This window comes from Streptomyces sp. NPDC101227 (assembly GCF_044767545.1).
In the GTDB taxonomy this organism is placed as follows: Bacteria; Actinomycetota; Actinomycetes; order Streptomycetales; family Streptomycetaceae; genus Streptomyces.
In genome coordinates this window covers 1-57671 of sequence record NZ_JBIWOD010000027.1, presented here as the reverse complement: position 1 = coordinate 57671, position 57671 = coordinate 1, and the positions used below count along the sequence as shown (strand labels likewise).

Annotated in this window: 47 protein-coding genes and 2 pseudogenes (1 of these 49 running past the window's edge); 15 read left to right on the top strand and 34 right to left on the bottom strand. The window is 72.2% G+C overall.

Annotated features, from left to right (window positions below):
- From ACIRPT_RS38045 to ACIRPT_RS38030, 4 genes are all read left to right on the top strand, one after another.
- On the top strand, nt 1–1065 hold the 3' portion of the coding sequence (locus ACIRPT_RS38045) for an LLM class flavin-dependent oxidoreductase (protein ID WP_403836001.1). Its footprint begins 63 nt before the window's first position; only the last 1065 of its 1128 coding nucleotides appear in the window; its start codon lies off the left edge, out of view; its stop codon occupies nt 1063–1065.
- The gene (locus ACIRPT_RS38040; protein ID WP_403509012.1) at nt 1062–1814 is read left to right on the top strand and encodes a glucose 1-dehydrogenase; all 753 of its coding nucleotides are present in this window, start codon (nt 1062–1064) and stop codon (nt 1812–1814) included. The genes ACIRPT_RS38045 and ACIRPT_RS38040 overlap by 4 nt, the downstream gene beginning before the upstream one ends.
- A 189-nt stretch (nt 1815–2003) precedes the next feature.
- Nucleotides 2004–2996 (top strand): alpha/beta hydrolase, encoded by a 993-nt coding sequence (locus tag ACIRPT_RS38035; RefSeq protein WP_403835999.1) that lies wholly within the window; start codon nt 2004–2006, stop codon nt 2994–2996.
- A gap of 264 nt (nt 2997–3260) precedes the next feature.
- Nucleotides 3261–3977 carry a flavodoxin family protein gene (locus ACIRPT_RS38030; RefSeq protein WP_403835997.1) on the top strand — a complete coding sequence of 239 codons (717 nt, stop codon included), beginning with the start codon at nt 3261–3263 and terminating at the stop codon, nt 3975–3977.
- A gap of 33 nt (nt 3978–4010) precedes the next feature.
- On the opposite strand, the gene ACIRPT_RS38025 is transcribed toward ACIRPT_RS38030, so the two are convergent.
- Entirely contained in the window at nt 4011–4736 is a 726-nt protein-coding gene (locus tag ACIRPT_RS38025) for a Mut7-C RNAse domain-containing protein (protein WP_403835995.1), read from the bottom strand.
- Between the two features lie 285 nt (nt 4737–5021).
- Between ACIRPT_RS38025 and ACIRPT_RS38020 the strand changes: the two genes are divergently transcribed.
- Nucleotides 5022–6083 carry an isopenicillin N synthase family dioxygenase gene (locus ACIRPT_RS38020; protein ID WP_403835993.1) on the top strand — a complete coding sequence of 354 codons (1062 nt, stop codon included), beginning with the start codon at nt 5022–5024 and terminating at the stop codon, nt 6081–6083.
- A 160-nt stretch (nt 6084–6243) separates the two neighbouring features.
- The gene (locus ACIRPT_RS38015) at nt 6244–7515 is read left to right on the top strand and encodes a nucleobase:cation symporter-2 family protein (protein WP_403836076.1); all 1272 of its coding nucleotides are present in this window, start codon (nt 6244–6246) and stop codon (nt 7513–7515) included.
- Here the strand turns inward: ACIRPT_RS38015 and ACIRPT_RS38010 are convergent.
- On the bottom strand, nt 7496–10219 hold the full coding sequence (locus tag ACIRPT_RS38010; RefSeq protein ID WP_403835991.1) for a SpoIIE family protein phosphatase: 2724 nt from the start codon (nt 10217–10219) through the stop codon (nt 7496–7498). The genes ACIRPT_RS38015 and ACIRPT_RS38010 overlap by 20 nt on opposite strands.
- A 582-nt stretch (nt 10220–10801) precedes the next feature.
- Here ACIRPT_RS38010 and ACIRPT_RS38005 point away from each other — a divergent pair.
- Nucleotides 10802–11140, top strand: coding sequence for a hypothetical protein (locus tag ACIRPT_RS38005; RefSeq protein WP_403835989.1), 339 nt, complete (start codon nt 10802–10804; stop codon nt 11138–11140).
- Nucleotides 11141–11161: 21 nt separating this feature from the next.
- On the opposite strand, the gene ACIRPT_RS38000 is transcribed toward ACIRPT_RS38005, so the two are convergent.
- Nucleotides 11162–12619, bottom strand: coding sequence for an APC family permease (locus ACIRPT_RS38000; RefSeq protein WP_403835987.1), 1458 nt, complete (start codon nt 12617–12619; stop codon nt 11162–11164).
- Between the two features lie 315 nt (nt 12620–12934).
- Nucleotides 12935–15022: a SpoIIE family protein phosphatase gene (locus tag ACIRPT_RS37995; protein WP_403835985.1), complete on the bottom strand. Its 2088-nt coding sequence runs from the start codon at nt 15020–15022 to the stop codon at nt 12935–12937.
- A gap of 363 nt (nt 15023–15385) precedes the next feature.
- Here ACIRPT_RS37995 and ACIRPT_RS37990 point away from each other — a divergent pair, with 363 nt between their 5' ends.
- The gene (locus tag ACIRPT_RS37990) at nt 15386–16945 is read left to right on the top strand and encodes an AMP-binding protein (protein WP_403835983.1); all 1560 of its coding nucleotides are present in this window, start codon (nt 15386–15388) and stop codon (nt 16943–16945) included.
- A gap of 243 nt (nt 16946–17188) precedes the next feature.
- Here the strand turns inward: ACIRPT_RS37990 and ACIRPT_RS37985 are convergent, their stop codons facing one another.
- The 3 genes from ACIRPT_RS37985 to ligD all read right to left on the bottom strand — a co-directional run bounded on the left by ACIRPT_RS37985 (nt 17189) and on the right by ligD (nt 20159).
- The gene (locus ACIRPT_RS37985) at nt 17189–17404 is read right to left on the bottom strand and encodes a hypothetical protein (RefSeq protein ID WP_403835981.1); all 216 of its coding nucleotides are present in this window, start codon (nt 17402–17404) and stop codon (nt 17189–17191) included.
- Between the two features lie 80 nt (nt 17405–17484).
- Complete coding sequence (locus ACIRPT_RS37980; RefSeq protein WP_403835979.1) at nt 17485–18723, bottom strand: PP2C family protein-serine/threonine phosphatase; 1239 nt, start codon at nt 18721–18723, stop codon at nt 17485–17487.
- A 425-nt stretch (nt 18724–19148) separates the two neighbouring features.
- Nucleotides 19149–20159, bottom strand: coding sequence for a non-homologous end-joining DNA ligase (ligD, locus tag ACIRPT_RS37975; protein WP_403835977.1), 1011 nt, complete (start codon nt 20157–20159; stop codon nt 19149–19151).
- A gap of 67 nt (nt 20160–20226) precedes the next feature.
- Between ligD and ACIRPT_RS37970 the strand changes: the two genes are divergently transcribed.
- Nucleotides 20227–21288, top strand: a complete 1062-nt coding sequence (locus ACIRPT_RS37970; RefSeq protein ID WP_403835975.1) for an ATP-dependent DNA ligase — start codon at nt 20227–20229, stop codon at nt 21286–21288.
- A gap of 7 nt (nt 21289–21295) precedes the next feature.
- Here ACIRPT_RS37970 and ACIRPT_RS37965 read toward each other — a convergent pair whose 3' ends face one another.
- From ACIRPT_RS37965 to ACIRPT_RS37955, 3 genes are all read right to left on the bottom strand, one after another.
- Nucleotides 21296–22282, bottom strand: a complete 987-nt coding sequence (locus ACIRPT_RS37965; protein WP_403836074.1) for an MASE1 domain-containing protein — start codon at nt 22280–22282, stop codon at nt 21296–21298.
- Between the two features lie 72 nt (nt 22283–22354).
- On the bottom strand, nt 22355–23179 hold the full coding sequence (locus ACIRPT_RS37960; RefSeq protein WP_403835973.1) for a PP2C family protein-serine/threonine phosphatase: 825 nt from the start codon (nt 23177–23179) through the stop codon (nt 22355–22357).
- 153 nt (nt 23180–23332) lie between these two features.
- Complete coding sequence (locus ACIRPT_RS37955) at nt 23333–24946, bottom strand: APC family permease (protein ID WP_403835971.1); 1614 nt, start codon at nt 24944–24946, stop codon at nt 23333–23335.
- A gap of 293 nt (nt 24947–25239) precedes the next feature.
- On the opposite strand from ACIRPT_RS37955, the gene ACIRPT_RS37950 reads away from it, so the two are divergent.
- Nucleotides 25240–27543: a HelD family protein gene (locus tag ACIRPT_RS37950; RefSeq protein WP_403835969.1), complete on the top strand. Its 2304-nt coding sequence runs from the start codon at nt 25240–25242 to the stop codon at nt 27541–27543.
- A 7-nt stretch (nt 27544–27550) separates the two neighbouring features.
- Here the strand turns inward: ACIRPT_RS37950 and ACIRPT_RS37945 are convergent, their stop codons facing one another.
- The 20 genes and pseudogenes from ACIRPT_RS37945 to ACIRPT_RS37850 form a co-directional block, all read right to left on the bottom strand.
- On the bottom strand, nt 27551–27775 hold the full coding sequence (locus tag ACIRPT_RS37945) for an acyl-CoA carboxylase subunit epsilon (RefSeq protein ID WP_403835967.1): 225 nt from the start codon (nt 27773–27775) through the stop codon (nt 27551–27553).
- A gap of 139 nt (nt 27776–27914) precedes the next feature.
- Nucleotides 27915–29096, bottom strand: coding sequence for a lipase family protein (locus ACIRPT_RS37940; protein ID WP_403835965.1), 1182 nt, complete (start codon nt 29094–29096; stop codon nt 27915–27917).
- 84 nt (nt 29097–29180) lie between these two features.
- A pseudogene (locus ACIRPT_RS37935) lies at nt 29181–29624 on the bottom strand (helix-turn-helix domain-containing protein); the annotation flags it as partial.
- Between the two features lie 117 nt (nt 29625–29741).
- Entirely contained in the window at nt 29742–30812 is a 1071-nt protein-coding gene (gene hypE / locus ACIRPT_RS37930) for a hydrogenase expression/formation protein HypE (RefSeq protein ID WP_403835963.1), read from the bottom strand.
- A complete protein-coding gene (gene hypD, locus ACIRPT_RS37925; protein ID WP_403835961.1) occupies nt 30805–31929 on the bottom strand; it encodes a hydrogenase formation protein HypD in 1125 nt (374 codons plus the stop codon). The genes hypE and hypD overlap by 8 nt, the downstream gene beginning before the upstream one ends.
- Complete coding sequence (locus ACIRPT_RS37920; RefSeq protein WP_403835959.1) at nt 31926–32249, bottom strand: HypC/HybG/HupF family hydrogenase formation chaperone; 324 nt, start codon at nt 32247–32249, stop codon at nt 31926–31928. Before ACIRPT_RS37920 ends, hypD begins: the two co-directional genes overlap by 4 nt.
- A gap of 67 nt (nt 32250–32316) precedes the next feature.
- Nucleotides 32317–34680: a carbamoyltransferase HypF gene (hypF, locus tag ACIRPT_RS37915; protein WP_403835957.1), complete on the bottom strand. Its 2364-nt coding sequence runs from the start codon at nt 34678–34680 to the stop codon at nt 32317–32319.
- A complete protein-coding gene (gene hypB / locus ACIRPT_RS37910; protein WP_403835955.1) occupies nt 34677–35426 on the bottom strand; it encodes a hydrogenase nickel incorporation protein HypB in 750 nt (249 codons plus the stop codon). Before hypB ends, hypF begins: the two co-directional genes overlap by 4 nt.
- Before the next feature lie 4 nt (nt 35427–35430).
- Nucleotides 35431–35811: a hydrogenase maturation nickel metallochaperone HypA gene (hypA, locus tag ACIRPT_RS37905; RefSeq protein WP_403835953.1), complete on the bottom strand. Its 381-nt coding sequence runs from the start codon at nt 35809–35811 to the stop codon at nt 35431–35433.
- 195 nt (nt 35812–36006) lie between these two features.
- Nucleotides 36007–36108: a DUF6893 family small protein gene (locus ACIRPT_RS37900; protein WP_403835951.1), complete on the bottom strand. Its 102-nt coding sequence runs from the start codon at nt 36106–36108 to the stop codon at nt 36007–36009.
- Nucleotides 36109–36122: 14 nt separating this feature from the next.
- Nucleotides 36123–36671, bottom strand: coding sequence for a hydrogenase maturation protease (locus ACIRPT_RS37895; RefSeq protein WP_403835949.1), 549 nt, complete (start codon nt 36669–36671; stop codon nt 36123–36125).
- A complete protein-coding gene (locus ACIRPT_RS37890) occupies nt 36668–38062 on the bottom strand; it encodes a hypothetical protein (protein WP_403836072.1) in 1395 nt (464 codons plus the stop codon). Before ACIRPT_RS37890 ends, ACIRPT_RS37895 begins: the two co-directional genes overlap by 4 nt.
- A 23-nt stretch (nt 38063–38085) precedes the next feature.
- Entirely contained in the window at nt 38086–38814 is a 729-nt protein-coding gene (locus ACIRPT_RS37885; protein WP_403835947.1) for a DUF6084 family protein, read from the bottom strand.
- Nucleotides 38811–39479, bottom strand: coding sequence for a DUF5947 family protein (locus ACIRPT_RS37880; protein ID WP_403835945.1), 669 nt, complete (start codon nt 39477–39479; stop codon nt 38811–38813). Before ACIRPT_RS37880 ends, ACIRPT_RS37885 begins: the two co-directional genes overlap by 4 nt.
- On the bottom strand, nt 39476–40036 hold the full coding sequence (locus tag ACIRPT_RS37875) for a hypothetical protein (protein ID WP_403835943.1): 561 nt from the start codon (nt 40034–40036) through the stop codon (nt 39476–39478). Before ACIRPT_RS37875 ends, ACIRPT_RS37880 begins: the two co-directional genes overlap by 4 nt.
- The gene (locus tag ACIRPT_RS37870; RefSeq protein ID WP_403835941.1) at nt 40033–41817 is read right to left on the bottom strand and encodes a nickel-dependent hydrogenase large subunit; all 1785 of its coding nucleotides are present in this window, start codon (nt 41815–41817) and stop codon (nt 40033–40035) included. Before ACIRPT_RS37870 ends, ACIRPT_RS37875 begins: the two co-directional genes overlap by 4 nt.
- A gap of 223 nt (nt 41818–42040) precedes the next feature.
- A complete protein-coding gene (locus ACIRPT_RS37865) occupies nt 42041–43132 on the bottom strand; it encodes a hydrogenase expression protein HypE (RefSeq protein WP_403509075.1) in 1092 nt (363 codons plus the stop codon).
- Between the two features lie 638 nt (nt 43133–43770).
- Complete coding sequence (locus tag ACIRPT_RS37860; protein ID WP_403835939.1) at nt 43771–44511, bottom strand: DUF4232 domain-containing protein; 741 nt, start codon at nt 44509–44511, stop codon at nt 43771–43773.
- Nucleotides 44512–44977: 466 nt separating this feature from the next.
- Nucleotides 44978–46510: a right-handed parallel beta-helix repeat-containing protein gene (locus ACIRPT_RS37855; protein ID WP_403835937.1), complete on the bottom strand. Its 1533-nt coding sequence runs from the start codon at nt 46508–46510 to the stop codon at nt 44978–44980.
- A 225-nt stretch (nt 46511–46735) separates the two neighbouring features.
- Entirely contained in the window at nt 46736–48568 is a 1833-nt protein-coding gene (locus ACIRPT_RS37850; protein WP_403835935.1) for a 2-isopropylmalate synthase, read from the bottom strand.
- Between the two features lie 205 nt (nt 48569–48773).
- Here ACIRPT_RS37850 and ACIRPT_RS37845 point away from each other — a divergent pair, with 205 nt between their 5' ends.
- Entirely contained in the window at nt 48774–49466 is a 693-nt protein-coding gene (locus ACIRPT_RS37845) for a FadR/GntR family transcriptional regulator (RefSeq protein WP_403835933.1), read from the top strand.
- Between the two features lie 205 nt (nt 49467–49671).
- Here ACIRPT_RS37845 and ACIRPT_RS37840 read toward each other — a convergent pair whose 3' ends face one another.
- Both ACIRPT_RS37840 and ACIRPT_RS37835 read right to left on the bottom strand, forming a co-directional pair.
- Nucleotides 49672–52146 (bottom strand): MFS transporter, encoded by a 2475-nt coding sequence (locus tag ACIRPT_RS37840; RefSeq protein WP_403835931.1) that lies wholly within the window; start codon nt 52144–52146, stop codon nt 49672–49674.
- Nucleotides 52147–52657: 511 nt separating this feature from the next.
- Entirely contained in the window at nt 52658–53320 is a 663-nt protein-coding gene (locus ACIRPT_RS37835) for a ScbR family autoregulator-binding transcription factor (RefSeq protein WP_403835929.1), read from the bottom strand.
- A 178-nt stretch (nt 53321–53498) separates the two neighbouring features.
- Between ACIRPT_RS37835 and ACIRPT_RS37830 the strand changes: the two genes are divergently transcribed.
- Nucleotides 53499–54482, top strand: a complete 984-nt coding sequence (locus tag ACIRPT_RS37830; protein WP_403835927.1) for a ScbA/BarX family gamma-butyrolactone biosynthesis protein — start codon at nt 53499–53501, stop codon at nt 54480–54482.
- Nucleotides 54483–54645: 163 nt separating this feature from the next.
- The gene (locus ACIRPT_RS37825) at nt 54646–55410 is read left to right on the top strand and encodes a glucose 1-dehydrogenase (protein ID WP_403835925.1); all 765 of its coding nucleotides are present in this window, start codon (nt 54646–54648) and stop codon (nt 55408–55410) included.
- 101 nt (nt 55411–55511) lie between these two features.
- On the opposite strand, the gene ACIRPT_RS37820 is transcribed toward ACIRPT_RS37825, so the two are convergent.
- Nucleotides 55512–55739, bottom strand: a complete 228-nt coding sequence (locus ACIRPT_RS37820) for a hypothetical protein (protein ID WP_403835923.1) — start codon at nt 55737–55739, stop codon at nt 55512–55514.
- A gap of 110 nt (nt 55740–55849) precedes the next feature.
- Between ACIRPT_RS37820 and ACIRPT_RS37815 the strand changes: the two genes are divergently transcribed.
- Together ACIRPT_RS37815 and ACIRPT_RS37810 are read left to right on the top strand one after the other, a co-directional pair.
- Nucleotides 55850–56290, top strand: a complete 441-nt coding sequence (locus ACIRPT_RS37815; RefSeq protein WP_403509099.1) for a MarR family winged helix-turn-helix transcriptional regulator — start codon at nt 55850–55852, stop codon at nt 56288–56290.
- Nucleotides 56287–57486 (top strand): cytochrome P450, encoded by a 1200-nt coding sequence (locus ACIRPT_RS37810; protein WP_403835921.1) that lies wholly within the window; start codon nt 56287–56289, stop codon nt 57484–57486. Before ACIRPT_RS37815 ends, ACIRPT_RS37810 begins: the two co-directional genes overlap by 4 nt.
- Before the next feature lie 90 nt (nt 57487–57576).
- On the opposite strand, the pseudogene ACIRPT_RS37805 reads toward ACIRPT_RS37810, so the two are convergent.
- A pseudogene (locus tag ACIRPT_RS37805) lies at nt 57577–57671 on the bottom strand (2-hydroxy-3-oxopropionate reductase); the annotation flags it as partial.

Below are 57671 nucleotides of genomic sequence, written 5' to 3'. Positions count from 1 at the left end.
GTCATCCGCGATTGCGTGGAACAGGCCGTGTACGCCGAGGAGATGGGCTTCGACCGCATCTGGGCGGTGGAGCACCACGCGCTGACCCAGTACGCGCACATGAGCGCCTCCGAGATCTTCCTCGCCTGGGTCGCCGCGCGGACCTCCCGTATCCGCATCGGGCACGGCGTGGTGACGATGCCGTTCGGCTACCAGCACCCCGTTCGGGTCGCCGAACGGGCCGCCATGCTGGACGTGCTCTCCGGCGGACGTGTCGACATCGGCGCGGGGCGCGGCGCCACCAAGCAGGAGATGTCCATGTACGGGGTCAACCCCGCGGACACCTATCCGCAGATGGAAGAGGCGCTGCGGATCTTCGCGAACGCCTGGCGCGAGGAGCAGTTCGAGTGGCACGGGTCGATCGACATCGGCCCCGGCGCGATCCTGCCCCGCCCCGTCCAGGACCCGCACCCGCCGCTGTTCATGGCGTGCAGCAAGCACGACACCCTCAAGCTCGCCGCCGAACTGGGCATCGGCGCGCTGGTGATGGGCTTCGCCGGGGCCGATGACGTCCGCGAGATGCGCAAGGTCTACGACGAGGCGGTCGCCACCCGCGGCACGGACCGCCTGGTCTCCACCGAGGTCAACAACCACTTCTCGGCGCTGTGCCCGACCATCGTGCTGGACGATGCGGAGGCGGCGTACCGGATCGGCACCCGCGGCCAGCGGTTCTTCGCCGAGTCCATCGCCCACTGGTACGGCAACGGCCCGGCGCCCACCGTTTACGAGGAGGGCGAGGACCATGTGGCGGCGATGGAGCAGGGTCGCGAGCGGCTGGTCGCCAAGCTGCACGAGGCGAACATCCCGGCGCGCCCCAACGACACCGGGGCCTACAACGCCCAGCACGCCTACGGCACCGCACAGGACGCCATCGCCTATGTCGAGCAGCTGCGCGAGATCGGGGTGGACGAGGTGATGTGTCTGATCCAGATGGGCACCGTGCCGCAGGAGGCGTGCATGGAGACCATCCGGCAGTGGGGCGAGACGGTGCTCCCGCACTTCCGTGCCCTTGAGGAGCGCGCATGAGCGGCGACGGGCAGCGCCTCGACGGCAAGGTGGCCGTGATCACCGGTGCCGGGCGGGGCCAGGGTGCGGCCGAGGCGCGGCTGTTCGCCGAGGCGGGCGCGCGCGTGGTGATCACCGACGTACGCGAGGAGGAGGGCCGCGCGGTCGCCGCCGGGCTGGGCGACGCGGCGGTCTTCGTCCGGCACGACGTGACGGATGCCGCCGGCTGGGAGGCCGTCGCCGGCACCGCCGTCTCGTCCTTCGGGCGGCTCGACATCCTCGTCAACAATGCGGCCCTGTGGCGCACCGCCCCCGTCGACACCGAGACCGAGGAGAACTTCGAGCTGCTGCTCCGCGTCAATCTGCTCGGCTCGTTCCTCGGCATCAAGGCGGTGGTTCCGGCGCTGCGCGCGGCGGGCGGCGGCTCGATCGTGAACATCTCGTCGACGGCCGGGCTCAAGGGCCTGCCGCAGCACGCGGCGTACGGGGCGAGCAAGTTCGGGCTGCGCGGCCTGACCAAGTCCGCCGCGATCGACCTGGCCGGCGACCGAATCCGGGTCAATTCGGTCCACCCGGGAATGATCGACACCCCGATGGTGGCGAGCGTGCTGGGCGCGGAGCGCCGCGAACAGGAATACCCGAGGGTGCCGTTGCGGCGCATCGGGCAGCCCGACGAGGTGGCGGAGCTGGTGCGCTTCCTGGCCTCGGATGCGTCCGCGTACATCACCGGCGCCGAATTCGCCGTGGACGGAGGGCTGACCACCGGCTGACAGCCGCACGGCCGGGTGCGGTGGCACCTTCCGCGTGAGGGTGCCACCGGCGGTCTCCTGTGCCACTGCCGGCCACGTGGCCGTCATGGTTCACTCACCCTTTGTCTCGTCAACTTGCGGGCCCCGGCGGGCCGTTGACGGAAATCGGCGATCCGCCCCCAGCGGCGGAGTATCCACGGAGGACATCAGATGAACACCCCGAGGCCCCCCGCAACCGAACCCCGTTCCCCGGACCCGCTGACCCCCGCGGCCCGGCAGATATGCGACGCGATGGCGGCGACCTTCCCCGACCCCGCACGCGGGCCGCTGGACGCCGGTTCCCTGCGCCGCGCCACGGGCTCCGGTGCCGGCCGGCTCCCCCGGGAGGGCGTCGCGGCAACGGACCGCAGCATTCCCGGGCCGCCCGGCTCGCCCGCCCTCCCGGTCCGCCTCTACCGCCCCGAGGCGGAAGCCAACGGCCCCCGGCCCCTTCTGGTCTTCTTCCACGGCGGCGGCTGGGTGATGTGCGATCTCGACACCCACGACGGCCTGTGCCGCGAACTCGCGGTGCTCAGCGGCGCGTTGGTGATGTCGGTGGACTACCGGCGGGCGCCGGAGGACCGCTTCCCGGCCGCCGCCGAGGACGCGTACGCGGCCACCCAGTGGGCCGTCGAGCAGGCGGCCGAGCTGGGCTGCGACCCGGGCCGGGTGGCCGTCGGCGGCGACTCCAGCGGCGGCGGGCTCGCCGCCGCGGTCACCCTCATGGCCCGCGACCGCGGCGGCAGGCAGCCCGCCGCCCAACTCCTGCTCTACCCCGCCCTGGACCACCGGCTGACCGGCGACTCGGCGGCCGACTACGCCACCGGTTACTTCCACACCACGGCCCATATGCGCTGGTACTGGGAGCAGTATCTGGGCCCCGGCGGCGATCCCGCCCACCCCTACGCCTCCCCCGGCCTCGCCCCGGACCTGACCGGTCTGCCGCCCGCGCTGCTGGTCCTGCCCGAGTGCGATCCGCTGCGGGACGAGGGGCGCGCCTACGCCGCGGCGCTGCGCGCGGCGGGCATCGAGGCCCGCGTCGACGAACACGGCGGCACCTTCCACGGCTTCCTGGGAGCCATGGGGTATCTGCCGGCCGCGGACCTGGCCGTCGAAGCGGCGGGCGCCTGGCTCACGGAGGTGCTGGGCGCGGCGGCGACGTGAGCAGTGAGGTGAGCGACGGCGGCGGGCCGCGCCATCAGCATCGCCGCCGTGGCAGGTGGCCGGTGAGTCGTGGTCCGCGGCCACGTGTGGTCCCGCTCACCGCCTGGGAGCTCCGCCCCCTCACATACGGGGGCGGGCCGCCCCCCGGCGGACGCGCGCGGGCCCGCGCATTTCGGGCTCATGCATTCGGGGCCGCCCGGGTGGCCCGGCCCGACCGGTGGCAGGAGGCTGAGGGCGCATCCGCCCCGCCACAAGGAGCTCCCCATGGCCGCCACCCCCCTCCGCTACGACGACCTCACTGCCCTGTTCATCAACTGCACCCTCAAGCGCTCCCCCGAGACCAGCAACACCGAGGGCCTGATCGACAAGAGCAGCGAGATCATGCTGGCCAACGGCGTCACCACGGAGGTGGTCCGTCCGATCGACCATGACATCGCCACCGGGGTCTGGCCGGACATGACCGAGCACGGCTGGAAGACGGACGCCTGGCCGCGGCTGTACGAACAGGTGATGGCCGCCGACATCCTTGTCCTCTGCGGCCCGATCTGGCTCGGCGACAACAGCTCCGTGATGAAGCAGATCACCGAACGGCTCTACGCCTGCTCGAGCCTTCTCAACGACCGCGGCCAGTACGCCTACTACGGCCGGGCGGGCGGCTGTCTGATCACCGGCAACGAGGACGGCATCAAACACTGCTCCATGAACGTCCTCTACAGCCTCCAGCACCTCGGCTACACCATCCCGCCGCAGGCCGACGCCGGCTGGATCGGCGAAGCCGGCCCGGGCCCGTCCTACCTGGACCCCGACTCGGGCGGCCCGGAGAACGACTTCACCAACCGCAACACGGCCTTCATGACCTGGAATCTCATGCATCTCGCGGCCATGCTCAAGGCGGCCGGCGGCATCCCCGCCCACGGCAACCAGCGCACGGCCTGGGACGCGGGCTGCCGGGCGGACTCCCCCAACCCCGAGCACCGCTGAGGCCGGTGAGACCGGCCTGCGACCGGACGGACCCTAGTGCGCGGCCTCCCGCAGCGCCTTGCTGACGATCGCCTCCAGGCGGGCATGGTGGGCCCCGCGCCAGTAGACCCGGCCGCATGAGGTGCACTGCGCGAAGACGTCATAGGTGCGCTGGGTGCCGTGCTCGAGCCGTTCCTGGACCGAGTCCTTGTCGGCGTCGGTCAGCTGTCCGTTGCAGGCGGTGCAGCGGGTCCAGGGGGCGAGCTCGGGGGCGAAACGCCTTAGCACGTCGGGGAGTTGCTCTTCGGGGCGGTCGCTGTAGATGTAGGCGCCGGCCCAGATCTCGCGGCGCCGCAGCAGCCCGCGGTCGCGGGAGAGCAGTACCCGTCGCTCCTTCGCCGAGAGCGCGGCGAGTGCCGCGTCGCCCGGGTCCTCGTTGGTGTACGACGCGTCGACACCGAGCAGCCGCAGCCGCCGCGCCAGGGTGCCGAGGTGCACATCGAGCAGGAACCGCAGGGGCGCGCCGGGGACCGGCTGGGGGCGCTCGACGGCGCACACCTCGACGTTTTCGTCCGCCTGCGGGATATGGGAGACGGGGGCTTCGCGGCCGTCCACGAGGAACCGGCCGACCTCGGTGAGCGGGACGCCCAGGGACTCGATGACATGGCCGAGCGTCGACGCCCCGTCGGTGACGACGCGGGTGCCGGCCGGGGTGCGGCCGGCCGCGAGGAAGAGGTGCAGCTCAGGCGGGAATTTCACATGGATCTCGGGACCGTTCACGCGGCCAGCATGCCATCGGGCGCGGCGGGGCGGCCACGGGATTCCGGGGTGGCGGGCGGATCGCGCGGCCGGAGCCGGTCGGCTTGATTTGATCATGACAGGCAACAACTTGTTCATCAAAATGTTGAAGCACGGACCTGAGTACCCATCAGGTTCCCGGCGTCGGGCACCCAGCAGCAGGAACATGGCAGCAAGAGCACGGAACCACGAACACGGCAGCACGAACACGGCATCGGATACGCCGCGTCCGGTACGGCGCACCGGCTGCGGGAAGGGAGTTGCGCAATGGGCAGGGCCACGGCAGTCAACGGCGTGCTGGAGGTACCCGTCATCGATATCTCCGCCTGGCAGAAAGGCAGCGAGGCCGACCGCACGGCCATCGCGGCGGAGGTCGACGACGCGGCGCGTTCGGTCGGGTTCATGCAGATCCGCGGGCACGGCATCCCCGAGTCCACGGTGAACGCCTTCACCCGGGCACTGGACGTCTTCTTCGGGCTGCCCCTGGAGGAGAAGAAGGCGCTGCGGTCGCCGTCCCCTGACATCAACCGCGGCTACACCCCGCCGCGTACCGAGAAGCTGAGCCTGAGCCTGGGTGTGGAGGCGGCCGCCGAGGATCTCTTCGAGGCCTTCAATGTGGGCGCCGAGGCCGGGTCCTACCCGGAGCTGGATCTTCCGGAAGCGCACTACCCGGCAAATATCTGGCCGTCCGTGCCGGGCTTCCGTCCGGCGGTGGAGGAGTGGTGCGCCCGGGCCGGCGGGCTCGCCGAGCGGCTGACCGATATCTTCGCCCGCGCGCTGGGGCTCGAGGAGGGTTACTTCGGGCCGTTCACCGACCACTCCCTCGATGTGCTGCGGATGATCCACTACATGCTCCCGGAGCAGGAGACGGTGATCGACCGCGATCAGATGGGGATGGGTGCACACACCGACTACGGCATCGTGACGGTGCTGTGGGCGGACCGCGTCCCCGGGCTCCAGATCCTCGACAGCGCCGGCACCTGGCACGACGTCCTGCCGGAGCCGGGCTGCCTGCTGGTCAACCTCGGTGATCTGCTGGCCCGCTGGACCAATGACCGCTGGCTGTCGACGATGCACCGGGTCCTGCCGCCGACCGACGAGGAGGGACGGGTGGTGCGGCGCCGCTCCGCCGCGTACTTCCACGACGGGAACTGGGACGCGGAGATCAGCTGTCTGCCCGGCTGCGTCCCGGCCGGCAGCGAGCCGCTCTACCCGCCGACGACGGTGGGCCGCCACCTCGCCGACAAGCTGGCGGGTTCGCGGGCCGGCCGGCTCAACGAGAACTCGCCGCGCGAGGCCGCCCGTCTGCGGGCCGCCGAGAACGGCTGACACCCGCACCGCCTCGCGTACGGCCGGGCCCCGTCCACCCGGCCCCGCCCGCGCCCCCGAAAGGCCGGCCATGCCCCCGAGATTACGCCGCCCCCTCCCCCCGCCTCCCGAAGCCGGACGCCGCCCCTCAACCGGCCGGGACGTCCCGGCCGTTGGCCGCCTGCTGAGCCTGGGATTACAGCACGCGCTGGTGATGTACGCGGGCGCGGTAGCCGTCCCGCTCGTCTTCGGCGCCGGAGCGGGGCTGGACCGGGAGACCGTCGGCGTCCTGATCAACGCCGACATGTTCGTCGCCGGGATCATCACGGTCATCCAGAGCCTGGGAGTGGGGCGGCTGCTGGGGGTGCGGCTGCCGCTGGTCACCGGCGGCTCGTTCGTCTGCGTGACCCCCATGATCATGATCGCCCGGCAGTACGGGATGCCCGCGGTGTACGGGTCGATGATGGCCGCGGGGCTGTTCGGCCTGCTGCTGGCCGTTCCGTTCGCCCGGGCGCTGCGCCTCTTCCCACCGCTGGTCAGCGGGGTGGTGATCACCGTCGTCGGCCTGGCGCTGATCGGTACGGCGCCCGGGATGATCGCCGGGCAGGACCCCTCGGCCCGGAGCTACGCGCCGGCGAGCCATCTGGCCCTGGCGGGCGCGGTGGTGGTGTTCCTGATCCTGCTGCGGCGGTTCACGCGCGGGGCGCTGGGCCAGGTGAGTGTGCTGATCGCGCTGGTCGCGGGCACGCTCATGGCGATCCCGATGGGGCTGGCCGACTTCTCCGGCGTCGGCGATTCCGGCTGGCTGGGAGTGGTGACGCCGTTTCGCTTCGGGGCGCCGCGGTTCCCGCCCGCGGGCGTCGTCTCGATGTGCGTGGTCATGCTGGTCGTCTTCGCGGAATCCACGGCGCAGATGATCGCGGTCGGCGAGGTCGTCCAACGGCCGTTGAGCGACCGGGCGTTGGGGCGCGGTCTCGCCGCCGACGGGCTGTCGGGCATCCTCGGCGGCGCCATGAACGCCTTCCCCGACACGGTCTTCTCCGGGAACGTCGGGCTGACGATCATGACCGGGATGCGCAGCCGTGCCGTCACCGCGGTCGCCGGCGCCATGAGGATGTTCCTGGGCACGATCCCCAAGCTGGGTGCGCTCATCGCCGCCCTCCCCCAGCCGGTCGTCGGCGGCGTCTCCCTGATGTGCTTCGCCACCGTCGCCGCGGTCGGGATCGGCATCCTGCGCCGGGCGGGCCTCGACCACGGCGACAACCTCCTGATCGCCGCGGCGGCGATCGGCACCGGCATGCTCCCCGTCGTCGCACCGCGGATCTACCACCGCTTCCCCGAGTGGTGGCAGCTGGTCTTCGGCAGCCCCTCGACGGCCGCGCTGATCGTGGCGTTCGCCCTGAACGTGCTCTTCCCGCCCGGCCGGCGACGCCTCAGGGAGCGGGAGGACTGAGCGAGGGCGCCCCCTGCTCCCCCGTCATCTCCCCCACCAGCGGCTGTTCCGTCCAGATGACCTTGCCGTCGCCGGTGTAGCGGGTGCCCCAGCGATCGGCCAGTTGGGCGATGAGGAAGAGGCCGCGGCCGCCCTCGTCGGTGGTGGCGGCCTGTTTGAGGTGCGGGGAGGTGCTGCTGTGGTCGGAGACCTCGCAGATCAGGGCGCGGTCGCGGATGAGGCGTACGTGGATGGGGCCGGAGGCGTAGCGGATGGCGTTGGTGACCAGTTCGCTGAGGATCAGCTCGGCAGTGAAGGCCTCGTCGGCCAGATCCCATTCGACGAGCTTGCGGACGGCCGCGGCGCGCACCTGGGCGACGGCCGAGGGGTCGGCGGGGACGTCCCAGTCGGCGACGTGCGAGGCGTCCAGTACGTGGGTGCGGGCGACGAGCAGCGCGATGTCGTCGGTGGGGCGCTCGGGGAGCAGCTCGCTCAGGGCGGCCTCGCAGGTCTCCTCCGGGGTCCGGTCGGCGCGGCCGGTCAGGGTGCGGGACAGCACGGCCATGCCGGCGTCGATGTCGCGGTCGCGGTCCTCGACGAGACCGTCGGTGTAGAGGACCAGGCGGCTGTCCTCGGGGAGCGGCATTTCCCAGGTCTCGAAGGGCATGCCGCCGAGGCCGAGCGGCGGCCCGCCGGGCACCTCGGCGAATTCTGCGGTGCCGTCCGGGCGCAGCAGCAGGGGCTGGCAGTGGCCGGCGCGGGCGATGGTGCAGCTGCCGGACGCCGGGTCGTAGATGGCGTAGAGGCAGGTGGCGCCGGTGACTCCGGCGGAGCCGTCGGTCGCCTCGTCCTGGTCGATGCGGGCGACCAGCTCGTCCAGGTGCCACAGCAGCTCGTCGGGCGGCAGGTCGAGGTTGGCGAAGTTGTGGACGGCGGTGCGCAGCCGGCCCATGGTGGCGGCGGCGTGCAGGCCGTGGCCGACGACGTCGCCGACGACCAGGGCGACCCGGGCGCCGGGCAGCGGGATGATGTCGAACCAGTCGCCGCCGACCCCGCCGACGCCGCCGAGCCCGGCCTGCGCGGGAAGGTAGCGGTAGGCGGCCTCGACGGCGTTCTGTTCGGGCAGGCCGCGTGGCAGCAGGCTGCGCTGGAGGGTGACCGCCATGGCGTGTTCACGGGTGTAGCGGCGGGCGTTGTCGACGCTGACCGCGGCGCGGGCGACCAGCTCCTCGGCGAGGGAGAGGTCCTCGTCGTCGAAGGGCTTGGGCTCCTGGGCGCGCCAGAACATGGCCACGCCCAGGATGACGCCGCGGGCGCGCAGCGGCACGGCGAGCATGGAGTGGACGCCGTAGTCGATGAGCCGGCGGGCCCGCTCGGGGTCCTGGCGCTGCCAGCCGGACAGCGCGGTCAGATCCGCTTCGAGTACGGGCTCGCCGTTGGACAGTCCCGCGCCCAGTGAGGTGTCCGGGTTGAAGCGGATCACCTTGCCGACCGGGTAGAGCGCGGTGTTCTCCGCGCCCTCGCCGCTGACCGCCGTACGCCGCATCTCCGGGCCGGAGCCGGACGGGGTCGGCTCCTCGCCGCGCAGCACGGCGCCCGCGAGGTCCACGGTGACGATGTCGGCGAACCGGGCGCCGGCGAACTCCGCCAGTTCCTCGCAGGTGCGCACGACATCCAGGGTGGTGCCGATCTCGGTGCCGGCCTCGTAGAGCAGTTTGAGGCGGCCGCGGGCCACATCGGCCTTGCCGGAGAGCGCCTGGAGCTCGGTGGTGTCGCGCAGCGTGGTGACACTGCCGGGCGGGCCGCCGGCCTGGTCGGTGGAGCGCTGGTTGACGGCCAGCAGGCGGTCCCCGACCGGGTGCACCTCGTCGGTCACGACCCTGCCGGAGGCGAGCAGTCCCTCGGTCCCCGGGTCCAGTCCGAGGTCGTCGACCTGGCGCCCTTCCACGTCGGCGGGCAGGCCGAGCAGCCGGCGCGCCTCGTCGTTGGCGAGCAGCACCCGGCCGCTGCCGCTGACGATGATCACGCCCTCGCGGACGGCGTGCAGGACCGCGTCGTGATGCTCGTACATCCGGGTCATCTCGGCCGGGCCCAGGCCATGGGTCTGGCGGCGCACGCGTCTGCTGACGAGTGCCGTCCCGCCGGTGGTGAGCAGCAGGACGCCGGCGGCGGAGCCGAAGAGCAGTGGGAACTGGTCGTCGACGACCCCGCTGACCTTGCTGATGGTGATGCCGGCGGAGACCAGGCCGACGACCTTGCCGCTGCGGTCGGTGACCGGCACCACCGCCTGGATGAGGGGTCCTATGGTCCCGACGATCTTCTCGGTGGTGATCCCGCCGGCCAGCGCGGGCGCCAGATTGCCGACGAATTTCTTGCCGATGCGGTCGGGCAGGGGGTGGGTGTAGCGGATGCCCTTGGTGTTCATGACGACGATGAAGTCGACACCGGAGCCCTTGCGGGCCGCTTCCGCGCGGGGTTGCAGCACCACCGTGGGATGGGGGCTCTGGAGCGCCTGGACGATGCCGGGGGCGCTGGCGAAGGCTTCCGCCACGGCGACCGAACGGTTGCGGGCCTCGCGTTCCGAGTCGGTTCGGGACTGCAGCACGAGTGCCGCTATGGCTGCGGCGACGAGCATCACCACGATCGCCACCTGCAGGAGAAAGACCTGGCCTGCGACAGTTCGCATTCTCAGAACCGAACGCGGGCGGCCGTAGCGTCCGGCCATGTCCTCTTTCTACACCTCCCGCTTACGGTGGGCGACCCGCGCGATGCGGAGCGCAGCCGCTCGGGGCCGCACCGCGAGGGCCGAGTTCACGGGCATCCCGGAGTGCGTCCGATGATCCCGCGCTCCTGGCTCGGGCACCAGAGGGCCAGTAAACCAGCGGGTATGTTTCACGGCTATCCGGTTGCGGAGTTCTTTATCCGCAGATGCGTATTGCCGTGGCCGCGGCGCCTTTGTCCGGCGGTGCCGGCAGCCGCGCGCCGGAGGTCCGTTCCCGTACGACAATGGGCGTTTTGCCCGATAGCAGCCGGGAATTGGGGCGTGTACGGCATTCGCCGTCACCCTCCGCCACCTGCTGGGAACGCCATTGGTCCGTTTCTCTCCCCTCTTCGCCGGCAGGCATGTAACTCTTGCCACAGGTTTGGCCGCCGGAATTCCGGATTTCGGCCGGTCGGGTGAGCGCGGGATATTGCGAATGTGCCTGGTCAGCCGGGATCGGCGGGAGCTCGGGGGCGATATGCGGGCGGCCTGGGAGGCCCGGGATCGTCCGTCGGGCCGGCAATGCCGTATGAGACGTTCGTGGGCATGCATGTTGCAGAGGAGATTCGTGCCGAGGCGGTTGCGCTCATCGACCACCACGCGCTCGGTCTGTGGAAGCCCAGTGACGCCGACCGGCGAGCCGCCGTGTCGTTGTTCCGCTTCCTCGAGACGGGCCTGCCGCTCAACGGCGAGCAGATCCGTTCCGCCCTCGTGGCCGCGGAGCCGTCGCCGGGCGTGAGCGAGAGCCTGCTCGGCCTGCTGCGGGCGACCGCCGCTCTGCTCGACGAAACGACAGTGGCCGACGGGCCCGCCGGGCGGGACGCCGTCGACCACGTGTGTCTGCTGCTGGACGCGCTGGCCCTGACCCGGCCCGCCGGGAAGTAGCGGGCCGGGCCGGGGCGCCCGTCAGACCGTCGCGGGGAGCTCCGCGCCCTCCTGCGCGGGCGCCTGCTCGTCCTCCGGGACCGAGATCACCCAGTGCGTCTCCTGTCGCGGGCGGAGGTAAACGGCCCAGTAGACGGCCGCCGCCGCGACGATGAACCCGGTGATGAGCAGGCTCTTCGTGCTCTGCTGCCACAGCACCCAGACCAGTACGAGCGCCAGCAGCGCCGGCACCGCGGGCCACAGCGGCATCCGCCAGGCCGCCTTGTGCTTGTGGACCCCCCGGCGGGAGACCAGCGCGCCCAGCGCGACGAAGACGTACATGGCGGCGACGGCCACGCCGGTGACCTCGCTGAGCGTGTCGAGGTTGACGAAGCACAGCGCCGCGCCGGGGATGCCCACCACGAGCGTGGCCACCCAGGGGGAGCCGAAGCGCTTGCCGAGGTGCGAGAAGGCGCGGTTGACCGGCGTCGGCCAGGCGCCGTCGCGGGCCGAGGAGAAGACCACTCGGGAGTTCTGGATCACCATCACGATGGCGGCGTTGATGATCGCCAGGGCGATGCAGAGGCTGACGAAGGTGCCGACGCCGGAGTTGCTCCAGGACTTCACCATGCCGGCGACGTCACCGGCGCCCAGGGTTCCCAGGTCGGGGGCGCCGAGGGTGATGGCGATGACCGGGATCAGGACGACCGCGGCGCCGATGGCCAGCGTCCACAGGACGGTGCGGGAGACGTTGCGGCGCGGGTTCTCCATCTCCTCCGCGAGGTACACGGCGGTGGAGAAGCCCTGGAGGATGAAGAGCGCGGTGGCCAGTCCCGCGACGATCAGGCCCGCGGTGACCGCCGTGCTGTGACCGTGCCCGGCGTCCATGACCGGGTGGACGAGCACCGAGGCCGAGCGCTGGGTGTGGGTGAAGCCGAGGAAGGCGACGACGGCGCAGGCCACGACCTCGAGGACGAGGAAGATGCCGGTGATCCAGGCATTGGCGCGCAGGTCCAGCAGGCCCATGACGGTGGCCAGCAGCATCACGCCGGCCGCGGTGTACTGCGGATCCAGGTGCACGATCGGGGCCAGATAGTCGGCCGTGCCCAGCGCGATGATGGGCGGGACGATCATGACGACGATCAGCGAGAGTATGAAAACCAGCCATCCCGCGAGCCGCCCCATCAGGGTGCCGACCATGGCGTACTCGCCGCCGGAGCTCGGGATGAGCGTGCCGAGCTCCGAATAGGTGAAGGCGACGCCGATACACAGCAGGGCCGCGACGGCGATGGTCAGGGCGGTGCCCGTGCCCAGGGTCGCGAACGAGTCCGGCACGATCACGAAGAGCGAGGACGCCGGCGTCAGACAGGACAGGGTGAGCAGGGTGCCACCGACGACACCGATGGAGCGGGTGAGCTTGGGGGCACTCTCCGTGCCGCTCTCGGTCGTACCGCGGTCTTCCCTGGCGGGAGCTGTGGAGGCAACGGGTGTGTTGGTCATATCTGTTATCCGTGTCCCATCAGTGCTGGCGGCAGGAAGGGGGCGCTCTTCGATGGAGAGGGCCGCAAAGCGGGGGAAAGCAGGCGAACTCCCGACTCCGCTTCGGTGACCGAATACAACCCCCGCGGACGACTCCCGTCAAGGTTTTGTTAAGGCCGCTCGACAACGAAATCCGTTGCGTGACGGAGGCCATAGGCGCTAATCGATGCCCAAGTGGCGATCTTGACTCGGATTTCGTGGCCTCCGAGGCGATGCGGATTCTGCCGCCCGGGGCCGTAATCCCCTTGTCCGCGAAGGGGATTTGTCCGCCCGGCGTCAGCAGTCGTCGCAGGCGCGGGCCCGGGCGACCAGGAGCGCGACATCGTCGTGGTCATGACCGTGGCGCAGCTCGCCCAGCAGCCGGTCGCAGAGCTCCTCCAGCGGCCGCTCGGGCTCCGCGAGCAGCTCGAGGAGGGTGTCGAGGCGTTCGTCGATGGGGTCCTCGCGGGTTTCGATCAGCCCGTCGGTATAGAGGACGAGCTGATCACCTTCGGTCACCGGCACCATCGTCTGCTCGAAGGTGACGCCACCGACGCCGAGCGGCGCGCCGGTGGGCAGGTCCAGCAGCTCCGGCGGCTGTCCGGGGCGTACCAGGACCGGGGGCAGATGGCCCGCGACGGCGATGTGGCACTGCTTGGCGTGCGGGTCGTAGACGGCGTAGAGGCAGGTGGCGAAGGCCGGGTCGAGGCCGGCGGCGATGTGGTCGAGATGGCGCAGCACCTCGGCAGGATCGAGGTCCAGGTCGGCCAGGGCGCGGGTGGTGGTGCGCAGCTGGCCCATGGTCGCGGCGGCGTTGATTCCGCTGCCCATGACGTCCCCGACCACCAGGGCCGTCTTGTCGCCGGCCAGCGGGATCGCGTCGAACCAGTCGCCGCCGACCTCGCTGGCCGCCTGCGCGGGCTGGTAGCGGTAGGCGATCTCCATGCCGGTGGGCTGTAGCGGCCGGTGGTTCATCAGGTGGCGCTGGAGGGTCAGCGCGGTGCGGCGTTCGCTCTGGTAGGAGCGGGCGTTGTCGATGCAGACCGCCGCGCGGGCGGCCAGCTCGACGGCGAGTACGGCGTCGTCCTCGTCGAAGGGCACCGGATTGCGTACGCGGTAGAGCGAGAGGGCGCCCAGCACCTCGCCGCGGGCGATCAGCGGGACCGCGAGGTAGGAGTGCAGTCCGGCCTTCCCCAGGAGTTCGGCGCCCTGGGGATCGGCGGCGATGCGCGGCAGATCCTCCTGGCCCACCTGGGGGACGAGCACCGGGCGGGCGTCGGTGACACACCGGGTGATCAGCCGGTCGGCGTCGTACGAGGCGATCTGACCGGTGGGGTCGGCGGCGCGGGCGGCGTCGGTGGGGTAGGCGGTGGCCACCGCCAGCGCCCGGAAGCGGGCCGCGGCGCCGGGGGTCACGGAGGCCGGGCGGCGGTTGTTCAGCACGGCGTCCAGGACGTCCACCGCGGCCAGGTCGGCCAGCTCGGGCACGATGACCTCGGCCAGCTCGCGGGCGGTCTGGTCGACGTCGAGGGTGGTGCCGACGCTGGCGGAGGCATCGGCGATGACGGCGAGGCGACGGCGCGCGCGGGCGGCTTCGGCGGCGGCCCGGTGCTGCTCCGTGATGTCCACGACAGAGGTCGCAAGTCCCAGGACCCGGCCGTTGGGGTCCTCCAGCCGGTAGTACGACACCGACCAGGCCTGCTCGGCGTCCGGGTCGGAGCCGGTGCGGCCGACGGTGAACTGATCCAGCAGCGGGGTGCCGCTGGCGAGGACCTCGCGCATCCGGGAGGCGACGACACCGGTGTCCAGGAACGTCAGCGTTTCATGGACGTCGCGGCCGATGTGCGCTTCGGCGGGAAGGTTGTTGATGCGCTCCAGCGCCGGGTTGACCATGACGAACCGCAGGTCGGTGTCGAGCACCGCCAGCCCGATCGGCGACTGGGCCACCAGCCGTACGGACAGCGCCAGGTCGCGCTCCACCCGCCGCAGGACGGCCTGGTCGGTGGCGATGCCCAGGGCGTAGGAGTCGCCGCGCTCGTCCAGCAGCCGCATATTGCGGAATTCGACCAGTCGGGTGCCGCCGTCCTTGTGCCGGACGGGGAAGACGCCGGCCCAGCTCTCGCCGCCTCCCATCACCTGGGAGAAGAGGGAGAGCGCCAGATCGAAGTGCTCCGGGCCGACCAGCAGCTGAGCGGCGAGCTCCCCCAGCGCCTCGTCGGCGTTCCAGCCGAAGAGGTCCTCGGCCTGCGGGCTCCACAGCGTGATCCGGCCGTCCGCGTCCAGCATCACCGCGGCCACGCCCAGAACATCGAGCAGGCCACCGGGCCGAGACGTGCCTGCCCCCGCCGGGGCCGCATCCTCGGGGAACGCGTCGGTCGCACCCATCAAGGCACTCCTTCCGCCGGTCACCGAGGACCGACAGCCGTGGTGCTCTCCGCGCCCGGCCGTCTGCGCCGTGCGTTCGCTGCCCTCCATCATCTCTCCAGACGGGACGGCCCCGCAGGGAGAGCGAGATCTTCCAGCAACGGTGTCCTGTGGGGGAGCCAGCATTATGCGCCGTAGTAGTACACCTGGGCGACCTGACTGACGAATTTCCCGGTGTGGCGGGATAACAGCCGTGCGGGGCCATCCGAATTGGTGTTGTTGATCTAGAGAGACTAGGCTTGCTTAGTTGCCTCTAGCAACTATTTTTCTCGTACCCGCACCGCCGGAGTCATGACCGCACTCCGGCCTCAGGAGAAGCCCCACATGTCGATGGATGACCAGAACTTCCGCACGTACGTGGAGGAAAACCTCGATGTTCTTAGCACCCACCCGGGCCACGAGGCCCTGATCCATCAAGGCCGGCGCGTCACCGCGGGGGAACTGCGTGACCTGGTCCACCGGATGGCGCGGGCGCTGCTCGCCCAGGGTGTGGGCCGGGGCGAAACCGTCACCCTGCTCTGCGGCAACCTCCCGGAGACCATCGCCGCCCGTTACGCGGCCAACCTGGTCGGCGCCCGCGTCAACCACCTTTACAACAAGCTCTCCGCCGACGCCCAGGCCGCCATCGTCCGCGACGTCGAGACCCGGGCGCTGATCGTCGACCCCCGCTACGCCGAACGGGCCGCCGAGATAACGGAGTTGGCCCCGGTCCCGGCCGTCCTCGTCCTCGGCCCCGCGAAGGTGGGCAGCGACCTTCTGGAGCTCGCGGCGCAGCAGTCCGCCGAGCCGCTGGCTGGCCGGGCCCGGCCCGACGACGTCTGCACCATCCGGCACACCGGCGGCACCACCGGCCACCCCAAGGGCATCTGCACCACCTTCGAGCAGGCCCGCTGGTTCCGCGGGGTGCTGCCCGAGGAGCCGGAGTTCGAGCGCCGCCAATTGGTGGTCACCACCCTCGCGCACGCCGCCGGGTACCTCGCCGACAACACACTGCAGAGCGGCGGCACGGTCGTGCTGCTCGACGACTTCGACCCGGCGCAGGCGCTGGCCGCGATCGAACGCGAGCGGATCACCGACATCTTCATGCTGCCGCCGCTGCTCTACCAGCTGATGGACCACCCTGACGCGCAGCACACCGACACCTCCAGCCTGCGGATGCTGACGTACGGCGGCTGCCAGGCGTCGCCGGCGCGGATAGCCGACGCGGTACGCAGGTTCGGCCCGGTGCTGTTGCAGGGCTACGGGCAGAATGAGGCGGGCGGCATCGCCGTACTCACCCCGGAGGACCACGACCTCGAGCGCCCCGAGCGGCTGCGCTCCGCCGGGAAGGTGCTGCCGGACGTCGAGGTGGCGGTCCGGGACGAGTCGGGCCGCGATCTGCCCAACGGCGAGCACGGCGAGGTCTGCGTCCGCTCCCCCATGATCATGCAGGGCTACTGGAAGCAGCCCGAGCTGACCGCCGAGGTGCTGCGGGACGGCTGGCTGCACACCGGGGACATCGGATTCCTCGACGACGAGGGGTACTTGACCATCGTCGACCGCATCAAGGACATGATCGTCGTGGTCGGCGGCCATGTGTACACCACCGAGCTCGAGGACCTGCTCAACTCCCATCCGCAGGTCCTGCAGAGCGCCGTCTTCGGCGTCCGCGACGCGGACCGCATGGAGCGGGTGCACGCAGTGGTGGTCCCCGCACCGGGCAGCGACGTCGACGGGCAGCAGGTGCGCGCGATGGTGCGCGAGCGGCGCGGCGCGATGTACGAGCCCGCGCACATCCGCTTCGCCGACGCGCTGCCGCTGACCGACGCCGGCAAGCCGGACAAGAAGGAACTGCGCCGCCTGGCCGAGCGGGAGCTCACCACCGCGGACCGGGCCCACGCGTAGGCCGTCCCGTTCGGACCGTCCGACAGGACGGCCCACGGTCCGGGCGCGCCGTGGGACGCCACCCTCGTGCGCTCACCAGCGCGCGGCCGGGGCCCGCAACGGCCCCGGCCTGCGTTCCGGCGCGCGCGATCGGGCCGCAGCCCGCCGGACGAGGCCGACGAGGCGTACCGGGAGACGGTGTCCGGCGCCGCCCGCTTGCGGATGGTGCTCACCCCCCGACGCGCCCGCCCGTCACTGCCTCCACTAGAGGGCGTCCCAGGACTCGGGGCCACCGCCCCGCCAGTCGATGAGATCGGTCTCCTCGATCTCGATGTCGTCGAGGCCGACGTGGCGCAGGGCCTTCACCAGGTCCTCGATGCGGTGGGCGACCCCCAGCTTGCGTTCGCCCGCCGTCACCTGCCGCGCCCCGTCCGGGCCCGGCGGGTGCACCGTCACCTGCGGTGGTGGGTTTGCTTCCATGGCACCAGGGTGCGGGCGGGGGCGGTGGTGCGCACGTTCCGGGGACGAGGAGGGGGACGGGTGCACGCGGCGGGAGCCCGTCAGAGGCGGATGATGACCAGCGCCGTGTCGTCGGAGGTCCCGCCGGGCGGCAGCAGTTCCGCCAGGAGGGCGTCGGCGAGGGTTTCGGCGTCGCTGCCCCGGTGCCGGGCGAGCGAACCGGCCAGGCGGGCCAGGCCCACGTCGATGTCCTCGCGGCGGCGCTCGATCAGGCCGTCGGTGTACAGGACGAGGACGGTGTCGTCGGTGAAGGGGGCGTGCGCCTCGGGCCGGGCCACATGTTCCGGTCGCGCGCCCAGGGGCGGGTCGGTGGCCTGATCGAGGAATTGCACGGTGCCGTCGGGGTGGAGCAGGGCGGGCGGCGGATGGCCGGCGCTGCTGTAGTGGACGGTGTGTGTGGTCCAGTCGATGACGACCTGCACCGCGGTGGTGGATTCCGCGCCGTCCACCGAACGGGCGTACAGGCCGAGCACCTCCAGCGCCTTGGCGGGCCCGGGGGCGACCAGGACGGCGGCGCTCAGGGCGCTGCGCAACTGGCCCATCACACAGGCCGCTTCGAGCCCGTTGCCGACGACATCGCCGACGGCCACCGCCATCCGGTCCCCCGGCAGATCGGTCAGTTCGTACCAGTCGCCGCACACATTGAGCGCCCCGATGGCGGGCTGATAACGCACCGCCGCCCGGTGATGCCCCACCGGCCGCGGCGCCGGCAGCATCGCGGCCTGGAGGGCCAGCACCACTTCCCGCTCCCGGGCGTGGGACTGGCGCAGCCGGGCGTTGACCTCCTGGAGTTCCCGGGCGCGGCTGTAGAGCTGGGCCTCCATCCGCTCCCGCTCGTCGCCGAACTCCGCGCGCCGCGCCCGCACCAGTTCGGTGACCTCCTCGACCCGGTGCACCAGCAGCTTCACCTCACCGTCGGGACCGAGTACGGGCGCATTGACGGTGCTCCAGTACCGCTCCTCGAACACACCGGGCCGGCCGGGCGCCTCCACGTCGTAGCGGTGCAGCGGCATGGCGTCGGGGGCGCCGGTGGCCATCGCGTGCCGCAGCGACCTTTCGAGGCCGCGGGGACCCCCGGAGTCGGGATCTGCGGGGTTGTCGGGGAAGACGTCGAAGAGATAGCGGCCGATCTGCTGGCCACGCGGACGCCCGGAGAGCCGCAGATGGGCCTCGTTGACGTCGACGATCACCAGCTCCGGAGTGAGCAGCACCGCCCCGCCCGGCAGCGCCTGGAAGACGGCCTCGTAGTCGATCTCGAACTCGCCGGACACGGGCGTCACCCGCCCGGACGCGGCTGCGCGCGGCGCGACCCGGCCGCCGTCCCGGAGCGGGCCTTCCGGGGGATCCGGCCGGCGGGCCGGGAGGCGGCACCGCGGCCCGCGAAGAGGACCGGGAGGCAGCGGCCGGCCCTCGTATACGGCGATGTCCCGTCGTACTCCACGGCCGAAATGTTTCCTTCCCACCGGCATCCACGCACGCCGGGCAGGACGCGCCCCGGGCCCACGAGGCCCGTACGGCAGGAGGGGGCGGGCCCCGATGCCTACGCGGCGGATGCCGCCGTTCGGGTCAGCCGGGGACCGCCGGGGGCGGGGTCCTGACCGGCCTGGAACCGGCCATCGGCGCTCCGCCCGGTCCGGTGCTGCTCGGCCGGCGCGGTGCAATGCCTGGGCATCTCCGCCGCGGCCGCCGCCCGGCGCGGGAGGTCTCAGCGCTTGCGGGCCCGGCTCGGCTGCACCCGGGCCGGCTCCCCCGGCATCTTGGGGTGGTCGGGCGGGTACGGCATGTCGCCCATGCCCTCGTCCGTCTCCTGACGGTCCGCCAGTTCCAGTACGGACTCCAGGCCGAAGGCGTGCTCGCCCATGTCCGCGTGGACGTCGCCGAGTTCGGCGAAGCGGGGCGGGACGGTCCGCAGGTCGAAGTCCTCGGGCGCGGCGTCGGTCAGCTCCTCCCAGCGCAGCGGGGTGGAGACCGTCGCCCGGGGCCGGGCGCGCAAGGAGTAGGCCGAGGCGATGGTCCGGTCCCGGGCCATCTGGTTGTAGTCCACAAAGACCTTCGCGCCGCGTTCCTCCTTCCACCAGGCGGAGGTCACCCGGTCCGGACTGCGCCGCTCCAGGGCCCGTGCCAGGGCGATGGCGGCCCGTCTGACCTCGGTGAACGTCCAGTTGGGGCGGATCGGTACGTAGACGTGCACGCCCCGGCCGCCGGAGGTCTTCGGCCAGCCGCGCAGCCCGTGCTCCGCCAGCAGCTCCCGCAGGTCGCAGGCGACCCGTACGGCGTCTGCGAAGTCCGTGCCGGGCTGCGGGTCCAGGTCGATCCGCAGTTCGTCGGGGTGTTCGGTGTCGGCGCGCCGCACCGGCCAGGGGTGGAAGGTCAGACAGCCCAGGTTCGCCGCCCAGATGACCGCGGCGGGCTCGGTCGGACACATCTCATCGGCGAACCTGCCGCTGGGGAAGGCGATCCGGGCGGTGGGCAGCCACTCCGGCAGCCCCTTGGGCGCCCGCTTCTGGTAGAAGAACTCCCCCTCGACGCCGTCCGGGAAGCGCTGCATGGTGGTGGGCCGGTCGCGCAGGCCGCGCAGCACGCCGTCCGCGACCGCGAGGTAGTACTGCGCGACGTCCAGCTTGGTGAAGCCGCGCTCGGGGTAATACGTCTTGTCCGGATGCGACACACGCACCGTGCGCCCCGCGACGTCCAGCTCCACAGCTCCTGCGGCCATGACTCAACGCTAAGTTCCGGCCGTCCCCGGCGCGCGCCGGGGCCGCCGGGCCGTCACGATCGAAGGCATGGACCTGCCCGTCATGCCCCCGGTCTCCCCCATGCTCGCCAAGCTCGTGGCCGACATTCCCGCGGGCATGCAGTACGAGGCCAAATGGGACGGATTTCGCGTCATCGTCTTCCGCGACGGCGACGAGGTCGAGATCGCCAGCCGTACGACGAAGCCGCTGACCCGCTATTTCCCGGAGGTGGTCGCCGCCGCGCGGGCCGAGCTGCCGCCGCGCTGCGTCATCGACGGCGAGATCGTCATCGCCCATGACGGGCGGCTGCACTTCGAGGAGCTGCTGGAGCGCATCCATCCGGCCGACTCCCGGGTCCGGGCGCTCGCCGAGCGGACGCCCGCCTCCCTCGTCGCCTTCGACCTGCTGGCGCTGGGCTCCGCCGCGCTGATGGACGAGCCGCAGTCGGCGCGGCGGGAAGCGCTGGTGCGGGCGCTGGAGGCGGCCCGGGCGCCGGTGTACACCGCGCCGGCGACCACCGATCAGGAGCTGGCGCGTCTCTGGTTCACCCGGTTCGAGGGGGCGGGCCTGGACGGGGTGGTCGCCAAGCCGCCGCATCTGCCCTACCGGCCGGGCGACCGCGCGATGTTCAAGATCAAGCACGCCCGTACCGCCGACTGCGTCGTCGCGGGCTACCGGCTGCACAAGAGCGGGCCGGTGGTCGGCTCCCTGCTGCTGGGCCTGCACGACGACGCCGGGCGGCTACAGCACGTCGGGGTGTGCGCCTCATTCCCGATGGCGAAGCGGCGCAGCCTCGTCGAGGAGCTGGCACCGCTGCGGATGGACGATGTCGCGGCGCACCCCTGGGGAGAGTGGACGGATGAGGCGGCGCACGCCTCCCGCCGGATGCCGGGTGGGCCCAGCCGGTGGAGCGGCGGCAAGGACCTGTCGTGGGTGCCGCTGCGCCCGGAGCGGGTGTGTGAGGTGGCGTACGACCATATGGAGGGCAGCCGGTTCCGGCACACGGCGCAGTTCCGTACCTGGCGTCCGGACCGTACGCCGGAGAGCTGCACCTATGCGCAGTTGGAGGAGCCGGTCGGCTATGACCTGGGGGAACTGCTGTCCGGCTGAGGAGGGGTCAGCGGGTGGTGCCGTTCGGCGGCCAGCGGCGGCGGCTCTCACCGGGCGCGAGGCGGTCCACCACTTCGGCCAGTTCCCCGCAGGCGTGCTCGATCTTGCGCCGGATGGCGTTCTGCTCGGTGATGATCGCCGACAGCAGCAGCGCGGTGAGCGCCGTGGACGCGTTGAGGGCCTGCAGATTGACCATCGCCTCCAGCAGGCTCTGCCCCTGGAACGGTCCGATGCGGCGGGTCGCCGACATGATCGCCACCACGGACACCAGCAGCACGACCGGCGCCGCCGCCGCCAACTGGAAGCGCAGCGCCGCCCACACGATCAGCGGAAAGACCAGGAACAGCAGGGACAGCGGGCTCTTGACCGCGAGGAGGGCGACGATGAGCGTGCAGACCAGCAGGGCCGTCGCCTCGCCCCACCGGTAGAGGGGGATGTCGCGGGGCCGCCGGACCGTACGGCAGGCCAGCACCAGCGGCGTGATGACGAGGATGCCCATGGCGTCCCCCACCCACCAGGCAGCCCAGGTCCGCCAGAAGTCGCCCGGTGGCAGGTCACCGGTGAGCAGCTGGGTGCCGCTGCCGAACGTCGCGCTGATGAGCATCCCGGCGAAGGCGCCGAGGAGCACCAGGGCGACGCCGTCGCGCAGCCGGTCCAGCGCGGGATGGAAGCCCACCCGCCGCAGCATCAGGCATGCACACACCGGGGCCAGGGTGTTGCCCGCCATGATGCCGAGGACGGTGACGTCGAGCGGGCTGATCGACGCGACGACGGCGAGGGTGCCGAGGGCGAAGGCCGGCCAGGTCCACATGCCCAGCAGGAGCAGGCTGCTCAGGGCGATGCCCGTCGGCGGCCACAACGGCGTGACCACGGTGTCCACGACCACGACCTGCTCCAGCAGCCCGATCCGGGCGGACCCGTAGTAGACGGCGGCGAGGGCGACGACCGTCAGGGCACGGGTAGCGAGCCGCCGGAACCGCTCGGTGCGCACCACAGCAGCCATCAGACAACGCCGGCGTCCCGCCATCGGCCGCGACACGCGTCCCCGGGGCGCGCTTCACCCGGGTCACTGCGCCGCCGCGTCGAAGCTCAGGACCATGACCGCCGCGTCGTCGGTGTGGCCGGTGCACTCGGCCGTGTTCATCACTTCGGCTGCCACTTCGGCCGGGTCCTCGCCGGCCCTGGTGCCGATCAGGCGGGCCACCTGCGCCAGCCCGGCCTCGATCGCGAACGACGGCCCCTCGACGACGCCGTCGGTGAGCAGTACGAACGTGCCGGCGGTGGTGAGCCGGCGGCGGGTGACCGGGTAGGTCTCGCCCGGCGCGATGCCCAGTGGCAGGCCTCCGGGGTCCTCGGCGACGCCGTAGCTGCCGTCGGTGCCGGCCCAGACGCCGGGCACATGGCCCGCGCGGGCGCTGGAGAGTTCCCAGGTGGCCGGGTCGAAGCGGAGGAAGGTGCAGGTGGCGAAGAGGCCGGCGGCCACCGAGAGCAGCAGGTCGTTGGCGCGGCTGAGCACCTCGCCCGGGTCGGCGGCGTGCGGGGCGACGGCGCGCAGGCCGATGCGGATCTGGCCCATGAAGGCGGCCGCCTCGACGTCGTGGCCCTGGACATCGCCGATGCAGTACGCCAGGGACCCGTCGGGCAGCGGGAAGCCGTCGTACCAGTCGCCGCCGATGTCCAGGCCGTGCCGGGCGGGCGCGTAGGTCGCGGCGACCCGTAGCCCCGGTACCTCCGGGAGGGTGGCGGGCAGCATCTCCCGTTGCAGCGCCTCGGCGAGCTCCACTCGGGCCTGTTGGAGCTCGGCCCCTTCCCGCGCCTGGGCGGTCAGCCGCCCGAGCGTGGTCAGCAGGTCGTCGGCGCTCGCCGACCGCGGGGGACGACGCCGAAGCATGGACCGCTCCAAGGTGCGTCGGTACATGGGCCACTGCGGGGTGCGACCCGCGCGGCTTGTCCGCTGCTGCCTCCTGACCTGGCGGGATCCACAACTCCCGGATTCATCATATTTCTGCGGGTCGGCTTCCGCGCGGCCGCCGGGTCCGCTCCCTCAGGCCGCGGCCGGACGGGTCGCCGTCAGCTGCCCGACGCCGGAGCGCACCGCCCAGACGAAGACCCCGAGCGCCAGTACCGCCACGGCGAGGGAGTCGTACGGGGCGGGCAGCCGGCCGGTGCCCTCGAAGGTGCCCAGCCAGGAGAGCGCGGTCAGGGCGGCGAGGTAGACCACCAGCCAGGCGCCGGTGCGCAGTTCCGTGCGGAGCGGGCGCACGGGCGCGGCGTGGGCTCCCGGGCGGCGCATGGCCAGGAAGATCAGCAGTCCGCCGAGGACCAGGGGCAGCGCCAGCCGCAGATCGTGCCAGCCCGACCAGTACACGAACTCGGTCGCCACCACGAAGCTGAGCGGGGCGATGTAGCGCAGCCCCGGCACCCAGCCGGCCGTGCGGCCGCCCGGCTCGGCGCGGAACACCGCTACCGCGACCGCCGAGGCCGCGTAGATCAGCAGGTACATGTCGCCCATCACGCTGACGATGTCCTGCCAGCCGCCGAACGGCAGCAGGAAGACCAGGATCACCACGAGGTTGACCACGAGCGCCCGGCGCGGGATGCCGAAGCGTTCGTTCACCTTCATGAAGTACCGCGGGATGGTGCCGTTCTTGGCGAGGGCGTAGGTGTGCCGGGCGTCGATGGCCACGCCCACGTAGGCCGAGCCGCCCGGGGAGAGCACCGCGTCCGCGTACAGCAGGCTGGAGAGCCAGTGCAGATTGAGGATCAGCGCGAGCTGGCCGAACGGCGAGTCGAAGGAGATCCCCTTCCAGCCGCCGCCCAGCAGGTCTTCCGGGACGGTGAAGAGGAACGCCACTTGCAGGGCCAGGTACATCAGGACGGCCAGGCCGATGCCGGTGAGGACCGCGGCCGGGATGGTCCGGCGGGGGTTGCGGGTCTCGCCCGAGAAGTCCAGCGGCGCCTGGAAGCCGTTGACGGAATAGACGATGCCGCCGCCGGCCAGCGCGGTCAGGCAGGCCACATAGCCGTACGGCGCGAAGCCCCCGTGGTCCGTCAGTCGTCCGGAGTGCCAGCCGGAGGCGATCAGCGCGATGACGGTGACGATCGGGACCACGATCTTGAACACCGAGATCAGGTTGTTGAGTTGGGCGAACATCCGCACCGCGAACCAGTTCAGCGCGGTCAGCAGCACGCTGAGCCCGGCGGCCAGCGCCAGCCCGGAGACGGTGAGGGTGTGCCCCTGGTAGAGACCCGGCAGGTAGTGGGCGGCGTACTGCATGATCGCGCTGATCTCGGCCGCGGTGCCGCCGACCGACAGCAGTACCGACCAGCCGACGAGGGTGCCGACCAGGGGGCCGCTGGCGTAGAGCGGCCAGCGGACGGTGCCGCCGCCCTCGGGCCGCGACGCACCCAGCTCGATCATGACCAGGGCGACGAGCGTGCACAGCACCCCCGCCCCGATCCAGGACAGCAGCGACGCCGGGCCCGCCGTCTGCGCCGCGTACATGGCGGCGAACAGCCAGCCGGACCCCACGATGTTGGAGAAGCCGATACCGGTCAGTCCCCAGAAACCCAGATCGCGGCGCAATCGCCGTTCCTGCGCCTGCACTTCCGGCGCGCCGGCCTCGTCGCCCCCGCCTGCCACCTGACGCTCCGTCACGAAAACGGCCTCCTTGATTCCCTGCCTTGCAGGTCGGAGCCTACGTGACGAGGCCGGTTGCGGATCATGCCGCTCCGGCGGACGGCAGCGCGGGGCCGAGGGGGACGCGGGACCCGATGGCCGGCACGGGCCCCATCGTCGGGTACGAGCATCGGGTACGGCTGTAACTGCCATAGCCGCCATGGGGCACAAAAAATCCCCGTACCGAATTGACGGCCGGGGTATTTCCCTGCGTATATTGGGAGCTTGCCTGTCTTGCGAAATGCAAAACAACTAACCACCCTTCACCATCAATGTATCCGAGCGGAGCCGAATTGTCAAACGAGTCGAACGAGGAATTGCAGAACGAGCAGGAATTCCTGGATCTGCTCCACGAGCGCCTCGCCGAAATGCGTGCCGGAGCGGAGACCGCAGTGAAAGCGGCCCTGCCGCTGGAGGGCAGCACCTTCCAGGCGCGGCTGGAGCGCGATGTGCTGGTGGCCGAGCAGTCCGGGCTGCTGGCCGCCCTCCACGCCGGTGAGAACGGGCTGTGTTTCGGGCGCCTCGCATTCCGCGACGGCCGCGATCACCACATCGGCCGGATCGGAATCCGGCGCGACGACCCGGACCGTACTCCGCTGGTCATCGACTGGCGGGCCGAGGTCGCCCGTCCCTTTTACCTCGCCACCGGACACACCCCGATGGGATTGCGCCGCAGGCGGCACATCACCAGCGCGGGCCGCCGCGTCACCGCCCTGCACGACGAAATCCTGGACCTCGCCGACGCGGTACGCACCGGGCACGAGGGCGCCGACGCGGACGCCGTACTGCTGGCCGCGCTGGATGCCGCGCGCACCGGGCGGATGCACGACATCGTGCAGACCATCCAGGCCGACCAGGACCGGATCATCCGCGCCCCGCACCGCGGCGTCCTCGTCGTGGAGGGCGGCCCCGGCACCGGCAAGACCGTGGTCGCGCTGCACCGCGCCGCATACCTGCTGTACGCGCACCGCGAACAGCTCGCCCGCCGCGCCGTGCTGATCGTCGGGCCCAACCCGGCGTTCATCGGCTACATCGGGGAGGTGCTGCCCGCGCTCGGCGAGACGGGTGTCCTGCTCGCCACGCCCGCCGAGCTCTTCCCGGGCGTGACCGCGACCGGTACGGACACCGCCCGGGCCGCCGAGGTCAAGGGCGGCGCGGCGGTGGCCGGGGCGCTGGCGCGCTTCGTGCGCGACCGGCAGGCCCTGCCCGACCCCGCGCTCGTGATTCCGCACGACGACGGCGAGCTGGTACTGGACGCGGAGTTGGCCGGCCGGGCCCGTCAACGGGCGCGCGAGGCGCTGCTGCCGCACAACCTCGCCCGCCCGCACTTCGCGTTCCAGGTCATCGACGGGCTCACCGCGCAGCTGACCGAACGGCTGGGCGCGGACCCGTACGGCGATGGGGGTCCCCCCTGTTCGAGCGAAGCCGGGAACTTGGGGGAGAACCTGCTCGGCCCCGACGACATCGCCCAGCTGGGGAAGGCGATCGCGGCCAGCGCCGACGTGCACCGTGCGATCGAGGAGTTGTGGCCGACCCTCACCCCTCAGCAGCTGGTCGCCGACTTCCTCGCGGAGCCCGTCCACCTTCCCGAGGCCGATGCGGTGGCGATCCGGCGCGCGGGCGGGGAGTGGACGCCCGCGGATGTGCCGCTGCTGGACGAGGCCGCCGAGCTGCTCGGCGAGGACGACACGGCGGCCAGGGTCGCCGAGGAGGCCGAGCGCCAGGAGCGCATCGCGTATGCGCAGGGGGTGCTCGACCTCTCCTACGGCTCGCGCACCCAGGAGTTCGAGGACCGCGACGACGAGGAATCGGAGGTGCTGGCCGTACACGACCTGCTGGACGCGGAACGGCTCGCCGACCGGCACGAGGAGGCCGACCACCGCAGCGCCGCCGAACGCGCCGCGGCCGACCGGACCTGGGCGTTCGGCCACATCATCGTGGACGAGGCGCAGGAGCTGTCCGCGATGGCCTGGCGGCTGCTGATGCGCCGCTGCCCCACCCGCTCGATGACCCTGGTGGGCGACCCGGCGCAGACCGCGGAGCCGGGCGGCTGCGGGGCGTGGGAGACGATCCTCGAACCGTACGTCGACGACCGCTGGCAGCATGTCCGGCTCGGCGTCAACTACCGTACGCCGACCGAGATCATGGAGATCGCGGCCGAGGTGCCCCGGTCGGCGGACCCCTCCTTCGAGCCGCCGCGCTCCATCCGTTCCACGGGCGTACGGCCCTGGGCGCGGCGCACCGACGACGTGGCCGGCGCGGTCGCCGAGGCGGTCGCACGGGATTCCCACGAGGAGGGCCGTCTCGCGGTGATCGCCCCGCGCTCCCGCCACCAGGCCCTGTCCGCCGCCCTGCCGACCGCCTCCGCCGGCGCCGCCCCGGATCTGACCAGCGCGGTGGTGCTGCTCGACCCGCGCCAGGCCAAGGGCCTGGAGTTCGACACGGTCATCGTGGCGGCCCCGGAGGAGCTCGGGACGAGCGATCTGTACGTCGCGCTGACCCGGGCGACGCAACGGCTGGGCGTGGTCCATACGGGGGCGCTGCCGGCGGGGCTGGAGACGATGCACCGGGGCTAGGAGGGTGTCACGAGCAGCACCAGCAGCCCGACCAGCAGGCACAGCGCGCCCCTTGGACGATGTGCTGCTGGTCGTCCTGCCTGCGGCGGTGGTTCTCCTCGAGGGCGCGCAGGCCCACGAGGTGGGCGCCCAGGATGACGGTCAGGGCCGCGAGTTCCTCGGGCTCGGCCTGGCCACGGTCGATACGCAGCGGCACCTCGGGGAGCTCGTCCGGAGTATCTATGCAGGTCACAGGCCCGACGTTAGGAGCGTGAGCGGGCGCTGTCGTGCGGGGGGCCGGTCCGTGTGGGCCATTCGGGGGACGCGGCGGCATCGGGGGTGCGAAGGCGGCCGGTGCCATGTGGCACCGGCCGCCGCTCGCGCATCGGTGGTCAGCGGCCGCAGTTGCCGCCCGCCGGCTCGCCCGCGAAGCGGTCGGCGAGCCAGTTGGCGGCCGGGATCGAGCCCACGATCGCTCCGAGGACGTGCTCACCGAACGGGATGGAGGTCCACTGGACGGTGGCGCCCCTGCCGCACCAGTCGGCCCGCAGCCGTGTGCCGACGCGGTACGGGATCAGCTCGTCGGCGGTCCCGTGGTAGAGGTACACCGGGGCATCCGGCGTGCGGGTGCCGAGGCGGGAGTCGCGCAGCCGCCGCTGCCAGTCCGGCTCGTGGAACGGGTTCTTGACGGTGACGTCGGACATTTTCTTGAAGAGCCCGGCGATGGTGCCGACGGCCACGCAGTTGTTCCTCATGAAGTCGACGTAGCGCCGGCCCTTGTCGTTGAGGTACTTCTCCAGGTGCAATTCGGGGTAGGCGGCGTTCTGGCCGGCGGCGGCCATCAGGATCAGCCCGGCGCCGACGTTGCCGTCGTTGTGGTCGGCGACCTTGAGCAGATCGGCGGGTACGCCGCCGGTCGCGGTGCCCTTGACCCGGAGCTCGGGCGCGTACGACCGGTGCAGTTCGGCGGCCCAGCTGCCGGCCTGGCCGCCCTGGGAGTAGCCCATGATGCCGACGGGTGAGCTCGGGGTGACTCCGGCGGCGGCCGCTTCGGGCAGCCGTTGGGCGGCGCGGGCGGCGTCGAGGACGGCCTGGCCCTCGGCGCGCCCCACGGTGTAGGTGTGGTCGCCTGGGGTGCCGAGGCCTTCGTAGTCGGTGACCGCGACCGCCCAGCCGCGGTCGGTGAGCCGCTGGATGAGGCCGGCCTCCATGGTGGTGCCCTTGGGGAATCCGGCCGACGGCGCGCAGGAATCGCTGAGGCCGACCGTGCCGACGGCGTACGTGATGAGGGGGCGGGGGCCCTGATGGCCGTCCTTGGGGACGATGACGGTCCCGGAGACGATGTTGGGGGCGCCCTTGGCGGTGGTGGAGCGGTAGGTGATGTGCCAGGCCCTGGTGAGCGTCGGCTGACCGGGCAACGGGTGGAAGGAGGTGGGCGAGGACGTGACGACGTCCCCGGGGGCGGCGGGTGCGGCCGCCGGACGGGCCGCGGCGCTGCTGCCCGTGAGGCCGAGCGTCAGGGACAGGGCGGCGACGGTGGTGAGGGCGGTGAGTACGGTGGAGCGTGGCTGCATGCGGCTCTCCCAACGGACGCGGGTGCCAGGATGGTTGGGGCGACCGTAATGACGTGTGGGTAAAGAAGGCGCTGACCGGGGCGCTCAGCTTCGTTGACCCGGCGTCTCATGAGGGGTGGCCGGATCGGCCCCATCATGCCCTCCGCCGGCCCCGTTCAGCCGGTAGGCACCGGGGGTGGTGCCCGTCCACCGCCTGAATGCCCGGTGGAAGGCGGTGTCCTCGGAGAAGCCGATCCGCGCGGCGAGTTCCGCGATGTGCTCCCGCCCCGTGGCCGGCGAGCTGATCGCCGCGTCCCGGCGCACCGCGTCCTTGAGCCGCTGGTACGAGGTGCCCTCGGCCTGGAGGCGGCGCCGCAGCGTCGCCGGGCTGAGCGCCGGCCGGGCCGCGATCCGGCAGAGCTCCGGCAGCCGCGCCGGGGGCCGGTCCCGCAGCGCCTGGACGAGGCTGCGCCGCACCTGCTCGGTCACGGTCGTGCCGTGGTCGCGCCGGCTGAGCAGACCGGCCGTCGCCTGCCGCAGCATCGCGGCCGGCGCGGTCTGACGGTGCTTGTCCTGCGCGCCGTGCCTACGGCGTGGTGATCCCGAGGAGACCACGGCGCCGCACTCTCCCGGGCGCCGGGCCGCGGTCTCCTCGGTGGTGACGGCTCAGCAGATCCGCGGCAGCTGCTCGCCCAACGGCAGATCGACCACCCGGGTACCGCCGAGCGGCGTGTGCGCCACCACCATCCCGGGATGCGCCTCGACGGCCTCCCCGATGACCGCGGCGCGGGCGCCCAGGGGGTGCGCGCGCATCGCGTCCAGCACCGCATCGGCGTGCTCGCGCGGGACGAACGCCACCAGCTTGCCCTCGTTGGCCACGTACATCGGGTCGAGGCCGAGGATGGCGCAGGCGTTGGCGACGGTGGCCGGGACGGGGACGGCACGCTCCTGGAGGGCGATACCGGTGCCGGAGGCGGTGGCGATCTCGTTGAGGGCGGCGGCCAGACCGCCCCGGGTGGGGTCGCGCAGGGCGTGCAGGTCCGGGGTGACGGCGAGCATCGTCTCGACCAGGCCGCCGAGGGCCGCGCAGTCGCTCTCGATCTCGACGCCGAATTCCAGGCCCTCGCGGACGCTCATGATCGCCACGCCGTGGACGCCGATGTCGCCGCTGACGATCACCACATCGCCGGGCATCACGCGCTGCGGGCGCAGGTCGACACCCGCCGGAATCAGTCCGATGCCCGCGGTGTTGAGGTAGATGCCGTCGCCGTGGCCGGCCTCGACGACCTTGGTGTCGCCGGTGGCGATCTCGACGCGGGCGGTGCGCGCGGCGGCACCCATCGCCTCGGCGACGCGGGCGACCACCGGTGTTTCGATGCCCTCTTCGAGGATGAATCCGCAGGAGAGGTAGGCGGCGCGGGCGCCGCTCATGGCGAGGTCGTTGACGGTGCCGTTGACGGCGAGGTCGCCGATGCTGCCGCCGGGGAAGAACAGCGGCCGTACGACGTAGGAGTCGGTGGAGAAGGCGAGGCGCAGACCGCCGAGCGAGAGGGCCGCGGAGTCGCCGAGCTGGGCGAGGATGTCGCCGCCGAAGGCGGGGGCGAAGATCTCCTGGACGAGTTCGGCGGAGAGTGCGCCGCCTCCGCCGTGTCCCATGACGATGCGGGGCTGGTCCCTTAGTGGCGTGGGACAGGTCCAGCCGGAGAGGTCGAGGGCGGGTGGGGAGGTGTCAGGCAACGGGGCTCGCCTCCAGCTTGGTGGGTGTGACGCCGAGTCGGCGGTAGAGGTAGTAGGCGGCGCAGGCTCCCTCGCTGGAGACCATGGTGGCGCCGAGCGGTGTGCGGGGGGTGCAGGCGGTGCCGAAGGCCTCGCACTCATGGGGCTTGATCAGGCCTTGGAGGACCTCGCCGCTGCGGCAGGCGGCGGGCTCGCGGGTGGCGATGTCCGTGACCGAGAAGCGGTGTTCGGCGTCGAAGTCGCGGTAGCGGGCGGACAGCCGCCAGCCGCTGGCGGGGATGGTGCCGATGCCGCGCCAGGAGCGGTCGGTGACCTCGAAGACGTCGTCGAGCATGGCCTGTGCGGCCGGGTTGCCTTCGGCGCGTACGGCGCGCGGATAGGCGTTGTCGACGGTGTGTTCGCCGCGCTCCAGTTGGTGGACGGTGCGGCGGATGCCCTCCAGGATGTCCAGTGGTTCGAAGCCGGTGACGACGATGGGGACCCGGAAGCGTTCGGCCAGGGCCGGGTACTCGCCCATGCCCATGACGCTGCACACGTGCCCGGCGGCGAGGAAGGCCTGGACCCGGCAGCTGGGCGAGCTCATGATCGCCTCGATGGCGGGCGGGACCCGGACGTGCGAGACCAGCAGGCTGAAGTTGGCGATGCGGTGCTTACGGGCCTGGTACACCGTCATGGCATTGGGCGGGGCGGTGGTTTCGAAGCCGATGCCGAAGAACACCACCTCGCGGTCCGGGTTCTGCCGGGCGATCTTCAGGGCGTCGAGCGGCGAGTAGACGACCCGTACGTCGCCGCCCTCGCTGCGTACCCGGAACAGATCCCGGTCGGTTCCCGGCACCCGCAGCATGTCGCCGAAGGAGCAGAAGATCACCTCGGGGCGGGCGGCGATCTCCAGGGCCTTGTCGATGACCTCGAGCGGGGTCACGCACACGGGGCAGCCCGGCCCGTGGATCAACTCGACCTGTTCCGGGAGGAGTTGGTCGATGCCGTGCCGGATGATGGTGTGGGTCTGTCCGCCGCAGACCTCCATCAGGGCCCAGGGCCGGGTCGCCGTGGCGCGGATGTCGTCGAGCAGCCGCCGGGCCAGCTCGGGGTCCTGGAACTCGTCGATGTACTTCACTGCTGCGCCTCCCGCACTCCGTCGCTCACGGCGGGCCCCGGCAGGACGCCCGCCTCGGCGGCCGCCGCTTCCCAGGGGTCGCCGAACTCCTCCTGCAACAGCCCGAGTTCCTCGAAGAGGGCGAGGGTCTGCCGGGCCGATTCCTCGTCCAGGCGCTGGAGCGCGAAGCCCACATGGACGATCGCGTATTCGCCCACCGCGAGGTCCGGTACGTACTCCAGGCAGACCTCCTTGACCACGCCGCCGAAGTCGACGGTGGCCATGCGGGTGCCGTCCCGTTCCTCGATGTCCATCACCTTGCCGGGTACCGCCAGGCACATGGGTTTCTCCTCGTCGTGGGGGGCATGGGTGCGGTCGTGGTGCGGTCGTGGGGGCGCTCCGCCGGGCTCACCGCGGTCCGCCGGCCGCGCGCGCCGCGACGACGAGCTGGCCGAGCGCCAGTCCCCCGTCGTTGGGCGGGACGCGACGGTGGCGCAGGACGGTGAGGCCGTCGCGCCGCAGCAGGCGGGCGGTGGTGCCGGCCAGCAGGGTGTTGGCGAAGACACCGCCGGTCAGGGCGACGGTGTCCAGGCCCGTGCGCTCGCGGGCCAGGGCGCAGCAGCGGCGGACGAGGGTGGCGACCGCGGTGTGGAAGCGGGCCGCGATCAGCGCCGGGGCGGTGCCGGAGCGGAGGTCGTCGACGATGGCGGCGAGTACGGGGGCGGCGTCGGCGAGCGCGGTCGCGGCGGGGTCGGCGGCGTCGAGCGCGAAGGCGTAACCGGGGCTGCCGGGGTCGTGGTCGCCGTGCGCGGTCAGCGCGGCGGCCTCCAGCTCGATCGCGGCCTGGGCCTCGTATCCGGCGTGGTGGCAGACCCCGGCGAGTGAGGAGACCGCGTCGAAGAGGCGGCCCATGCTGGAGGTGGGGACGCAGTGCAGGCCACGTTCGAGCTGCCGCTCCAGCAGCCGCCGTTCGTCCGGCGGGCAGGCCGCGACCGGGGGCAGGTCGCCGGTCCAGTCGATGCCCGCGGCGCGCAGCTGGGCCAGCGCCATGCGGTAGGGACGCCGGACGGTGGTGTCGCCGCCCGGGAGCGGGACGTAGCGCAGCCGGCCGAAGCGGCGGTATCCGTCGTAGTCGGCGAGCAGGATCTCGCCGCCCCAGACGGCGTTGTCGTCGCCGTATCCGGTGCCGTCGAAGGCGACGCCGATGACGGGCCGGCGGCCGTCGAGGCCGTTTTCGGCCATGGCGGCCGCGATGTGGGCGTGGTGGTGCTGGACGTGGATCAGCGGCCGGTCGCCGGTGTGGCGCCGGGCCCACCGGGTGGACCGGTAGCCGGGGTGGCGGTCGGCGGCGAGCAGTCCGGGGCGTACTCCGGTGACCGTCTCGAGGTGTGCCTCGGCCCGGCCGAAGGCCTCTTGTGTCGCCAGGTCGTCCATGTCGCCGATGTGGGCGGAGAGCCATGCGCGGCGTCCCTCACCGAGGCAGAGGACGTTCTTGAGGTCGCCGCCGACGGCGAGCGCGGGCGGTACGGAGAGGGGCAGCGTGATGGGGAGCGGCGCATGGCCGCGGGAGCGGCGGACGAACAGCGGCTCGCCGTCGCAGATCCGGATCACCGAGTCGTCGCACGGGACCTGGATGGGGCGGTCGTGGGTGAGCCAGGCGTCCGCCAGGTGGGCGAGGCGCCGCAGGGCCTCGTCGTCGTCGGTGACGATGGGCTCGCCCGCGACGTTTCCGCTGGTCATGACGAGCAGCCGGGGGCCGGGGGGATCGCCGGGCAGGCCGAACAGCAGGTGGTGCAGGGGGGTGTACGGGAGCATCACGCCGAGGTCGGGGCTGCCGGGGGCCACGGCGGGTGACAGTCCCGGCGTGGGGTTCGGGGTGCGGCGGCGCAGCAGGACGATGGGCCGGGCGGGGCCGGTGAGCAGGGCCCGCTCCTCGGCCGTCAGATGCACCAGGTGCTCGATGTCGTCGGCCTGACGCACCATCAGGGCGAAGGGTTTGTTGCCGCGGGCCTTGCGGCGGCGCAGCAGGGAGACGGCGTGGTCCTGGGCGGCGTCGCAGACGAGGTGATAGCCGCCGAGACCTTTGACGGCGACGATCGCGCCGTCGGCGAGGAGTCGGCGGGCGCCGGTGAGCGGATCCCCGTCGTGCTCGTGCGGTGGCCCGCCCACCAGGCGCAGCCGGGGCCCGCAGTCGTGGCAGGCGATGGGCTGGGCGTGGAAGCGCCGGTCGGTCGGGTCGGCGTACTCGCGCGCGCAGCGCGGGCACATCGGGAAGCGGGCCATGGTCGTCTTGGCGCGGTCGTAGGGCAGCGCGGTGACGATGGTGAAGCGGGGGCCGCAGTGCGTACAGGTGAGGAAGGGGTGCCGGTGGCGGCGGTCGGCCGGATCGCGCAGTTCGGCGAGGCAGGCGTCGCAGGTGGCGGCGTCCGGCGAGACCAGGGTGCGGGCGGGGCCGTCGGTGTGGGAGGGGAGGATGACGAAGCCGGTGCCGCCGGTGGGAGCGATGTCCTCCGCGTCGACGGCCTCGACCGCGGCCAGCGGTGGCGCGTCGGCGCGGATCCGGGCGGCGAAGCGGGCGAGGGCGGCGGGCTCGCCCTCGACTTCGGCCAGGACGCCTTCGCCGGTGTTGGTCACCTGTCCGGTCAGCCCCAGTTCGGTGGCGAGGCTGTGCACGAACGGCCGGAACCCCACGCCCTGGACGACTCCGCGGACGGTGATCCTTTGGCGTACGGCGGCCGTCGCGGGGGCGGCGTCGACCTGCCGGACCGTCATGATCCGCTCTGCGCCAGTGCGTCGGGGGCGACGACGGATGCGTGCTCGTGGGAGTGGGCCCGCCGGGCCATCACCGGGACGTGGACAGGGGCGCCGTCGCGGGCCGCCAGCGCCCGGTCGAGCAGGGCACCGTCGCCCTCACCGCGCCGGGCCGAGGTGAACACGATCTCCACGCCGGGGTTGACCTGTTCGACATGGGCCCGGAACGCCGTCTCGTCGAAGCCGACCGCCTCGGCGATATCGGCCTTGGTCACCACGACCAGGTGGGCGAGCCCGAAGGCGGTGGGGTACTTGAGGGGCTTGTCCTCGCCCTCGGTCACCGACGCCAGCACGATGCGCAGCGTCTCCCCCAGGTCGTAGGAGGCCGGGCAGACCAGGTTCCCGACGTTCTCGATGAACAGCAGCCGGGTGTCCGGCGGGAGCCAGCCGTCGAGGTGCCCGCTCAGCATTCCGGCTTCCAGGTGGCACAGCCCGTCGGTGAGGATCTGCTTGACGGGCACGCCGGACCGGGCCAGCCGCCGGGCGTCGTTCTCGGTGGCCAGGTCGGCGGTGAGCGCCGCCACCGGCACCCCGCGCCGCCGGGCGAGGGTCAGTTCCCGCTCCAGCAGGGCGGTCTTGCCGCTGCCGGGGCTGGAGAGCAGGTTGACGACCGCGGTGCCCCGGGCCGCCAGGTCCTCGCGCAGCGTGCGGGCGCAGGCGTCGTTCTTGGCGAGGACGGCCTGTTGCAGGTCGACGACACGGCACATGGTTTCAGCGCTCCTGGTGGGTCGGTACGGGCAGCGGGGCGTCGTGCCAGCTGACGCTGACGATCCCCAGTTCGCGGCCGGACAGCAGCTCGGTGCTCGCCCCGCCGCAGGCCGGGCAGCTCAGGTGCGGTGGCATTCCCACCGGCCAGGTGTTCGTACAGGGGCCGCAGCGGGCACGGGCCGGCACGGGTTCGACGATCAGTTCCGCACCCTCGAGGACCGTTCCGGCGCAGGCGAGTTCGAAGGAGAAGGCGAGGGCGTCCGGGACCACTCCGGCCAGTTCGCCGACCTGGAGCCGGACGCTGTCGACGGAGCGGGCGCCGTCGGGCCGGGCCGCGCTTTCGACCTGGTCGACGACCGCCAGCGCGATGGACATCTCGTGCATCGGGATCTCTCCGCTACGGGGCTCTCTGGGGTCCGGGGCGCGCTCGCCGGCAGGGGAAGGACCGGGTGCCGCCCGGCTCATTAGACGGCGGGGCCCCCGGGCGGCCGGGGTGCCCCGCCGGTGCGGGCCGTTGGCGTCCGCCGTTCGGTGCAGCGCCGTCGGGCCGGCCGGAGCCGGTGGCACCCGGCCGGCGGGTCACATGGAGCGCATCCGCAGGTAGCGCTTGATGTCGGGCAGCTGGGACATGACGGCGGCGAAGGCGGCGGCGAGTGCCGCGCCGAGGGCGATCTTGATCATGGTCCGGGTTCCTCTCACGGGTGGGTGGCGCTGGTGGACGGCCGGGCGTCGGCCGCGGTCGGTTCCGCCCCGCCGACCAGCCGCAGGATCAGCGCCACGGCCTCGTCGACGGCGGCGGCCACCGGCTCGCTCAGTCCGATGCCTTCCTCGACGTCGGCGGGTTCGCAGCCGACGACCAGGACGCGTTGCGGGCGGTCGGCGCCGGTGCCGGCGCTGAGCGTGCCGAGCAGGGCGAGCACGCTGTCCGGGGTCATGTGGTGGCCGTCGAGGGCGGGGGGATGGTGGCCGGCGGGGCCGGGGTCGGTGGCGTCGAGGAGGTAGACGCTGCCGGGTGCGCCGCCGCGCGCGGAGGCGTCCACGAGGACCACCGTGTGGTAGCCGTCGAGCATCCGGTAGGCCAGGTGCACCCCGCGTACCCCGGAGTCGACGACCTCGATGTGGTCCGGCAGCCGGTGTTCGCCGAGCCGCCGGACGGCCTCGACGCCGAAGCCGTCGTCGCCGAGGAAGATGTTGCCGACACCGGCGACCAGCGTCCTGGGCCGGGCGGGAGGGGCCGCGCTCACTCGTCCTCCAGGGGAGCGACCTCGTCGGGCTGGAAGTACAGGAACCGGCCCTGCTCGCGCCGGATGTCGGCGCCCGGGTCGCCCTCGACGGTCACCGCGAGGTGCACCCCGCCGTCCACGTCGTGCAGTACGGCCTCGATCTGTGCGCTGCGGCCGTGCAGAAAGAGGTCCTGGGCGTCGGTACGGCGCTTGCCGGGGCACAGCCGTACCCGGCTGCCGGCGCCGAGGGAGCGGCCGTCGACCGTGATGCGGTCGCGGACGGGATCGACGCTGCGGTCGCTCTCCGGGTCCCACCAGGGGGTTTCGGGGCGCAGGCCGGGCACGTCGGGGGCCGGGTCGGCGGGCGCGGCCGGGCCGGGGCCGGTGACGTCGCGCAGCGCCCGTACGGCGCCGTGCAGCCGTTCCAGCACTTCGGGGGGCATCGTGTCGGCGAGGTCGATGACGGCGGCGGCCCGGGGGTCGGTGCCGCGCGCCTCGCGCTTCTCCTGGTCGGTGAGGGCGGCGGTGCGCAGGGTGAGGATCTCGTCGATCTCCAGGGCGTCGTAGAGCGCGCCGGGGCTTTCGGGGGCGATGGCCGGGTGGTCCTCCAGGATGATCGGGGAGGAGAGGACCACGTCGGTGCGGCCGGGCTCGCCGGCCAGTACGGGCCAGGTGTGCTGGTTGCGGCAGGCCGCGGTGGCGCCCTTGGCCCACTCCGGGGGGTCGGTCAGGGACAGGAAGGACCCGGTGTCGAGGCCGAGCAGGAGATGGGCGGCGACCAGCGCGCGGGGCAGCGCCGCGTCCCGGTCGGCGGCGGGGCCGTCGGGGGTCCAGGTGCTGGTGTTCTCGACGGTGGCGGTCAGCCGCAGCGCCGTGTAGGGGCCGTCGAGTTCGCTTGCCGAGAGCCGCAGCAGGCCCTCGGTCTCCTCGCGGCGGCGCACCAGCCGCCCGACCAGCTGCCCGTCCGCGTCGTACACCGGCTCGGTTTCCTCCCGGGCGGGCCGGGAGAAGGGGAGGGTGCGGCCGGCGCCGAGGAGTTCGGCGACGTCGACGATGCCGGTGATGCGCTCCTCGACGCCTTCGTCCCAGGGGACCAGCACCCGGTCGGGGAGCGGGAGTTCCTCGACGGTCTCGAACTCGCCGTCGGGGCGCAGGCGCTGGACCGTACGGCGCTGGGCCTGGAGGAAGCGCAGTTCGGCGGAGAGCCGGGCGCCGGAGCGCGGTTCCATCAGGCATTCGGTGCGCTGGAAGGAGTGTTCCTCGCGCTCGGCGCCCCAGTGGGGCGGGACCAGCACGCCGAACTGCCAGCGCAGCCGGTTCTTGGCGGCGGAGGCGCGGTAGGGGTAGAGCACATAGCCCTCGAAGAGCACCGCGTCCGCCACCTGGCGGGCGGCGGCGAAGCGGGCCGCCATCTCGTCGGGCAGGACGCTGGTGGTCACGGCGCGGTCCTTTCGACGGTGGGCCGGGCGGCGGTGAAGGGGCGCGGGGGCGCGGGGGGCACCTGGCCCGCCCTGGGGGCGGTGGGGGGCGATCCGGTGGCCGGGGCGCACTCGAGCAGCGCCTCGACGGTCGCCTCCCAGGAGGGCAGGGCGTGCCGGGAGCGGAAGTCGAGCAGCGCGTCGAGGGTCTCGCGCCGGAGCCGGAGCCAGCCGCAGCCGGGGAAGTGCTGCTCGGTCATCTCCTGCCAGACCGCCACCGGCATCCGGAAGGGCGCCTCCTTGTCCCAGGGCACCGGTCCGACGCTGAAGCCGGCGGGGCCGGCGAACACCGTCCCGGAGAACAGCAGCAGGAGGGGTACCTCGCCGTCGCGCAGCGCGTGGAAGTAGCGGGCGGCGGCGATGTCCATGTCGTAGGTGCAGGGGACGGGCAGGTCCACCTCCGTCGTGCCGGTGAAGCCGGGGACGACGAGGGAGACCTGCGCGAACCGGAGGGGGTTGAGGGTGCTGCCCCAGCGGGAGCGCTCGCCGAAGAGGTCGGTCAGCGCCTCCGCCTCGTCGGAGGCGTAGCCGCGGCGGGCCGGTTCGATACGGATCTGGCAGCGCAGCGCGATGGCGTGCACCCGTGCGGGGTCGGCGGCGGTGATGCGCAGCCGGAAGACGAGGGTGGGGCCGGCGGCGTAGGGGTCGGCGCGGACGCCGGTGCAGACGAAGGAGAGGTCGGTCACGGCCGGTCGGCCTCCCTCGGCGGGTGGGCGCGGCTCGCGACGCGGGCGAAGAAGTCGGCGAGGGCGGTGCGCGCCTCGGCGCCGCCGTCGAAGCCCTGCCACAGGAGCCGCATCCGGCCGACGAGTTCGTAGCAGATGTCGACGGGCACCAGGAAGCAGTCGACCGCGCTCTGCGAGCGGCGCAGCAGGAGGGCTTCCACGTCGGGTTCGAGGAGGCGGGCCAGGGTGGTGGCGCCCAGGACGGTGCCCCAGGTGCCGGGGTCGAGTTCGCTCTCGGTGGCGCCGGCCGGGCTGGGGTAGAGCGCAACCAGCCGGTCCAGGTCGGTGTTCTTCAGGAAGAAGGCGACGCCGACGGGGATCTGGAGGAGGTCCCAGGTCGCGGTGTCGATGGTGTGGTCCGGGTCGGTGAGGTAGCGGCCCGGGACGGTACGGAACTGTCCGGCGCCGGCGCCGGGCCGTTCGAAGAGCAGGGCACAGGGGGTGCAGGCGCATGCCAGCGCGCGGCGTTTGGTGTCGACCAGGTGGCGGTGGTCGTGGTCGGCCAGCGGCGCGCCGCACAGCTCGCAGCGTTCGGGGGTGGGTGGTTGCGGCGCGCGGAATCTGCGCAGGCCCCGGTGGGCGGTGGGGGCTCCGGGGGGCGCGGGCGCGGTGGGCGGGGCGCTCACGAGGTGGTGGCGGCGGTCGGCGGGCGGCGGGAGATCTGCAGCAGCGTCGGCTCCGGCCCGGGCGTCTCCAGCCGCACCGAGGTCACCTCGGGTGCGAAGCAGGACAGGGCGTTCTCGATGGCCTGTTGGGCCGCCTGCGTGGTGCTCGGGCAGCCGCAGCCGCCCGATGCGGGGGACCGCAGGCGCAGCACACCGCTCGCCGCGTCGAAGCCCACGATCTCGGCGGGGTGCTGCGGCCGGAGGGTGTCCAGGGCGCGGCCGATGCGGGTGGTGACGTTCTCGGGGTGCAGATCGTGCAGTACGAGCAGGGAGGCGACCAACTCATCGCCGAGCAGGGCCGGTTGCCGGTCCTCGCCGAGGAGTTGCAGAATCCGGGTGAGTCCGGCGCCGTAGAAGTCCATCAGGGCGCGGACGAGTTCCTCGGCGGCCGCGCCGGCGTCGGTGTCGCCGTCGGTGAGCCGGTCCAGGATCTCTTCGACGCGGCGGCCGGTCGTCTCGGCGGCCGGAGCGGTGGCGGGGGCCGGTGCCGTGGCGGGGGCCGTGGTGGGGGCGCTCATCCGCCCAGTCCGCTCAGGCCGGTGGGCACATGCATCTTCTGTACGGACTTGCCGTTGCCGACGTACATATGGACGCCGCAGGGCAGACAGGGGTCGAAGCTGCGCACCGTGCGCATGATGTCGATGCCCTTGAAGTTCTCCGGGGAGTTCTCCTCGAAGATCGGGGTGTTCTGGACGGCGTCCTCGTACGGGCCGGGGGTGCCGTAGGTGTCGCGGGTGCTGGCGTTCCAGGGCGTCGGCGGATAGGGGTGGTAGTTGGCGATCTTGCCGTCGCGGATGACCATGTGGTGGGAGAGGACGCCCCGTACCGCCTCGGTGAAGCCGCAGCCGATGGACTCGTCGGGGACCTCGAACTTCTCCCAGGTCTGGGTGCGTCCGGCGCGGACCTCCTCGAGCCCCTGCTCCGCGAAGTGCAGCGCCATGGCCGCCGCGTAGGCCTGGAAGTACGTGCGGGCGCGGTTGCGCTCCAGCGCGTTGCTCCACTTCGGGATCTTCCATTCGAAGCGGGCCTCGGGCCTGGTCATGCTGCGCGGCAGGTCGATGACGACGCTGTGGCCGGTGGCCTTGACGTACGGGGTGTCGACGAGACCGGAGAGCGCGGTGGACCACAGGCGGGCGATGGGGCCGCCGCCGGTGTCCAGCGCCAGGTGCTCCTTGCCGTCGAACCAGCGGGGCGACATCACCCAGCTGTACTTGTCGTTGAAGTCCCGCTTCTGCGGGGCGGGGATGGTGTGCTGGTTCCAGGGGTGGCGCGGGTCGATGGGGTTGCCGAGCGGGTCGTGGGTGACGAACTGCTCCTGGCCTTCCCAGTCCTGGTAGTAGGAGCTGCCGAGCAGGATCCGGATGCCGAGGTTGATCTGGGTGAGGTCGTTGGTGACCAGCTTGCCGTCGACGATGATGCCCGGGGTGACGAACATCTTCCGTCCCCAGTCGGTCATGTTGCGGTAGGTGAAGTCGCAGTACTCGGGGTCGTTGAGCGCACCCCAGCAGCCGAGCAGCACCCGCCGCTGACCGACCTGTTCGTAGCCCGGCAGCGCCTCGTAGAAGAAGTCGAACAGGTCGTCATGCAGGGGCACGACGCGCTTCATGAACTCCACGTAGCGCATCAGCCGGGTGAGGTAGTCGGTGAACAGCTGGACGCTGGCGACCGTGCCGACGCCGCCCGGGTAGAGCGTGGAGGGATGCACATGGCGGCCCTCCATGAGGCAGAACATCTCGCGCGTGTAGCGGCTGACCTGGAGTGCTTCGCGGTAGAACTCTCCCTCGATGGGGTTGAGGGAGGTCATGATGTCGGCGATGGTGCGGAAGCCGTGTTCGCCGGCGTGCGGGGCTTCGGTGCGCTGGGCGAGCTCCCAGACCCCGGGGTTGGTCTCCCGGACCATCTTTTCGCAGTAGTCGACCCCGACGAGGTTCTCCTGGAAGATGTTGTGGTCGAACATGTACTCGGCGGACTCGCCGAGGTTGATGATCCACTCCCCCAGGTGCGGCGGCTTCACCCCGTACGCCATGTTCTGTGTGTACACCGAGCAGGTGGCGTGATTGTCGCCGCAGATACCGCAGATACGGCTGGTGATGAAGTGCGCGTCGCGCGGGTCCTTGCCCCGCATGAAGACGCTGTAGCCGCGGAAGACGGACGAGGTGCTGTAGCACTCCGCCACGCGCTTCTGTTTGAAGTCGATTTTGGTGTGGATGCCGAGGCTGCCCACGATCCGGGTGATCGGATCCCAGGACATCTCCGTCAGACCGCTGCCGTCACCGGCCGCCTTCGTCTTCGGTGCCATCGTGTGTGCCGTGCCCTTCTTTAGCGCGCGGGAGGGAGGGGGTCTGACGCCATGGGGTCTGGCCGCGGGGGGGACCGCGGGGGTGTCGCTGCGGGGTCTGCCTGTGGGGTCCGGCGGGAGCGTCCGGCGCCCGGCCCCCGACCGGGCGGCCAGGAGCCGGGCACTCACCGGCCGGGCGATCGGCGATCGTGCGATCGGGCCTGGAGGACTTCGGGGCGTACGGTCACCAGGGCGACCGGTAGCCGGTGGTCAGCTTGCCGCCGCGGTGGCGCCACTTGGGCTCGTGGTCCACGGTCCTGGCGGTGATGTCGCGCAGTCGGCGGACGACGCTGCCGTACGCGGCGCTGGCGGTGCTGGAGACCTTGCCACCGGGCGGCTCATCCATGAACGGCATGAATTTGTCGGGGAACCCGGGCATGGTGCAGGCGATGCAGATGCCGCCGACGTTCGGGCAGCCGCCGATGCCATCCATCCAGCCCCGCTTGGGCACGTTGCATTTCACCACGGGACCCCAGCATCCGAGCTTCACCAGACACTTGGGCGAGTCGTAGGTGGTGGCGAACTGCCCCTGCTCGTAGTACCCGGCCCGGTCGCAGCCCTCGTGCACGGTGGCGCCGAACAGCCAGGTCGGGCGCAGCTGGTCGTCCAGGGGGATCATCGGGGCCGAGCCCGCTGCCTGGTAGAGCAGATAGGTCAGGGTCTCGGAGAAGTTGTCGGGCTGGATCGGGCAGCCGGGCACGCACACGATCGGGATGCCGGCCTTGGACTTCCAGTCCCAGCCGAGGTAGTCGGGCACGCCCATCGCGCCGGTCGGGTTGCCGGCCATCGCGTGGATTCCGCCGTACGTGGCGCAGGTGCCGATCGCGACGACGGCCAGCGCCTTGGGGGCGAGCCGGTCGATCCACTCGCTGGTGGTGATCGGCTGGCCGGTCTCGGGGTTGTCGCCGAAGCCGCACCAGTACCCCTCCGGCTTGATCGACTCGTTCGGGATGGAGCCCTCGACGACCAGCACGAACGGGTCGATCTCGCCGCGTTCGCCCTTGAAGAACCACTCGATGAAGGTGTCCGCGCCCTGCGTCGGTCCGCATTCGAAGTCGATCAGCGGCCAGTGCACCTGGATCTTGGGCAGGCCGGGCAGCACGCTCAGCGCGATCTCCTCGATGCTCGGCTGGGTCGCCGCGGTCAGCGACACCGAGTCGCCGTCGCAACTGAGACCCGCGTTGATCCAGAGCACATGAATCGGGGCCTCGTCCGCACCGGACGGGCTCCCGTTCGCTTGCGCGTGGTCGACGGCGGTCGGCGGTCCTGCAGCCATGGGGGTGCCTCCTCGCAGGGGCGCATCGCAGGGGTATGCAACAAAAGCGCGAATGACGGCTTTCGTTCCCTTTGGTAGCACCGATCGCCCCGTCCCGAGCGGTTACGCGGGCCGTTCCGGTGACAGGGGCGTGGCGCGCGGCCCATGGCCCACTCAGCGGACGACGGCGGTCGGCGGGCCGTTCAGGGCACGAAGGCGGCGGGGCCCGGCGCATGCGTCAGCGGGCCGCCGCTCTCGTACGCGGCGACCCCGGTCCCGTCCACCCACGGCTTCAGGGCACCCGGCACCCCGGAACCCAGAAGAGCCGGCCCTGGTCCCCGCCGGCCGGCACATCACCACCCCCGCGGCGGCATCGGCGCCCCGCTCCCTGCCCGCCGCGACTCCAAGGCATCCCGGGGCGTCCTGCCGCCGCCCCACCAGGTGCATGGACCCTCGCCCACGACCTGGCAACGATCGATGCCGCGCTCCCCATGGGCGCGCGGCAGGGCGCTGCGCGGCGAGGCCTCGTACGGCCCGGCGGCAGCGCGGCGCTGAGTGACCGACGTCGCGGCACGCGCCCTGGGCCGCCCGGCCCGCGGTTTCCGCGTCCGGGCGCGCAATCACCGGGGGGCGTTGTCGGCCGCCCGGCGGTGGTGCCGTCAGCCCAGCGATCCGGCCTCCACCGTCGTCACATCGAACCGGCCGCCGCACACCCGCAGCCCGCCGCTGTTGGTGGTCATCGAGTCCTTGGAGCCGGGCGGGTAGGTGTAGACCAGCTGCGACTTGTTCCAGCACGGGGTGTCGGAGACGCCGTCGTTGACGGTGTGCAGCACGGAGTGCGCGCTCTGTCCGGGCTGCAGGCGGACGGAACCGCCCGCGGCGCCCGAGCGGGTGGCGGGCTTACCGACCGTCGAGCCGTCGCGCATGATCAGCGAGACCCCCGGGAAGCCCCGCAGCGTACAGGCCGTCTTGCCCTTGTTGGTGAACACCAGCGGGATGTGGATGTTGCCCGCGCCGATGTCGGTGCGGCCCATGCGCAGCGACATGTTGTCCGCGGTGCAGCGGTCCGAGACCGTCATGGCCGAGGTGTGGGACCGCGAGGCGCTCGGGGCCTTGGCCTCCGGCTTGCCGGCGGGGGTCTTCGCCCCGGCGCCGGACGACGGCCCGGCGGCCTCGGCGGAGCGTCCCTGACTGCCGGAGGGTCGCGTGTTGTTGCCCGACGACTGCGAGCTGTGACCGTCTTGCGCGCTGTTGGCCGCGGCGGGCGCGGACGCCGACGAGGAGTGCGAGGCCGAGTCGGTCCCGCTCTGGCAGGCGGTGAGCGCGAGCGCCGCGACGGCGATCAGTGATCCGGCGGCGACCCGGCGGCCGCGGCCGAGGGATTGGGCGGTGAGCGACATCAGTCTCCCCCTCGTCTGGTGGTTGCGTACCCTCAGGGGTGGGGGTGCGCACGGTCGGTCCGTTGTCCTTCCAGCGTGACCCCGTCCACTGCCGGTCCGCTAACGAGGCGCTAACGCACCACTAACGGTCCCGAGCGCCCGGCCCGGCGGCGGCTCCGGCGGCCCCCGCCCGACGGGCCGGGAACTCCGGATGCGCCGCTCAGGCTCGCAGAAATTCCCCCGTTCCGAACGCGCCCCTCACCGGTTCGGCCGCCCCTCCCTTCGGCCCCACCGGCACCACCACACCTCACCGGCCCCGGGTGACGCCGACGCCCCGCGGTGGCAATGTGCCGCGCGTTGTGCGTGTGGCCTCCGGGACGGTTGCCTATCGCGCGGCCGCCGACCGCATCCGCCGCGGCGGCCCCGATGAGCGTCCGAAAACCGCCCGCTCGAAGGTGACATTGACGAGAAACGGACGGCCGGCGCGCTACTTCCCCCGCCCCTGGTAGGCACCGATGTTCGGCGGGTCGGGGACCGGGTTGCCGTAGAAGTCGCGGTCACCCGACTCCGGGACGCGCACGCCCGCCCCGAGGGCCGGGGAGCCGGCGCGGAGTTGCAGGTCGTTCGGCCCGACGAAGCGGGGATCGGCGACCACCGCCGCGCTGTCGCCGGCGGGAGGGCGCGAGATCCGGGCGTAGAGGTTGTGGTCGTAGGTGTTGTGCGCATCGGTGATCGGGGAGTTCGCCTCGGCACCGGCGAAGACGTTGTTGCGGAAGACGACGCCGCCGGGGCCGTTGCTGCTCACCACGGCGGTGCCCGGGGCGCTGGTGGCGAGGGTGTTGTTGTGGACGAGGGTGTGGGTCGCGGCCGCGCAGACGACCGAGATCACGCCGTACGGTGCGGAGGTGTTGCGGTCGTTGAGGCTGACGTTGTAGCGCACCGTATTGCGGTCGGACGTCATCCCCTCCCCGTTGCAGACCAGCAGGAAGCCGCCCTCGTTGTCGTGACTGTAGTTGTACTGGTAGACGTTGCCGTTGTTGCCGCCGTCGATGTCGTACGCCATCGAGTCCCGGGTGCCGTGGCCACCGCTGACCTCGTTGAACTGATAGGTGACCCGGTCGGAATTCCAGGCCCAGATCCCGGCGTTGTAGCCGGCCGAGCGCATGTTGAAGCCGTCGACCCGGTTGTTCTCGACTCGCGCGCCGACCGCGTTCTGTACGACGATCCCGTCCCCGCCGATATCGCGCACCGTGTTGTGGTGGACCGAGAGGCCGGTGATCGGCGCGAAGGACGTGCCGGGCCCCTTCGGGTGTTCGGGCCGCCGGCCCCAGGTGGAGGAGGTGCCGATGCCGGTGCGATCGGTGTGCGTCACGGTGGAATGACGGACCGTCACCTGCGCGAAACGGGTCGGCTCGGCCGAGCCCTGTACGGCGAAGAGGATGCCGCCCGACGGGTCGGGGTCCTTGAAGTCGGCGCCGTTGACGTCGTGTACGTCCACGCCGTCGATGAGGTAGTGGTGCCCGGTGCCGAAGTCATGCAGCCGTACGAGCACCCCGGCGCGCCGGTCGGTGGTGGTGGCCGGGCCGGTGTTGGACACCTCGAGGTTGCGCAGCTCCCAGTACTGCACATTGTCCAGGAGGATCGCGGCCCGGGCGCCCGCGCCCTCGATATGGGGTGCGGCGCCGCTGCCGTACGCACCCACGGAGAGCGGCGCACCGGCCGTGCCGGAGGCGGTGGGTGCGAAGGTGCCGGTGCAGGTGGTGCCGCGCCGGAAGAGGATGCGGTCGCCGGGCCCCAGGACCGCCGCCCCCGCCTTCTCGAGGGTGCGCCAGGCGGTGCCGGGGCTGGTGCCGGTGGCCGCGTCGGATCCCGCGCCGCAGTCCACGTAGTAGGTGGATCCCTTGGTGTGCGCCTGGTCTCCGGCTACCGCCGGCGGGGCGGCCAGGGCCGCGACGGCAGCGACGGCGGCCGGCACCGCGACGGCCGCCCTGCGCAGCCGGGACACGGGGATGTTGAGCATCGTCTCTCCCGGTTCGGTGAATCGGCACGGGCGCGAGGGTCGCCACATCCTCGGGCACCCGCACCGCGCGGACAAGGCGCGCGGGGCGGAACGCCCGGGAAAGTCCAAGCCCTCGCCGCGAAAGTGCAACGGCGCGAGCGGGACGCCGCGGCCGCGTACGGCGCCACGGCGTCGCGAGCGGGACGCCGCGGCCGCGTACGGCGCCACGGCGTCCCGCGTCGTACGTCAGCCGGCGGCGGTGACGCCTCGCCCGGCCACTGCCGCCCGGTTGACGGCCGACAGCACGGCCCGTACGGAGGCCATCAGGACGGAGGTGTCCCGACCCGCGCCCCAGTGGACGGCGCCGTCGATCCGGCACTGGACGTAGGCGACGGCGGCGCTGTCCGGCCCGGCGGCGGTGGCGTGTTCGGCGTAGCTGACGATGTCGACGGGGTGTCCGGCGGCGGCCAGCGCGGCGCAGAACGCGGCGAGCGGCCCGTTGCCGGTGCCTTCGTGGACGGCGGCACCCAGTTCACAGGTGACCCGGTGCTCCCCCGGTGCGGGCTCGGCCGCGCTCCAGGCGCCGAGCGTCAGCGCACCGTCCGTCCCCGGGACGAGATAGGTCCTCCGGAACAGCTCCCACAGGGCCTCGGGCGTGGCCTCCCGGCCGCTGTCGTCCGTGGCGCTCTGCACCGTACGGGAGAAGTCGGGCCGCATCTCCCGCGGCAGGTCCAGCCCGTAGTCGCGGCGCAGCAGATGCGCGATGCCGCCCTTGCCCGACTGGCTGTTGACCCTGATGACGGCCTCGTAGCTGCAGCCGAGATCGGCGGGGTCGACCGGCAGGTACGGCACGGTCCAGGGCGCGTCCGACTCCGGTACGCCCAGTTCGGCGGCGCGCTTGGCGTGGTGGGCCAGGCCCTTGCTGATGGCGTCCTGGTGGGTGCCGGAGAAGGCGGTGTGGACGAGTTCGCCGGCGTAGGGGTGGCGGGGATGGACCGGGATGCGGATGCAGTCCTCGACCGTGCGGCGGACGGTGGCGATGTCCGAGAAGTCGATCATCGGGTCGACGCCCTGGGTGTGCAGATTGAGGGCGAGGGTCACCAGGTCGACATTGCCGGTGCGCTCCCCGTTGCCGAACAGACAGCCCTCCACGCGCTGGGCGCCGGCCAGGACGGCGAGTTCCGCGCAGGCCACCCCGGTGCCCCGGTCGTTGTGCGGGTGCACGGAGAGGATCACCCCCTCGCGCCGCTCCAGGTGGCGGTGCATGTACTCGATCTGGTCGGCGTACACATTGGGCGTGGCGACCTCGACGGTGGCCGGCAGATTGTGGGTCACCGGGCGGTCCGGCGAGGCGTCCCACAGCCGCGTCAGCCCGTTGCAGATCTCCAGGACGAGATCGGGCTCGGTGAGGTTGAAGACCTCCGGAGAGAACTGGAAGCGGATGTCGGACTGCGGGCGGGCGGCGGCCAGTTGGGCCATGTACGCGGCGGCGTCGCGGACCAGGGCGTGCACCTCGTCGCGGCTGCGGCCGAGGACGACCTCGCGCCAGGTGGGGGCGGTGGCGGTGTACAGGTGCACCACGGTGCGCGGCAGCCCCTCGATGGCGGCGAAGGTCCGCTCGATCAGCTCGCGCCGGGCCGGGGTGAAGACGACGACGGTGACGTCATCGGGGACGGCGCCGCTCTCGGCCAGATGCCGCACGAAGTCGAAGTCCGTACGGCTCGCGGACGGATAGGCGACCTCGATCTCCTTGAAGCCCATCGCGACCAGCAGGTCGAACATCCGGCGCTTGCGGGGCGTGTCCATCGGCTCCACCAGCGCCTGGTTGCCGTCCCGCAGATCGACCGGCACCCACAGCGGCGCACGCTCGATGCGGGCGGCGGGCCAGGCGCGTTCGGTGCGCGGCACCTCGACGCGCTCGTGGGCGGGCAGATAGCGGTGGGCGGGCATCGCGCTGCCGCGCTGCGGATTCCAGGCGGGTGCGGCGGCGGGGACGGGGCCGTCGGGCGTACGGAGCGTGGGGAAAGCGGGGGCGGCGCCGCGTACGGCGGCGGATGCGGTGGAACTCGTGCTGGTCATCGCGTCCTTCTCACCAGCCGGAGGGAGACCGGCAGCACCGAACCCCGCGGCGGGGTGCCGGTCGCTTCAGGCCCCGCCGCGGCGGCCGAGAAGGAGACCACGCAGCTTCATGCCGGGTACACTAACCATGAATCAACTCCTCAGACAACCTACTCCTCAGACAAGTTGAGGGGCAGACACCTTGAGAGGTGGCAGGAAGCAGCGGATGTCTCTCGAAGCCCTTCGCCCCAGTCCCCTGGTCGAACAGGCCGCCCAGCGGCTGCGTGACCAGATCACCGGCGGACACTGGCCGGTGGGCACCAAGCTCCCCGGCGAAACCACCCTGGCCAAGACCCTCGGCGTCGGCCGCTCCACCGTGCGCGAAGCCGTACGGGCGCTGGCCGGTGCGGGGCTGGTGCAGCCGCGGCAGGGCTCCGGCGTCTTCGTGATCGCCACCGAGCCGGCCGAGGACTGGCCCGCCCGCCTGCGCCGCGCGGCGGTCGCCGATGTCTACGAGGTCCGCATGATGGTCGAGGTCCAGGCCGCCCGCCTGGCCGCCGAGCGCCGCACGGAAGCCGATGCCGCGGCCCTCCGCGCCGCCCTCGACGGGCGGCGCGACGCCTGGTCCGGCGGCGACAACGCCGCCTTCGTGGACGCGGACATCGCCCTGCACGCGGCGGTGGTCGACGCCGCGCACAACCCCGTACTGGCCGACCTGTTCGCCGAGTTCGTCCCCGCCCTGCGTCAGGGCCTGATCGAACTCGTGGAGCTGCTCGGGCTCCACGATAGGGATCCGGTGCACGGCGAGGCCCGGCATGCGGAGCTGGTGGCGGCCGTGGTCGGCGGCGACGGGGAAGCGGCGAGCCGCACCCTGCAGGCCGAACTGGAGTCGACCTTGCGGGAGTTGCTGGAGCGCTGAGGCCGGCCGCCACCGTACGGGGCCCGCGTCAGGCCGGGGCGCGCGGCGATACGGGCCAGGGCGGGGAGGGCGGCGAGTCCGCCTCCGCCCTCCGGGGCACCGCGCCGCCGGATGGGCGTGCCGGCCCCCGCCACCGCCCGGTCCTGCGCGGCCGGAAGCTGCGGAAGACCGGGCGGCCGGGCCGGCCGGAAGGGCGGGGGGCCCGTCAGCCGGCGGCCCCCGACTGCTGGGCAAGGTCCAGGTCGAGGGTTTCGTCGGCGCCGCCGGAGAGCGATATCGGGGCGGCGTGCGGCGGGTAGCCGGCCGCCGCGAGGGTGTAGTGACGGGCCGTCAGGCCCGCGAAGGCGAAGGCGCCGTCGGGGCCGGTGACGGTGTGGCCGGTGACCGTGCCGTCCTCGAGGAGGGTCACCGCCGCGTCGGCGAGCGGGCGGCCGCCGGGGCCCCGTACCGTGCCGCGGACGCTGGCGGTCGGCCGCAGCCGGACGTCCTGACGGTCGGCCTCGGCGCCCGGGAGCTCGACGGCGCGGGCCTCGGGCCGGTGGTCCGGGGCGCTCAGGGCCAGGGTGTAGGCGCCGGACGGCAGATGCGCGACCTCCCAGCTGCCCGCGGAGCCGGACACCGTACGGGAGACCACCTCGCCACGGGCATCGGTGACGACGACGCTCGCCCCGGCCAGCGGGACGCCGTCCGGGCCCCCCAGAACGGTCCCGCCCAGCCGGCCGGTGCCGGCGAGCACCAGGTCCAGCGGGGTCGGCGTGCCCGCCCCGTGGTACGTGGCCGAGGCGGCGTGCGGAGCACGGCCGGGCGCGGCGCCGGTGAGGACGTACGTACCGGCGGCGGGGGCGGCCAGGTCATAGCGGCCGTCATCGCCCGTCGTGGTGACCGCGGCCTGCCGGCCCTGCCGGTCGATGAGGGTGACGGTGGCCCGGCGGACGGGCGCGCCGGCCGGGTCCAGGACCCGGCCGTGGAAGGCCGTGCGGTGCGGCGGGTCTTCGGCGACCGGCTTGGCCCAGGAAGGCAGGGACTGCGCGGGCGGCGTGGAGGGGGCGAATGGCGTGGGCAGGGCAGGCCGCGCCGGCGAGGCGGAGGCCACCGGGTCGTGCGCGCCGGCGCCCGGGGCATCCGCAGCGCCCGGGGCATCCGCAGCGCCCGGGGCGTCCGCGCCGTCCGGCCCCGCGGCCGCGTCCGCGCCCTGCGCCACCAGGGTCGGCGCCGCACGGGGCGTCTTGCGCTGCGACGGCAGGAACGCCGCCAGGAGCACGCCGATCAGGACGGCGGCCGTGGCGATCAGGAAGGAGACCCGGAAGCCGGTCATGGTGGGCACCGTCACCGGGCCCATGTCCTGGGACAGATGGGCCAGCACCATGCCGATCACGGCGCTGGACACGGACGTACCGATCGACCGCATCAGGGTGTTCAGGCCGTTCGCCGCGCCGGTCTCGGACGGGTCGACGGCGCCGATGATCAGCGCGGGCAGCGAGGAGTACGCCAGGCCGATGCCGGCGCCGACGATCACCGCGATGATGACGGTCTGCCAGGGCGCATTCATCAGGCCGATGCCCGCGCCGTAGCCGATCGCGATGACCAGCATGCCGAGCAGCAGCGAGACCTTGGGGCCACGCCGGGCGGCGATCCGCGCGTACAGCGGGGCGACGAACATCATCGTCAGGCCCAGCGGCGCCACGCACAGACCGGCCACCACCATCGACTGGCCGAGGCCGTAGCCCGTGGAGGTCGGCAGCTGAAGCAGCTGCGGCAGCACCAGGGAGATCGCGTAGAACGCCACGCCGACCGTGATGGAGGCGAGGTTGGTGAGCAGCACCTCGCGGCGGGCGCTGGTGCGCAGATCGACCAGCGGGTCGGACATCCGCAGTTCCATCACGCCCCACAGGACGAGGATCACCACCGCGATACCGAAGAGCCCGAGGATGGTGGGCGAACCCCAGCCCCAGTCGCTGCCCTTGGTGATGGGCAGCAGCAGGGCGACCAGTCCTGCGGTCAGCCCGATGGCGCCGGCCACGTCGAAGCGCCCCTGAGCGCGCACGGACGTCTCCGGTACGACGAGCAGGGTCAGCAGCATCGACAGCACGCCGAGCCCGGCGGCGCCGAAGAACAGGGTGTGCCAGTCGGCGTGTTGGGCGACCAGGGCCGCGACCGGCAGCGCGAGGCCGCCGCCGACGCCTATGGACGAGCTCATCAGGGCCATCGCCGAACCGAGCCGTTCGCGCGGCAGCTCGTCGCGCATGATGCCGATGCCGAGCGGGATGGCGCCCATGGCGAAGCCCTGCAGCGCCCGGCCGACGATCATGGTGACCAGATCGCTGGTGAATCCGCAGATCAGCGAGCCGACGACCATGACGGCGAGGCTGGTCAGCAGCATCCGCCGCTTGCCGTACAGATCGCCGAGGCGTCCCATGATGGGCGTCGAGACGGCACCGGCGAGGAGGGTGGCCGTCATGACCCATGTGGCGTTGCTGGGCGCCGTGTTGAGCAGCGTCGGCAGGTCCTTGATGACCGGCACGAGCAGGGTCTGCATCACCGCGACGACGATGCCGGAGAAGGCGAGGACCGGGACGATGCCGCGGCCGGCTCTGCGGTGCCCGCCGGCATCGGGTGCCACCCCCGCGGCGTCCTGGTCCGGTGCCCGTGCGGGCAGTTCGTCGGTCGGCGAGAGCGTCATACGTGCTGCCTCCAGGGCGGCGGTGGTGAGTGTCGTCGAAGGGAGCGGTGCAGGGCGGACGGCTGCCGTGGGACACGGCATCGCCCAGGAACGCGACACACGGTCCGGCACCGCCGAACCGTGATACGTGCATGCCGAACGTTTTATCCCAGCGCCCTATTCCGGCCAACAGGGCGCAGCCGGAGCACACCCGTAGTGATCTACCTCACCGCACGCCCCCCGGCGCCGCTGCGCCCCGACTCGACCTGCCCTGGTCACCCGCACGGCATCGACAGTCCCCGCCGCTCGACAGCGGCCTGCGCGGCCGCGGCCCGTCGGCCCGACGAGCCCTGGAGGCTCCCCACCGGAGCTACCACGAAGCTCGGCGACCCGGCGAACGGCAAACAGGAGCGCCGCGTCAGCGCGGCACCCCTGAGAACACATGAAACCATCTGGACGGTATGTTTTAAGGTTCCCGAAAAAGGCCGCTCCCCTCAAGAGGCGACGAATTCCAGATATCACACCAAAAGCCTCATGGCGTCGCCGCATCGATCAGTACGTCCGCCTTGAGGGCGGCATCGAGTGCCGCACCGCGTTCCGGGTCGAGATCCAGCTTCGCCAGAACGGCCGGCACCGCGATACTGGGCAGGGCATGCTGATGCAATATCGTGAGGCGGCTATTGAGATCGGCTCTGTTCGCCAGCGTCTGGGACATCAGCTGGACACCCGCAAAGGCACCCACATACAACTCGGCCGACTCACGGACAACAACGCTTTTCAGCAATTCGCCGCAGTCCCTCGCCTCACCCAGCTTCTCCTCGACAAAATGCGTCCAGGAGATCATGGAACGCTTGCGGTCGAGGTGGTTGGAGCCCTGCTCGACGGCCAGCCGGGCCGCCCCACGCTGGATCGGGTCACTGCGCAGCCGATACGCGAGCACCTGCGTCACATCGACGAATTCCTGCAATTTGATCTGCTGCGGCTCCACGGCAATGTCCAGCACATGCTCATCCAGCACGGCGAGCGCGAGTTGTTCCTTGGAGGCGAAGTGGAAATACAGGGCGCCCTTGGTCACCCCGGCGCGTTCGAGAACTTCGGCGATGGTGGCGCGATCGTATCCATGGTCGTCAAAAACCGAGGCCGCCGCCTCCAAGATCAGTCGCCGGGTCCGTATCGCGCGGTCCTGTTGCACCATCGGACGCCTCCTGTCTGTCGAAGTGTGCCAGGGGAGCAATGCTCGATTGCGGCTCCCACTCGTCTGCAGATCAGGTTTTTACCATTTTTCAGCGCCCAGTATTGAAAAGAAAACCGGATGGTACGTATCTTAACAGCGTTCGCGTCCGACACCATCCGTCAGATGCCTGGGGGCACTCATGAGCGACACGTTGTACGTCGATGGCAGGGTTCGGCCGAGAGCCGTGCATACAGGGCTACAGGATCCGGACGGAAGCGGCGTTCCACGTCAGCGCCATGACGTCGGCGTCCCCGGGAAATTCGTGCATCGCACCGCCATCGAAGACGTCCTGATCACCTCGTGTGACCGGCTGGACGACAGCCATTTCTCACTGACCGCCCGGTGGCCCCACGATCACAGGTACTTCACCCCGCACCACGGCCACCACAGCATCGTGCTCGCCGGCGAGACGATTCGACAGGCGGCACTTTTGCTTTCGCACACGGAACTGGGCGTACCCGTCGGCCACCATTTCGTCCTCACGGACCTGGCATACACCACACACCCGGACCATCTGACCGTTGACGGCCGGCCCAGGGAACTATTGATCGAGGCTTCCCTGGCCGACACGCGCATGCGGGCCGGGAAGCTCGTCGGCTGCCGCGTCGACATGGCCTTTCGCGCGGCGGGCCGCACCGTCGCGACGGGCCACACCCAATACAGCGTCACCACTCCCGCCGTCTACCGCCGGATCCGAGGCGAACGCCTTGCGGCCCGCCGGACCAACGGCCCGCTTCCCCCGCCCGTGCCGCACCAGCTGACCGGCAGCCTCGAGGACGGCGACGTCCTGCTCTCCCCCACCGACCGGAGCGACCGCTGGATACTGCGCATCGCGCCAGGCCATGCCGCGCTGGTGAACCCGGCGAACGACCATGTGCCGGGCATGGTGCTGCTCGACGCCGCCCAGCAGGCCGCCCGCGCCCTGACCGCGCCCTCGTCCTTCGTGCCGTACGCCTTCAGCACGGAGTTCCACCGCTACGCCGAACACGGCGCGCCCTGTGTGATCGCGGCCCGGCGAGTGCCCTCGGCTGTGCCCGGTACCGCCGATGTCGAGGTGGTCTCTTACCAGCAGGACGAGCCGGTCTCCACATCCCTCTTCACCGCGCCCGAGCGGCGCCGCTGAATCGTGCGGGCTCCCGACGGCGTACGCATTCCGGCACATCTGGCAGCGTCAAGAAGCGCCGTGCAGCGCCACATTGCCGCCGACCGCGCCCGTGGGAGACCGCGGCACGCTCGATACGCTCTTCGCACACCACCACAGCAGCAGGAAGGCGCCCGATCCGACCATGGGTGAACTCAACGGAAAGACCGCGCTGGTGACGGGCGCCAGCCGTGGCATCGGCCGCGCCATCGCCCAGCGCCTCGCCCGGGACGGTGCGCTGGTCGCCGTTCACTACAACAGCAACGAGACGGCGGCCAAAGAAACACTCGAGAGCATCAGAGCCGCTGGTGGACAGGCATTCACCGTCGGAGCGGAGCTCGGGATACCCGGTGACGCCGAGGCCCTGTTCGCCGCCTTCGACACCGAACTCGCCGCGTACGGCGCCGAATCCGGCCTCGACATCCTCGTCAACAACGCGGGGACCAGGTTCCGTGCGCGCCTGGACGAGGTCACGGAAGAGGAATTCGACCGCACCATCGCGGTGAACGTCAAGGCACCGTTCTTCCTCATCCAGCACGGCCTGCGGCGGATGCGGGACGGCGGACGCATCATCAATATCTCGTCGGCGGTGACGACTTTGGCGCACCCGCCGCAGATCGCCTACAGCGTCTCCAAGGGCGGGCTGGAAACTCTCACCCGCACCCTTGCCAAGGACCTGGGCGAGCGCAGGATCACGGTGAACGCCATCGCACCCGGCTATGTCGAGACCCATGTGACCGAGGCGCGCACGGCAACACCCGAGGGACGCGCCGCACTGGCCGCCTATTCCGTGTTCAACCGGATCGGCCAACCCGCCGACATCGCCGACATCGCCGCCTTCCTCGCCTCCGACGACTCCCGCTGGATCACCGGCCAGCGCATCGACGCCACCGGCGGCTCGATGCTCTGACGCGGCCGAGGCGGGGCCGACGCAAGGGACACGGCGGACGCAAGGGGCTCGATCGCGGCGCGCCGCACCTCCACCGTCCCGGAGGGCCGCGCCGCGCGTCGTCAGGCAGGCGGCATCGGCCAGTCGTCCAGGTTGCCGCCGCGCCATTCGACGAGTCGGGGGTCGTCGAGCTGGATCTCCCCGGCCGGTCCTGCGACGCCCGCGCGGCGGAGGAATTCGGCGACATCGCCGCGGCCGTGCGCGAGGCCCACGATCTGCCCACGCACGGTCACTCGCCGACCACCGGACGGGGTCGGCGGATGCACGATGACGGGCGGGTGCTCGGTCATGAGTCCAGCCTGCGCCGGGGTCCGCGACCGCGCACGTCGAAGGGCCCCGGCAGGAGGGCCACGGGCACCGGGCGGCGAGCCTCCCGGCGCCTCCCCCGTAGGCTGGCCCTGTGGTGACACCGACACCGGCAGAACTGACGCGGGAACTGCTCATCGCCGTCCGCGAGGTCATCGGCGCGTCCCAGGCCCAGCTCCGGGAGACCCTGGACCGACTGGGGCTGACGGTGCCGCTCGCGGATGCGCTGTGGGCGCTCGACCCCGCGCTGCCTGCCCCGTCGATGAAGGTCCTCGCGAGCCTGCTGCACTGCGATCCCTCCACCGCCACGTTCCTGGTGACCCGCCTCGAACGGCAGGGACTCACGGAGCGGGTGCCCGACCCGGCGGACCGGCGTTCCAAGACGGTCGAACTGACGGACAAGGGGGCGCTGGTGCGCGGCGAGCTGATCGAGGCGACGGTGGAGCAGTCGCCGCTGGCGGCGCTCAGCGCCGGGGACCAGGCCGCCACCTTGCGCCTGCTCCGCAAGGCCCTCGCGCTGGGCAGCCGGCCATGACCCATCCCCTGCACTCGAGCGAGTTCTCCCGGGACCCGTACCCGCTGCTCGCCGCCCTCCGGGAGCGCGGCCCCGTGCAGCGGATACGGACCGACAACGGCCGGACGACGTGGGTCGTGACCGGATGGGCGGCGGCGCGGGCGGCGCTGGCCGACGGGCGGCTGTCGAAGGACACCGGCCGGTTCTTCGCCGACCGTCCCTCGAACCGGAATCTGGCGCCCGCCGTCAGCCGCACCATGCTCGCCACCGACCCGCCGGACCACGGCCGGCTGCGGAGGCTGGCGATGAAGGCGTTCACTCCGGCGGCCGTCGCCCGTCTGGAGCCCCGGATCCGCGAGCTCGCGGCGGGGCCGGCCGATGCGCTGGCCGCCGGCCTTGCCGCGCGCGGGACCGTGGACCTCATCGAGGAGTTCGCCGTACCGCTGCCCGTCGCCGTGATCAGCGAACTGCTCGGCGTGCCGGAGCGGGACCGGGCGGCCGTGCGACGGTGGTCCAACACCCTGTTCGCAGCCGGGGATCCGGACGCCGTCGTCGACCGTGCCTCGCACGACCTCAGCGACTACATGACGGAGCTGATCGCGGCCCGGCGGCTCGCCCCCGGCGACGACGTGCTCAGCGGTCTGATCGCCGCCCGCGACGAGGAGGAGCGGCTGACGGAGCCCGAACTGGCCTCCCTGGCCGTGCTGTTGGTGGTCGCGGGCCATGAGACCACGGCCAACCTCATCGGCAACGGCATGCTGGCCCTGCTCCTCGACGAAACGCTGCACGCCGCCGTGCGGGACGATCCCGGGCTGCTGCCGGGCGCGGTCGAGGAATTCCTGCGCTATGACGCACCGCTCACCATCGCGACCTTCCGCTACGCCACCGAACCGATGGAGCTGGGTGGCGCCCTGATCGGGCCGGGGGATGTCGTCCTGGTGTCCCCCGGCGCCGCCAACCGCGATCCGGCGCAGTTCCCCGCCCCCGATGCCCTGAGGCTGGACCGGCCCGCCGGCCATCTCTCCTTCGGTCACGGGCCGCACCACTGCCTCGGCGCGACGCTGGCCCGCCTTGAGGGGCGGATCGCGTTCGAGGTGCTGCTGACGCGCCTCCCGCGGCTGCGGCTCACCGAAGCCGGCACCGATGCGCTCATCTGGCGGCGGACGCGGCTGATGCGCGGCCTGGCGAGCCTCCCCGTCACCGCGGCAGCCGGCTGAACGCGGCAAAAACCGGCGCCACGACTGCAGTGCGGCAGTCGCGGCGCCGGCTGGTTCCGGGCCGTTCGCGGCGCGGGGCCGCGATCCGGCTCAGCCTTCGATGGTGTGGCCGGAGAGGCGTTCGACGCCGCGGAGGAGGGCGGAGTGGTCGAGGGAGCCGTCGCCCTGGGCGCGGAGGGAGGCGA

Bases quoted from the DNA above. Each gene is read 5' to 3' on its own strand.
- ACIRPT_RS37820 (WP_403835923.1), bottom strand. From the start codon at position 55,739: ATGACCGAGCACCCGCCCGTCATCGTGCATCCGCCGACCCCGTCCGGT.
- ACIRPT_RS37825 (WP_403835925.1), top strand. From the start codon at position 54,646: ATGGGTGAACTCAACGGAAAGACCGCGCTGGTGACGGGCGCCAGCCGT.
- ACIRPT_RS37855 (WP_403835937.1), bottom strand. From the start codon at position 46,510: ATGCTCAACATCCCCGTGTCCCGGCTGCGCAGGGCGGCCGTCGCGGTG.
- ACIRPT_RS38020 (WP_403835993.1), top strand. From the start codon at position 5,022: ATGGGCAGGGCCACGGCAGTCAACGGCGTGCTGGAGGTACCCGTCATC.
- ACIRPT_RS37810 (WP_403835921.1), top strand. From the start codon at position 56,287: ATGACCCATCCCCTGCACTCGAGCGAGTTCTCCCGGGACCCGTACCCG.
- ACIRPT_RS38000 (WP_403835987.1), bottom strand. From the start codon at position 12,619: ATGACCAACACACCCGTTGCCTCCACAGCTCCCGCCAGGGAAGACCGC.
- ACIRPT_RS37970 (WP_403835975.1), top strand. From the start codon at position 20,227: ATGGACCTGCCCGTCATGCCCCCGGTCTCCCCCATGCTCGCCAAGCTC.
- hypA (WP_403835953.1), bottom strand. From the start codon at position 35,811: ATGCACGAGATGTCCATCGCGCTGGCGGTCGTCGACCAGGTCGAAAGC.
- ACIRPT_RS37950 (WP_403835969.1), top strand. From the start codon at position 25,240: ATGTATCCGAGCGGAGCCGAATTGTCAAACGAGTCGAACGAGGAATTG.
- ACIRPT_RS38035 (WP_403835999.1), top strand. From the start codon at position 2,004: ATGAACACCCCGAGGCCCCCCGCAACCGAACCCCGTTCCCCGGACCCG.
- ACIRPT_RS37840 (WP_403835931.1), bottom strand. From the start codon at position 52,146: ATGACGCTCTCGCCGACCGACGAACTGCCCGCACGGGCACCGGACCAG.
- ACIRPT_RS37875 (WP_403835943.1), bottom strand. From the start codon at position 40,036: ATGAGCGCCCCCACCACGGCCCCCGCCACGGCACCGGCCCCCGCCACC.
- ACIRPT_RS37995 (WP_403835985.1), bottom strand. From the start codon at position 15,022: ATGGGTGCGACCGACGCGTTCCCCGAGGATGCGGCCCCGGCGGGGGCA.
- ACIRPT_RS37900 (WP_403835951.1), bottom strand. From the start codon at position 36,108: ATGATCAAGATCGCCCTCGGCGCGGCACTCGCCGCCGCCTTCGCCGCC.
- hypB (WP_403835955.1), bottom strand. From the start codon at position 35,426: ATGTGCCGTGTCGTCGACCTGCAACAGGCCGTCCTCGCCAAGAACGAC.
- ACIRPT_RS37920 (WP_403835959.1), bottom strand. From the start codon at position 32,249: ATGTGCCTGGCGGTACCCGGCAAGGTGATGGACATCGAGGAACGGGAC.
- ACIRPT_RS37940 (WP_403835965.1), bottom strand. From the start codon at position 29,096: ATGCAGCCACGCTCCACCGTACTCACCGCCCTCACCACCGTCGCCGCC.
- ACIRPT_RS37860 (WP_403835939.1), bottom strand. From the start codon at position 44,511: ATGTCGCTCACCGCCCAATCCCTCGGCCGCGGCCGCCGGGTCGCCGCC.
- ACIRPT_RS38005 (WP_403835989.1), top strand. From the start codon at position 10,802: ATGCATGTTGCAGAGGAGATTCGTGCCGAGGCGGTTGCGCTCATCGAC.
- ACIRPT_RS37890 (WP_403836072.1), bottom strand. From the start codon at position 38,062: ATGGCGGCCCGCTTCGCCGCCGCCCGCCAGGTGGCGGACGCGGTGCTC.
- ACIRPT_RS37990 (WP_403835983.1), top strand. From the start codon at position 15,386: ATGTCGATGGATGACCAGAACTTCCGCACGTACGTGGAGGAAAACCTC.
- ACIRPT_RS37850 (WP_403835935.1), bottom strand. From the start codon at position 48,568: ATGACCAGCACGAGTTCCACCGCATCCGCCGCCGTACGCGGCGCCGCC.
- ACIRPT_RS37865 (WP_403509075.1), bottom strand. From the start codon at position 43,132: ATGGCTGCAGGACCGCCGACCGCCGTCGACCACGCGCAAGCGAACGGG.
- ACIRPT_RS37845 (WP_403835933.1), top strand. From the start codon at position 48,774: ATGTCTCTCGAAGCCCTTCGCCCCAGTCCCCTGGTCGAACAGGCCGCC.
- ACIRPT_RS37835 (WP_403835929.1), bottom strand. From the start codon at position 53,320: ATGGTGCAACAGGACCGCGCGATACGGACCCGGCGACTGATCTTGGAG.
- ACIRPT_RS37985 (WP_403835981.1), bottom strand. From the start codon at position 17,404: ATGGAAGCAAACCCACCACCGCAGGTGACGGTGCACCCGCCGGGCCCG.
- ACIRPT_RS38040 (WP_403509012.1), top strand. From the start codon at position 1,062: ATGAGCGGCGACGGGCAGCGCCTCGACGGCAAGGTGGCCGTGATCACC.
- ligD (WP_403835977.1), bottom strand. From the start codon at position 20,159: ATGGCCGCAGGAGCTGTGGAGCTGGACGTCGCGGGGCGCACGGTGCGT.
- ACIRPT_RS37960 (WP_403835973.1), bottom strand. From the start codon at position 23,179: ATGCTTCGGCGTCGTCCCCCGCGGTCGGCGAGCGCCGACGACCTGCTG.
- ACIRPT_RS38010 (WP_403835991.1), bottom strand. From the start codon at position 10,219: ATGGCCGGACGCTACGGCCGCCCGCGTTCGGTTCTGAGAATGCGAACT.
- ACIRPT_RS37830 (WP_403835927.1), top strand. From the start codon at position 53,499: ATGAGCGACACGTTGTACGTCGATGGCAGGGTTCGGCCGAGAGCCGTG.
- ACIRPT_RS38030 (WP_403835997.1), top strand. From the start codon at position 3,261: ATGGCCGCCACCCCCCTCCGCTACGACGACCTCACTGCCCTGTTCATC.
- ACIRPT_RS37870 (WP_403835941.1), bottom strand. From the start codon at position 41,817: ATGGCACCGAAGACGAAGGCGGCCGGTGACGGCAGCGGTCTGACGGAG.
- hypF (WP_403835957.1), bottom strand. From the start codon at position 34,680: ATGACGGTCCGGCAGGTCGACGCCGCCCCCGCGACGGCCGCCGTACGC.